Annotated in this window: 49 protein-coding genes and 4 tRNA genes (2 of these 53 running past the window's edge); 25 read left to right on the plus strand and 28 right to left on the minus strand. The window is 53.8% G+C overall.

Translation table 11 applies throughout. The features are described from left to right. From rpoC to mnmG, 18 genes are all read right to left on the minus strand, one after another. Nucleotides 1–3,737, minus strand: the 5' portion of a protein-coding gene (rpoC, locus tag NIZ92_RS19250; protein WP_035269553.1) for a DNA-directed RNA polymerase subunit beta'. 526 nt of this gene lie to the left of the window's left edge; the window shows 3,737 of its 4,263 coding nt (coding positions 1–3,737); it begins with the start codon at nt 3,735–3,737; its stop codon lies off the left edge, out of view. After that, complete coding sequence (gene rpoB, locus NIZ92_RS19255; protein ID WP_022983337.1) at nt 3,737–7,849, minus strand: DNA-directed RNA polymerase subunit beta; 4,113 nt, start codon at nt 7,847–7,849, stop codon at nt 3,737–3,739. The genes rpoC and rpoB overlap by 1 nt, the downstream gene beginning before the upstream one ends. A 162-nt stretch (nt 7,850–8,011) precedes the next feature. Next, on the minus strand, nt 8,012–8,389 hold the full coding sequence (gene rplL / locus NIZ92_RS19260; protein WP_003800851.1) for a 50S ribosomal protein L7/L12: 378 nt from the start codon (nt 8,387–8,389) through the stop codon (nt 8,012–8,014). 79 nt (nt 8,390–8,468) lie between these two features. Next, on the minus strand, nt 8,469–8,993 hold the full coding sequence (gene rplJ, locus NIZ92_RS19265; protein ID WP_009464320.1) for a 50S ribosomal protein L10: 525 nt from the start codon (nt 8,991–8,993) through the stop codon (nt 8,469–8,471). A 233-nt stretch (nt 8,994–9,226) separates the two neighbouring features. Further along, nucleotides 9,227–9,922, minus strand: a complete 696-nt coding sequence (gene rplA / locus NIZ92_RS19270) for a 50S ribosomal protein L1 (RefSeq protein WP_026484874.1) — start codon at nt 9,920–9,922, stop codon at nt 9,227–9,229. A gap of 3 nt (nt 9,923–9,925) precedes the next feature. Then, the gene (gene rplK / locus NIZ92_RS19275; RefSeq protein ID WP_009464323.1) at nt 9,926–10,360 is read right to left on the minus strand and encodes a 50S ribosomal protein L11; all 435 of its coding nucleotides are present in this window, start codon (nt 10,358–10,360) and stop codon (nt 9,926–9,928) included. A 67-nt stretch (nt 10,361–10,427) separates the two neighbouring features. Next, complete coding sequence (gene nusG, locus NIZ92_RS19280) at nt 10,428–10,961, minus strand: transcription termination/antitermination protein NusG (protein WP_009464325.1); 534 nt, start codon at nt 10,959–10,961, stop codon at nt 10,428–10,430. Nucleotides 10,962–10,970: 9 nt separating this feature from the next. Next, nucleotides 10,971–11,351, minus strand: coding sequence for a preprotein translocase subunit SecE (secE, locus tag NIZ92_RS19285; protein ID WP_009464327.1), 381 nt, complete (start codon nt 11,349–11,351; stop codon nt 10,971–10,973). A 45-nt stretch (nt 11,352–11,396) separates the two neighbouring features. Next, nucleotides 11,397–11,472, minus strand: a tRNA-Trp gene (locus tag NIZ92_RS19290). A gap of 95 nt (nt 11,473–11,567) precedes the next feature. Then, nucleotides 11,568–12,758: an elongation factor Tu gene (gene tuf, locus NIZ92_RS19295; protein WP_009462422.1), complete on the minus strand. Its 1,191-nt coding sequence runs from the start codon at nt 12,756–12,758 to the stop codon at nt 11,568–11,570. Between the two features lie 43 nt (nt 12,759–12,801). Then, nucleotides 12,802–12,876: transfer RNA gene (locus NIZ92_RS19300), tRNA-Thr, on the minus strand. A gap of 37 nt (nt 12,877–12,913) precedes the next feature. Then, nucleotides 12,914–12,987: transfer RNA gene (locus NIZ92_RS19305), tRNA-Gly, on the minus strand. Nucleotides 12,988–13,043: 56 nt separating this feature from the next. Next, nucleotides 13,044–13,130, minus strand: a tRNA-Tyr gene (locus NIZ92_RS19310). A 123-nt stretch (nt 13,131–13,253) separates the two neighbouring features. Then, a complete protein-coding gene (locus NIZ92_RS19315) occupies nt 13,254–13,580 on the minus strand; it encodes a hypothetical protein (protein ID WP_254002465.1) in 327 nt (108 codons plus the stop codon). Nucleotides 13,581–13,736: 156 nt separating this feature from the next. Further along, nucleotides 13,737–14,675 (minus strand): ParB/RepB/Spo0J family partition protein, encoded by a 939-nt coding sequence (locus NIZ92_RS19320; RefSeq protein ID WP_009462421.1) that lies wholly within the window; start codon nt 14,673–14,675, stop codon nt 13,737–13,739. Between the two features lie 29 nt (nt 14,676–14,704). Beyond that, a complete protein-coding gene (locus tag NIZ92_RS19325) occupies nt 14,705–15,520 on the minus strand; it encodes a ParA family protein (RefSeq protein ID WP_021447168.1) in 816 nt (271 codons plus the stop codon). A gap of 2 nt (nt 15,521–15,522) precedes the next feature. Next, nucleotides 15,523–16,194: a 16S rRNA (guanine(527)-N(7))-methyltransferase RsmG gene (gene rsmG / locus NIZ92_RS19330; RefSeq protein WP_254002466.1), complete on the minus strand. Its 672-nt coding sequence runs from the start codon at nt 16,192–16,194 to the stop codon at nt 15,523–15,525. Continuing rightward, the gene (gene mnmG / locus NIZ92_RS19335) at nt 16,191–18,107 is read right to left on the minus strand and encodes a tRNA uridine-5-carboxymethylaminomethyl(34) synthesis enzyme MnmG (RefSeq protein ID WP_254002467.1); all 1,917 of its coding nucleotides are present in this window, start codon (nt 18,105–18,107) and stop codon (nt 16,191–16,193) included. Before mnmG ends, rsmG begins: the two co-directional genes overlap by 4 nt. 885 nt (nt 18,108–18,992) lie before the next feature. On the opposite strand from mnmG, the gene NIZ92_RS19340 reads away from it, so the two are divergent. Together NIZ92_RS19340 and NIZ92_RS19345 are read left to right on the plus strand one after the other, a co-directional pair. Continuing rightward, on the plus strand, nt 18,993–20,165 hold the full coding sequence (locus NIZ92_RS19340; protein WP_203145277.1) for a methionine aminotransferase: 1,173 nt from the start codon (nt 18,993–18,995) through the stop codon (nt 20,163–20,165). 139 nt (nt 20,166–20,304) lie between these two features. Then, complete coding sequence (locus NIZ92_RS19345) at nt 20,305–20,733, plus strand: hypothetical protein (RefSeq protein ID WP_254002468.1); 429 nt, start codon at nt 20,305–20,307, stop codon at nt 20,731–20,733. Between the two features lie 601 nt (nt 20,734–21,334). Here the strand turns inward: NIZ92_RS19345 and NIZ92_RS19350 are convergent. After that, nucleotides 21,335–22,393 (minus strand): metallophosphoesterase, encoded by a 1,059-nt coding sequence (locus tag NIZ92_RS19350; protein WP_254002469.1) that lies wholly within the window; start codon nt 22,391–22,393, stop codon nt 21,335–21,337. Nucleotides 22,394–23,888: 1,495 nt separating this feature from the next. On the opposite strand from NIZ92_RS19350, the gene NIZ92_RS19355 reads away from it, so the two are divergent. The 3 genes from NIZ92_RS19355 (at nt 23,889) to NIZ92_RS19365 (ending at nt 27,529) form a co-directional block, all read left to right on the plus strand. Continuing rightward, nucleotides 23,889–25,256: a diguanylate cyclase gene (locus NIZ92_RS19355; protein ID WP_035269543.1), complete on the plus strand. Its 1,368-nt coding sequence runs from the start codon at nt 23,889–23,891 to the stop codon at nt 25,254–25,256. 220 nt (nt 25,257–25,476) lie between these two features. Next, nucleotides 25,477–26,325, plus strand: coding sequence for an archaetidylserine decarboxylase (gene asd / locus NIZ92_RS19360; protein WP_009458320.1), 849 nt, complete (start codon nt 25,477–25,479; stop codon nt 26,323–26,325). A gap of 202 nt (nt 26,326–26,527) precedes the next feature. After that, the gene (locus NIZ92_RS19365; RefSeq protein ID WP_247966230.1) at nt 26,528–27,529 is read left to right on the plus strand and encodes a DUF4105 domain-containing protein; all 1,002 of its coding nucleotides are present in this window, start codon (nt 26,528–26,530) and stop codon (nt 27,527–27,529) included. Nucleotides 27,530–27,746: 217 nt separating this feature from the next. Here NIZ92_RS19365 and NIZ92_RS19370 read toward each other — a convergent pair whose 3' ends face one another. Further along, nucleotides 27,747–28,664 carry a pyridoxal-phosphate dependent enzyme gene (locus NIZ92_RS19370; RefSeq protein WP_254002470.1) on the minus strand — a complete coding sequence of 306 codons (918 nt, stop codon included), beginning with the start codon at nt 28,662–28,664 and terminating at the stop codon, nt 27,747–27,749. A 562-nt stretch (nt 28,665–29,226) separates the two neighbouring features. Between NIZ92_RS19370 and NIZ92_RS19375 the strand changes: the two genes are divergently transcribed. Continuing rightward, nucleotides 29,227–29,580: a MarR family transcriptional regulator gene (locus NIZ92_RS19375; protein WP_021447165.1), complete on the plus strand. Its 354-nt coding sequence runs from the start codon at nt 29,227–29,229 to the stop codon at nt 29,578–29,580. 4 nt (nt 29,581–29,584) lie between these two features. Here NIZ92_RS19375 and NIZ92_RS19380 read toward each other — a convergent pair whose 3' ends face one another. Continuing rightward, nucleotides 29,585–29,863, minus strand: a complete 279-nt coding sequence (locus NIZ92_RS19380) for a hypothetical protein (RefSeq protein ID WP_039942407.1) — start codon at nt 29,861–29,863, stop codon at nt 29,585–29,587. Between NIZ92_RS19380 and NIZ92_RS19385 the strand changes: the two genes are divergently transcribed. From NIZ92_RS19385 to NIZ92_RS19395, 3 genes are all read left to right on the plus strand, one after another. Beyond that, nucleotides 29,850–30,638, plus strand: coding sequence for a PhzF family phenazine biosynthesis protein (locus NIZ92_RS19385; RefSeq protein ID WP_060186807.1), 789 nt, complete (start codon nt 29,850–29,852; stop codon nt 30,636–30,638). The genes NIZ92_RS19380 and NIZ92_RS19385 overlap by 14 nt on opposite strands. 157 nt (nt 30,639–30,795) lie before the next feature. Next, on the plus strand, nt 30,796–31,821 hold the full coding sequence (locus NIZ92_RS19390; protein WP_254002471.1) for a hypothetical protein: 1,026 nt from the start codon (nt 30,796–30,798) through the stop codon (nt 31,819–31,821). 280 nt (nt 31,822–32,101) lie between these two features. Continuing rightward, nucleotides 32,102–32,854: a DUF4880 domain-containing protein gene (locus tag NIZ92_RS19395; protein WP_250756353.1), complete on the plus strand. Its 753-nt coding sequence runs from the start codon at nt 32,102–32,104 to the stop codon at nt 32,852–32,854. Between the two features lie 27 nt (nt 32,855–32,881). On the opposite strand, the gene NIZ92_RS19400 is transcribed toward NIZ92_RS19395, so the two are convergent. Continuing rightward, nucleotides 32,882–36,184 (minus strand): autotransporter domain-containing protein, encoded by a 3,303-nt coding sequence (locus NIZ92_RS19400; RefSeq protein WP_254002472.1) that lies wholly within the window; start codon nt 36,182–36,184, stop codon nt 32,882–32,884. Nucleotides 36,185–36,464: 280 nt separating this feature from the next. On the opposite strand from NIZ92_RS19400, the gene NIZ92_RS19405 reads away from it, so the two are divergent. Further along, nucleotides 36,465–36,887: a hypothetical protein gene (locus NIZ92_RS19405; RefSeq protein WP_250756355.1), complete on the plus strand. Its 423-nt coding sequence runs from the start codon at nt 36,465–36,467 to the stop codon at nt 36,885–36,887. Between the two features lie 126 nt (nt 36,888–37,013). Here the strand turns inward: NIZ92_RS19405 and NIZ92_RS19410 are convergent, their stop codons facing one another. The 4 genes from NIZ92_RS19410 to NIZ92_RS19425 form a co-directional block, all read right to left on the minus strand. Continuing rightward, nucleotides 37,014–37,403, minus strand: coding sequence for a DUF6180 family protein (locus NIZ92_RS19410; RefSeq protein WP_060186804.1), 390 nt, complete (start codon nt 37,401–37,403; stop codon nt 37,014–37,016). 136 nt (nt 37,404–37,539) lie between these two features. Continuing rightward, nucleotides 37,540–38,577, minus strand: a complete 1,038-nt coding sequence (locus tag NIZ92_RS19415) for a virulence RhuM family protein (protein ID WP_088451666.1) — start codon at nt 38,575–38,577, stop codon at nt 37,540–37,542. Between the two features lie 43 nt (nt 38,578–38,620). After that, a complete protein-coding gene (gene mnmE, locus NIZ92_RS19420; protein ID WP_115634657.1) occupies nt 38,621–39,994 on the minus strand; it encodes a tRNA uridine-5-carboxymethylaminomethyl(34) synthesis GTPase MnmE in 1,374 nt (457 codons plus the stop codon). 284 nt (nt 39,995–40,278) lie between these two features. Continuing rightward, entirely contained in the window at nt 40,279–40,881 is a 603-nt protein-coding gene (locus tag NIZ92_RS19425; RefSeq protein WP_022983402.1) for a helix-turn-helix domain-containing protein, read from the minus strand. A gap of 109 nt (nt 40,882–40,990) precedes the next feature. Here NIZ92_RS19425 and argE point away from each other — a divergent pair, with 109 nt between their 5' ends. From argE to NIZ92_RS19500, 15 genes are all read left to right on the plus strand, one after another. Next, complete coding sequence (argE, locus tag NIZ92_RS19430; RefSeq protein ID WP_035274907.1) at nt 40,991–42,187, plus strand: acetylornithine deacetylase; 1,197 nt, start codon at nt 40,991–40,993, stop codon at nt 42,185–42,187. Nucleotides 42,188–42,217: 30 nt separating this feature from the next. Then, on the plus strand, nt 42,218–43,192 hold the full coding sequence (locus NIZ92_RS19435) for a threonine/serine dehydratase (protein ID WP_035269514.1): 975 nt from the start codon (nt 42,218–42,220) through the stop codon (nt 43,190–43,192). Between the two features lie 2 nt (nt 43,193–43,194). Continuing rightward, nucleotides 43,195–44,199 (plus strand): ornithine cyclodeaminase family protein, encoded by a 1,005-nt coding sequence (locus NIZ92_RS19440; RefSeq protein ID WP_083055100.1) that lies wholly within the window; start codon nt 43,195–43,197, stop codon nt 44,197–44,199. 30 nt (nt 44,200–44,229) lie between these two features. Beyond that, nucleotides 44,230–45,201 (plus strand): tripartite tricarboxylate transporter substrate-binding protein, encoded by a 972-nt coding sequence (locus NIZ92_RS19445; protein WP_026483987.1) that lies wholly within the window; start codon nt 44,230–44,232, stop codon nt 45,199–45,201. Nucleotides 45,202–45,825: 624 nt separating this feature from the next. Further along, nucleotides 45,826–46,956, plus strand: a complete 1,131-nt coding sequence (locus NIZ92_RS19450) for an ABC transporter substrate-binding protein (protein ID WP_226349074.1) — start codon at nt 45,826–45,828, stop codon at nt 46,954–46,956. Between the two features lie 44 nt (nt 46,957–47,000). Next, on the plus strand, nt 47,001–47,876 hold the full coding sequence (locus NIZ92_RS19455; RefSeq protein WP_035269511.1) for a branched-chain amino acid ABC transporter permease: 876 nt from the start codon (nt 47,001–47,003) through the stop codon (nt 47,874–47,876). Continuing rightward, nucleotides 47,877–48,836 (plus strand): branched-chain amino acid ABC transporter permease, encoded by a 960-nt coding sequence (locus NIZ92_RS19460; protein ID WP_045930453.1) that lies wholly within the window; start codon nt 47,877–47,879, stop codon nt 48,834–48,836. Next, nucleotides 48,829–49,587 (plus strand): ABC transporter ATP-binding protein, encoded by a 759-nt coding sequence (locus NIZ92_RS19465; RefSeq protein ID WP_035269509.1) that lies wholly within the window; start codon nt 48,829–48,831, stop codon nt 49,585–49,587. The genes NIZ92_RS19460 and NIZ92_RS19465 overlap by 8 nt, the downstream gene beginning before the upstream one ends. Then, nucleotides 49,584–50,312 carry an ABC transporter ATP-binding protein gene (locus NIZ92_RS19470; protein ID WP_254002473.1) on the plus strand — a complete coding sequence of 243 codons (729 nt, stop codon included), beginning with the start codon at nt 49,584–49,586 and terminating at the stop codon, nt 50,310–50,312. Before NIZ92_RS19465 ends, NIZ92_RS19470 begins: the two co-directional genes overlap by 4 nt. Nucleotides 50,313–50,320: 8 nt before the next feature. Then, a complete protein-coding gene (locus NIZ92_RS19475) occupies nt 50,321–51,148 on the plus strand; it encodes an alpha/beta fold hydrolase (RefSeq protein ID WP_254002474.1) in 828 nt (275 codons plus the stop codon). Nucleotides 51,149–51,167: 19 nt separating this feature from the next. Continuing rightward, nucleotides 51,168–52,208, plus strand: a complete 1,041-nt coding sequence (locus NIZ92_RS19480; RefSeq protein ID WP_060186799.1) for a hypothetical protein — start codon at nt 51,168–51,170, stop codon at nt 52,206–52,208. Further along, nucleotides 52,205–52,822 (plus strand): isochorismatase family protein, encoded by a 618-nt coding sequence (locus tag NIZ92_RS19485; RefSeq protein ID WP_035269504.1) that lies wholly within the window; start codon nt 52,205–52,207, stop codon nt 52,820–52,822. Before NIZ92_RS19480 ends, NIZ92_RS19485 begins: the two co-directional genes overlap by 4 nt. Nucleotides 52,823–52,915: 93 nt before the next feature. Beyond that, a complete protein-coding gene (locus NIZ92_RS19490; RefSeq protein ID WP_254002475.1) occupies nt 52,916–54,124 on the plus strand; it encodes an FAD-dependent monooxygenase in 1,209 nt (402 codons plus the stop codon). 23 nt (nt 54,125–54,147) lie between these two features. Next, nucleotides 54,148–55,023, plus strand: a complete 876-nt coding sequence (locus NIZ92_RS19495; RefSeq protein ID WP_254002476.1) for an oxygenase MpaB family protein — start codon at nt 54,148–54,150, stop codon at nt 55,021–55,023. Nucleotides 55,024–55,059: 36 nt separating this feature from the next. Beyond that, entirely contained in the window at nt 55,060–55,767 is a 708-nt protein-coding gene (locus tag NIZ92_RS19500) for a TetR/AcrR family transcriptional regulator (RefSeq protein WP_035269502.1), read from the plus strand. Between the two features lie 112 nt (nt 55,768–55,879). On the opposite strand, the gene NIZ92_RS19505 is transcribed toward NIZ92_RS19500, so the two are convergent. Together NIZ92_RS19505 and NIZ92_RS19510 are read right to left on the minus strand one after the other, a co-directional pair. Beyond that, nucleotides 55,880–56,269, minus strand: coding sequence for a VOC family protein (locus NIZ92_RS19505; protein ID WP_060186797.1), 390 nt, complete (start codon nt 56,267–56,269; stop codon nt 55,880–55,882). Nucleotides 56,270–56,373: 104 nt separating this feature from the next. After that, nucleotides 56,374–57,671, minus strand: the 3' portion of a protein-coding gene (locus tag NIZ92_RS19510; protein WP_063690085.1) for a catalase. Its footprint extends 145 nt past the window's final position; only the last 1,298 of its 1,443 coding nucleotides appear in the window; its start codon lies beyond the right edge, outside the window; its stop codon occupies nt 56,374–56,376.

The following is a 57,671-nucleotide window of genomic DNA, read 5'->3' on the forward strand; positions in this document are numbered from 1 at the left end:
TTCACACCCTGCAGACGGTAAACGTCCTGCACTTCGTTAACAATGTAGTTGGCCAGCTTCTCGATACCCTTCAAGCGCAGGATGTCGTGCGGATCGGCTGGGCCGTCCACAATCATCTCGCCCTTGTTCACCACTTGACCGTCGTGAGCCAGAACCTGTTTTTCCTTCGGAATCAGGAACTCGTGGCTGACGCCGTCCAGGTCGGTAATGACCAGACGCTGTTTGCCCTTGGTGTCCTTACCGAAGGAAACCGTACCCGTAACTTCGGCCAGCAGGCCGGCGTCCTTGGGCGAACGAGCTTCGAACAGTTCGGCCACACGTGGCAGACCACCGGTAATGTCTCGAGTCTTTTGCGATTCCTGAGGAATACGCGCCAGAATCTCACCCACGGACACTTGCTGACCGTCGCGAACGGTAATCAGCGCGCCCACCGGGAAGGAGATATTGACCATGTGATCGGTACCAGCGATCTTGATCTCCTGACCTTGCTCGTTCAGCAGCTTGATCTGAGGACGCATGGTGATCTTGCCACCACGTGTCTTGGGAGTAATCACAACCAGAGTCGACAGACCGGTCACTTCGTCCACCTGACGAGCCACGGTCACGCCTTCTTCGATGTTCTCGAAGCGAACGGTACCGGTGTACTCGGACACGATAGGACGGGTCAGCGGATCCCAGCTTGCCAGACGCTGGCCAGCCTTGATGGCTTCACCATCGCCCACCGTAATGGTGGCACCGTAAGGCACTTTGTGGCGTTCACGTTCACGACGGTTGTCGTCAAAAATGACGATTTCACCGGAACGGGAGATCGCAACGCGTTCGCCCTTGGCGTTGGTCACATAGCGCAGACCAATTTCAAAACCGACCGTACCAGCCGTCTTGGTTTCCACCGAGCTTGCCAGCGCTGCACGCGAAGCCGCACCACCAATGTGGAACGTACGCATGGTCAGCTGAGTACCCGGTTCACCGATGGACTGAGCAGCGATAACACCGATGGCTTCACCACGGTTAACCAGCATACCGCGGCCCAGATCGCGACCGTAGCAGCTTGCGCACAAGCCGTGACGGGTTTCGCAAGTCAGCGGAGTGCGGATCTTGACTTCATCAATACCCAGGTTGTCGATCAGGTCGACCAGGTCCTCGTTCAGCAAGGTGCCGGCGGGGATAACCAGTTCCTGATTGTCAGGGTTGACGATGTCAGTCGAGGCCACACGGCCCAGAATCAGATCGCGCAGGGGCTCGATAACCTCACCACCATCCAGGATGGCTTTCATGGTGTAGCCGCCCTTGGTACCGCAATCGTCTTCGGTAATGACCAGATCTTGAGTCACGTCGACCAGACGACGAGTCAGGTAACCGGAGTTAGCTGTCTTCAAGGCCGTATCGGCCAGACCCTTACGAGCACCGTGAGTCGAAATAAAGTACTGCAGTACGTTCAGACCTTCACGGAAGTTCGCGGTAATAGGCGTTTCAATAATGGAGCCATCAGGCTTGGCCATCAGACCACGCATACCAGCCAGCTGACGAATCTGTGCAGCCGAACCACGAGCACCGGAGTCCGCCATCATGTAGATGGAGTTGAAGGACTCTTGACGTACTTCTTCACCAAAACGGTTGGTCACTGGCTCGGAAGCCAGTTGCTCCATCATGGCCTTACCCACGCGGTCACCGGCTTTGCCCCAGATGTCCACTACGTTGTTGTAGCGTTCCTGAGCGGTCACCAGACCCGAGGAGTACTGCTTGTCAATTTCTTTAACTTCGTTGCTAGCCTGAGCCAGGATACTTTCCTTGACGACAGGCACAACCATGTCATTCATGGCGATGGAAATACCACCACGAGTTGCCAGACGGAAACCGGACTGCATCAACTTGTCGGCAAAAATCACGGTGGCACGCAGGCCGCAGCGACGGAAGGACTGGTTGATCAGACGCGAAATTTCTTTCTTCTTCAACGCACGGTTCAGTGCGGTGAAAGGCATGCCCTTGGGCAGAATTTCGGACAGCAAGGCACGGCCAGCAGTCGTTTCGTAACGCTTGATGGTCTTGACCCACTCACCGTCTTCGCCCTTCTCGAATTCTTCGATACGGACGGTCAGACGAGTTTGCAGCTCGACTTCCTTGTTGTCGTAGGCGCGCTGAACTTCAGCCACGTCGGCCATGAACAAGCCTTCGCCCTTGCCGTTTACCAGTTCGCGGGTCGCATAGTACAGACCCAACACGATATCCTGGGAAGGAACGATGGATGGTTCGCCGTTGGCGGGGAACAGCACGTTGTTGGAGGCCAGCATCAAAGTGCGCGCTTCCAGCTGGGCTTCCAGCGACAGCGGCACGTGAACGGCCATCTGGTCACCGTCAAAGTCAGCGTTAAAGGCGGCACACACCAGGGGGTGCAGCTGAATCGCTTTACCTTCGATCAGGACCGGTTCAAAAGCCTGAATACCCAAACGGTGCAGCGTAGGCGCACGGTTCAGCATCACGGGATGCTCGCGGATCACCTCTTCGAGGATGTCCCACACCACCGGTTCCTGGCTTTCCACCAACTTCTTGGCTGCCTTGATGGTCGTAGCCAGACCCATCAATTCCAGACGGTTGAAGATGAAAGGCTTGAACAGCTCCAGCGCCATCAGCTTGGGCAGACCGCACTGGTGCAGCTTCAACTGAGGACCCACCACAATCACGGAACGACCGGAGTAGTCCACGCGCTTGCCCAGCAGGTTCTGACGGAAACGACCGCTCTTGCCCTTGATCATGTCGGCCAGGGACTTCAGTTGACGCTTGTTGGCGCCGGTCATGGCTTTACCGCGACGACCGTTATCCAGCAAGGAGTCCACGGACTCTTGCAGCATACGTTTTTCGTTGCGCAAGATGATGTCCGGTGCCTTCAGTTCCAGCAGACGCTTCAAACGGTTATTACGGTTGATAACGCGGCGGTACAGATCGTTCAGGTCGGAAGTGGCAAAGCGGCCGCCGTCCAGCGGTACCAGCGGACGCAGGTCCGGTGGCAGCACGGGCAGCACTTCCATGATCATCCAGTCTGGCTTGATGCCGGATTTCTGGAAGCCTTCCAGCACTTTCAGACGCTTGGAGATCTTCTTGATCTTGGCATCCGAGCCGGTGGCTTTCAGTTCGGCACGCAGGCGCTCGACTTCGCGATCGATGTCGATCGTACGCAGCAGTTCGCGCACCGCTTCCGCGCCCATCAGGGCGTGGAAGTCGTCACCGTATTCTTCGGTCTTGGCCAGGAAATCGTCATCGGACATGATCTGACCGCGCTTGAGCGGGGTCATGCCAGGTTCGATGACGCACCATGCTTCAAAGTACAGCACGCGCTCGATGTCACGCAGGGTCATGTCCAGCACCATGCCCAGACGGGATGGCAGGCTCTTCAGGAACCAGATGTGAGCAACCGGGCAGGCCAGTTCAATGTGACCCATGCGCTCGCGACGCACCTTGGAGACGGTGACTTCAACGCCACACTTCTCGCAGATGACGCCACGGTGCTTCAGGCGCTTGTACTTGCCGCACAGACATTCGTAGTCCTTGATGGGACCAAAAATCTTGGCGCAGAACAGACCATCGCGCTCGGGTTTGAACGTGCGATAGTTGATGGTCTCTGGCTTGCGGACTTCACCGAAAGACCAGGACCGGATTTTCTCGGGCGAGGCGATGCCGATCTTGATGGCATCGAACTGCTCGTCCTGAGTGACTTGTTTAAAGAGATCGAGTAGCGCTTTCATTATTTACGCTCCAAATCCATGTCCAGGGACAAGGAACGGATTTCCTTGACCAGAACGTTAAAGGACTCCGGCATACCGGCGTCGATCACGTGGTCACCCTTGACAATATTCTCGTAGACCTTGGTACGGCCGGCGATGTCGTCGGATTTAACCGTGAGCATTTCCTGCAGGGTGTAGGCGGCGCCATACGCTTCCAGCGCCCAGACTTCCATCTCCCCGAAACGCTGACCACCGAACTGCGCCTTACCACCCAGCGGCTGCTGAGTAACCAGGGAGTACGGACCTGTCGAACGAGCGTGCATCTTGTCATCGACCAGGTGATGCAGCTTCAGGTAGTGCATGTAGCCTACGGTGACCATACGCTCAAAGGCTTCGCCGGTACGACCGTCAAACAGGCGAACCTGCGTGCGGTGTGGTGCCAGCTGCAGTTTCTCGGCGATGTCGTCAGGGTAGGCCAGACGCAACATCTGGTCGATTTCCTGCTCGGTTGCACCGTCGAACACTGGCGTAGCCAATGGCAGACCTTTCTGCAAGTTGGTGGCCATGTTCATCACTTCGTCGTCAGTCAACTCGTTGATGCGAGTCTTCTTGCCGGCAGTGTTGTAGACCTTGTCCAGGAACGCGCGCAGTTCGGAAACCTGCACGTTCTTTTCTTCTTGCATCATGTCGTTGATGCGGTGGCCAATACCTTTGGCAGCCCAACCCAGGTGAACTTCCAGAACCTGACCCACGTTCATACGCGAAGGCACGCCCAGCGGGTTCAGAACGATGTCCACAGGGGTACCGTCAGCCATGTGCGGCATGTCTTCCACGGGAACGATGCGGGAAACCACACCCTTGTTACCGTGACGGCCAGCCATCTTGTCACCAGGCTGCAGACGACGCTTAACAGCCAGGTAAACCTTGACCATCTTCAGCACGCCAGGAGGCAGCTCGTCGCCTTGAGTGAGCTTCTTGCGCTTTTCTTCAAAAGCCAAGTCGAACTGGTGACGCTTTTGCTCCAAGGATTCCTTGGTGTGCTCCAGCACCAGTGCGTGTTGCTCGTCTGCCAGACGGATGTCGAACCACTGCCAGCGATCCAGATCGTTCAGGTAATCAGCAGTCAGCTCGGTGCCCTTGGGCAGTTTGCGTGGACCACCGTTGACGGTTTTGCCGACCAGGAACTTCAAGGCACGGTCAAAGGCGTCGTCTTCAACGATTTGCAGCTGGTCGTTCAGGTCCTGACGGTAGCGACGCAGTTCATCATCAATGATGGACTGAGCACGCTTGTCACGCTCGATACCTTCACGGGTAAAGACTTGAACGTCGATCACCGTACCGACCATGCCCGAAGGCACGCGCAGGGAGGTGTCTTTAACGTCAGAGGCTTTTTCACCAAAAATGGCGCGCAGCAGCTTTTCTTCCGGCGTCAGCTGGGTTTCACCCTTGGGTGTCACTTTACCGACCAGCACGTCGTCGGCACGCACTTCGGCGCCGATGTACACAATGCCGGAATCGTCCAGACGGTTCAGCTGAATTTCGGACAGGTTGCTGATATCGCGGGTGATATCCTCAGGTCCCAGCTTCGTGTCACGGGCAACAACCGTCAACTCTTCGATGTGAACCGACGTGTAGCGATCGTCAGCCACGACCTTCTCGGAGATCAGAATCGAGTCCTCGAAGTTGTAGCCGTTCCAGGGCATGAAGGCGATCAGCATGTTCTGACCCAGAGCCAATTCGCCCAGGTCAGTCGATGCGCCGTCAGCCAGCACGTCACCACGAGCCACGATATCGCCACGTTTGACGATAGGACGCTGGTTGATGTTGGTGTTCTGGTTGGAACGGGTGTACTTGGTCATGTTGTAGATATCTACACCAACCTCGCCAGCCACGTTCTCGTCATCGTGCACGCGAATAACCACGCGCTGTGCGTCAACGTCTACAACCACACCGCCACGACGGGCCTGTACGGTGGTACCCGAGTCAACAGCAACAGTACGTTCGATACCGGTACCGACCAAAGGCTTCTCAGGGCGCAGGCACGGAACTGCCTGACGCTGCATGTTGGCGCCCATCAGTGCTCGGTTGGCGTCATCGTGCTCCAGGAACGGAATCAGCGAAGCAGCCACAGACACGATCTGCGAAGGAGCCACGTCCATGTAATGGATGTTCTCTGGCGCAGTCATCATGGTTTCGCCAGCTTCTCGGCAGGCAACCAGATCGTCAGCAAAGGCACCGTCTTCGGTCAACTCGGCGTTAGCCTGAGCGATGACGTAATTGCTTTCTTCAATAGCCGACAGGTAATCGATCTGTTCACTGACCTTGCCGTCAACAATCTTGCGGTAAGGCGTTTCCAGGAAACCGTACTCGTTCAGACGAGCGTACAGCGCCATGGAGTTGATCAGACCAATGTTTGGACCTTCAGGCGTTTCAATCGGGCACACGCGACCGTAGTGGGTTGGGTGCACGTCGCGCACCTCAAAGCCCGCACGTTCACGAGTCAGACCACCAGGGCCCAGTGCCGAAACACGACGCTTGTGCGTGATCTCGGACAGCGGGTTGGTTTGGTCCATAAATTGCGACAGCTGGCTGGAACCGAAGAACTCCTTGACAGCCGCAGAGATGGGCTTGGAGTTGATCAGATCGTGCGGCATCAGGTTTTCGGTCTCGGCTTGGCCCAGACGTTCCTTGACGGCACGTTCCACACGCACCAGACCGGCGCGGAACTGGTTTTCAGCCAATTCGCCCACGCAACGAACACGACGGTTACCCAGGTGATCGATATCATCGATCTGACCGCGGCCGTTACGCAGATTCACCAGCACCTGAATGGTGTCTAGAATGTCTTCGTCGGTCAGGGTCATGGGACCTTCGATGCTGTCACCACGGCCCAGACGGCTGTTCACCTTCATGCGACCCACGCGCGACAAGTCGTAGGACTCTTCGCTGTAGAACAGACGGTTGAACAAAGCCTCAACCGCTTCTTCGGTTGGTGGCTCGCCGGGACGCATCATGCGATAGATCGCGATGCGGGCAGCATTGGAATCCGCTGTTTCGTCCGTGCGCAGGGTCAGGGAGATAAAGCCGCCCTGATCCAGTTCGTTGACGTACAGAGTCTCGAAATCACGCACATTGGCTGCGCGCATTTCGGCCAGAATGGATTCGGTAATTTCGTCGTTGGCGTTGGCAATCACCTCGCCGGTTTCGGCGTTGATGATGTTCTTGGCCAGCACACGACCCAGAAGGAAATCTTCCGGGATGGAGATGTATTCGATCTTGGCTGCTTGCAGGTCGCGCAAATGCTTGGCATTGATACGCTTGTCCTTTTCAACCAGTACACGACCGTCGCGGTCGGTAATGTCGAAACGGGCAACCTCGCCCTTCCAGTGTTCTGGAACGAATTGCAGCTTGCCACCTTCCTGGTGCAGTTCGATGTGATCGAACTCGAAGAAGTGGGCCAGGATCTGTTCTGGCGTCAGGCCAATGGCCTTCAGCAAGATAGTCACAGGCATCTTGCGACGACGGTCGATACGGAAGAACAGGATGTCCTTGGGATCGAACTCGAAGTCCAGCCAGGAACCACGGTAAGGAATCACGCGAGCCGAGAACAGCAACTTGCCCGAGCTGTGCGTTTTACCGCGGTCGTGTTCAAAGAACACGCCGGGGGAACGGTGCAGCTGGGAAACGATGACTCGTTCGGTACCGTTGATCACAAAAGAGCCGTTATCAGTCATCAGGGGCATTTCGCCCATGTAGACTTCTTGCTCTTTTACTTCCTTGACGGTAGGCTTGCTCACCTCGCGGTCCATGAGGACCAGACGAACCTTCGCCCGCAAGGGGGAAGCATAGGTCAAACCACGAAGTTGACACTCTTTGACGTCGAACACCGGCTCGCCGAGCGTATAGCTCACGAACTCTAGCCGCGCCATTTGGTTATGGCTTACTATTGGAAATATGGAACTGAAAGCTTCCTGCAAGCCTTCAACCTTACGCTGAGAAGGCAGCGTGTCCTTCTGCAAGAAGGTTCTGAAAGAATGCAGCTGGGTAGCCAACAGGTAAGGAACCTGCTGTACGTCTTCACGTTTGGCGAAGCTCTTGCGTATGCGCTTTTTTTCGGTGTACGAATAAGGCATGAGCACTCCGACTCAAGGGTTACACGGACCGTCAACCACGGCCCTGGTTTACGACTCTAAAAAACCCGACTTTCTACAATACTAATTAAAAATCATGGGTTTTCTGGAAACGCAAAAGCCCGGGAAGGCTTGAAACGCATTCCCGGGCATCTATCGATACTCTTACTTGAGCTCGATCTTGGCGCCAGCTTCTTCCAGCTTCTTCTGAGCGTCTTCAGCATCAGCTTTGGACAAGCCTTCTTTAACAGCCTTAGGAGCACCGTCAACCAGGTCTTTGGCTTCTTTCAGGCCCAGACCGGTGATTTCGCGCACGACTTTAATGACGCTAACTTTGTTTGCGCCAACGTCAGCCAGGAACACGGTGAATTCGGTTTGCTCTTCAGCGGCAGCAGCAGCGCCACCAGCAGCAGGAGCTGCAACAGCAACAGCGGCGGCAGCAGCCGACACACCGAATTTTTCTTCCATTTCTTTGATCAGCTCGGACAGTTCGAGCACGGACATTGCGCCGATGGCGTCAAGGATTTCAGCTTTAGTAGCCATTTTTAAGAACTCCAGATATTAGGTAAATGCCAGGTTTGGTTGTCGTTCGCAACGACGAAGTTTCCTGAAGGAAAACTGCTTACGCAGCTTCTTTCTGATCGCGCACAGCCGCCAGGCCGCGAACAAACTTGGTGGGAACTTCGTTAAGCGTACGCACAAAAGTAGCGATAGGTGCTTGCATGGTGCCCAGCAGTTTCGCCAGCAATTCTTCGCGCGAGGGCATTGTGGCCAGAGCCTTAACACCATCAGCATTCAGAACGCTATTGGGCAGCGCACCGCCCATGATGACCAATTTGTCATTGGTCTTGGCAAAATCTGCAACGACTTTCGCCGCAGCAACGGGATCTTCACTGATGGCGTACATCAGAGGACCCACGAGCTGGCTGGAGATACCGTCAAACGAGGTACCTGCCAACGAACGACGAACCAGGGTGTTTTTCAACACACGCAGGTAGACGCCAGACTCACGCGCTTTTTTGCGCAATACGGTAGCAGAAGCGACGTCCAGACCACGGTACTCGGCGATAATGATCGATTGGGCCTTTGCCAGTTCGGCAGTGACTTCTTCGATGACTACCGCTTTCTCTTCACGATTGAGACTCACGGTTGAACACTCCTTCAAACGATGTCGGGAAGGCTTCCCAACATCAACCGAATGCGGCGCACCTGGACGAGTTCTATAACGAATTCTTCCACGGGCGCCGTCTACGTTGGATGGGACGTTCTGCCCCGATTAAGCAGTGAGATGACAAGTCAGCCAACTGCTCCAACGGTCTTTGACAGCAGTGACCCTGTAAACAGGATCACAGCCCAAAGTTCTTTTTTTCTAACTGTTGATTAAACAGTCAGAGATGCAATTTCAACACGTGCACCGCCACCCATGGTGGAGGACACGGCAACCTTGCGCAGGTAAACACCCTTGGCAGCGGCTGGACGAGCCTTGTTCAAGGCGTCAACCAGGGCAACCAGGTTGGTCTGCAGCTGTTCAACGTTGAACGAAGCGCGACCAATGGTGCTGTGAATGATACCGGCCTTGTCGGTACGGTATTGAACTTGACCAGCCTTGGCGTTCTTAACAGCCGTAGCAACGTCAGGAGTCACAGTACCAACCTTGGGGTTTGGCATCAGGCCGCGAGGACCCAGAACCTGACCCAGGGTACCGACAACACGCATGGTGTCAGGCGAAGCGATCACAACGTCAAAGTCCATCTGACCGGCTTTGATTTGCTCAGCCAGGTCGTCCAGACCAACGATGTCAGCACCAGCTTCACGAGCGGCGTCGGCTTTTTCGCCTTGGGCGAAAACGGCAACACGCACGGTTTTACCGGTACCAGCAGGCAGAACCACGGAGCCACGGACCAGTTGGTCGGACTTACGAGGATCAATGCCCAGCTGAACAGCGATATCGATGGATTCGTCGAACTTGGCAGTGGCAGTATCTTTCACCAGGGCCAGAGCTTCGGCCACAGGGTAGAACTTGTTGCGGTCGATCTTGGCAGCAATAGCGGCTGCGCGTTTGCTTACTTTAGCCATGACTTACACCACCCCTTCAACGTTGATGCCCATGCTGCGAGCGCTACCAGCGATGGTACGCACAGCGGCGTCCAGATCGGCAGCGGTCAGGTCGGGTTGTTTGGTCTTGGCGATTTCTTCAGCCTGAGCGCGGGTCAGCGTACCGACTTTATCCACGTTAGGACGTGCAGAACCAGATTTGATACCAGCAGCCTTTTTGATCAGGATGGTTGCTGGAGGAGTCTTCATGATGAACGTGAAGCTCTTGTCAGCAAAAGCGGTGATCACCACAGGAATTGGCAGACCGGGTTCCAGACCCTGTGTCTGGGCGTTGAACGCCTTGCAGAATTCCATGATGTTCAGACCGCGCTGACCCAGCGCTGGACCGATTGGAGGGGATGGGTTTGCCTTACCAGCTGGGACTTGCAGCTTGATAAAGCCGACGATTTTCTTCGCCATGCTTAGCTCCTTGCGGGTGATGACGCCTGGCACATGATGCGACAGGCTTCCCGGGGGTTGTAATTAATCAGGTCTTTTCGACTTGATCGAAATCGAGTTCAACGGGGGTGGCGCGACCGAAAATAGTAACGGTGACACGAACCTTGTTTTTCTCGTAGTTAACTTCTTCGACGTTACCGTTAAAGTCTGCAAACGGACCGTCCTTGACGCGTACCAGTTCGCCAACCTCGAACAGCACTTTGTGCCGTGGCTTCTCAACGCCCTCTTCCATTTGCGACAGGATTTTTTCCACTTCGCGCTCGGAGATGGGAGCGGGACGGTTACCGGAACCGCCCAGAAAGCCGGTGACTCGCGGCGTACTTTTTACCAAGTGCCAGGTTTCGTCGGTCAAGGCCATCTCGACCAGAACGTAACCAGGGTAAATACGTCGCTCTGTAATTGATTTCTTGCCGTTCTTTACTTCAACGACTTCTTCCGATGGAACCAGAATGCGACCAAACGCTTCTTGGAGATCAGCGCGTTCAATGCGCTCCACCAGAGCCTTGTGCACGCTTTTTTCCATGCCGGAATAAACGTGAACCACATACCAGCGTTTGCTCATGTGTGCCCTTTATTTCCAGCCCAGCAACAGGCCATAAATGATCCAGCCGAGCCCTTTGTCAATCAGCCACAACAAGATGGCCATAACGGCAACAAACACAAAGACGATACCCGTCATTTGCGTTGCTTCTTTACGGGATGGCCAGTGAACGCGACGCACTTCCGTGTAGGCATCACGAGAAAAAGCGACCAGGCGGCGGCCTGTATCGCTAAACCAGATGATCAATACGGCGACGATTAAGCTGGCAACAAATACCCCAGCGCGAACCAGTGAATTTTGGCCATCCAGAACGGAATAGCCAACAATACCGGCGGCGACGACTAGGACCGCTAGGCCCAGCTTGATGCGCTCGGAACCTCGGTTAACGGTTTCTACGTTGGTATTCGACATATTCCGACGAGTGACGCCACGCGAGGTGGTGGCGAGTGACTGTGGTGGCAGGGGCAGAAGGAATCGAACCCTCAACCTTCGGTTTTGGAGACCGACGCTCTGCCAATTGAGCTATACCCCTATACCTTGACAAACCGTAGCGCGCTACTTTGCTACGTTTAGCTTTTAGGCAAAAGAGGATATTAACCTCTTTCGCCCAAAATTACTACTCTTTTTTTACTTGATGATTTTTGCAACCACGCCAGCGCCGACGGTACGGCCGCCTTCGCGAATAGCGAAGCGCAGACCTTCTTCCATGGCGATAGGAGCGATCAGAGACACTTTCATCGAAATGTTGTCGCCTGGCAGAACCATTTCCTTGTCTTCTGGCAGCTCGATGGTGCCGGTCACGTCAGTTGTACGGAAGTAGAACTGAGGACGGTAGCCCTTGAAGAAAGGAGTGTGACGACCACCTTCTTCTTTGGACAGAATGTACACCTCGGCGTCGAAGTCCGTGTGTGGCTTGATCGAACCGGGCTTGGCCAGAACCTGACCACGTTCCACGTCTTCACGCTTGGTACCACGCAGCAGCAGACCGACGTTATCGCCAGCTTCGCCCTGGTCCAGCAGTTTGCGGAACATTTCAACGCCGGTACAAATGGTCTTGACCGTGTCTTTGATACCCACGATTTCGATTTCTTCGCCGACTTTGATGATGCCGCGCTCAATACGACCGGTCACAACCGTACCACGGCCGGAGATCGAGAACACGTCTTCAACAGGCATCAAGAAGGTACCGTCAACGGCACGCTCAGGCGTAGGAATGTAGCTGTCCAGCGCTTCGGCCAGAGCCAGAACGGCTTGGCTGCCCAGTGGGCCTTCGTCGCCTTCCAGAGCCAGTTTGGCCGAACCCTTGATGATCGGGGTGTCGTCGCCAGGGAAGTCGTACTTGGACAACAGTTCACGAACTTCCATTTCAACCAGTTCGATCAGCTCTTCGTCATCAACCATGTCGGCCTTGTTCAGGAACACGATGATGTAAGGAACGCCAACCTGACGGCTCAGCAGGATGTGCTCGCGAGTCTGGGGCATTGGGCCGTCAGCGGCCGAGCAAACCAAAATAGCGCCGTCCATCTGGGCAGCACCGGTAATCATGTTCTTGACGTAGTCAGCGTGGCCGGGGCAGTCAACGTGAGCGTAGTGACGGTTAGGCGTTTCGTACTCAACGTGCGACGTGCTGATGGTGATACCACGTGCTTTTTCTTCAGGGGCGTTGTCGATCTGCGAGTAATCGCGCGCTTCGCCGCCGTATGCCTTGGACAGAACCGTGCAGATTGCAGCGGTCAGAGTGGTTTTACCGTGGTCAACGTGACCGATAGTACCGACGTTGACGTGCGGTTTAGTCCGTTCAAACTTGCCTTTAGCCATGGCAGACTCCTGAAGGGATAGAACGATATAGAGAAGAGAGATGTGGTGCCCATGACGCGGATCGAACGCGTGACCTCTCCCTTACCAAGGGAGTGCTCTACCACTGAGCCACATGGGCATTCAACTTCAGCCGAGAGTGGCTAAAGATTTTTACCTGGAGCGGGTGAAGGGGATCGAACCCTCGTCTTAAGCTTGGAAGGCTTCTGCTCTACCATTGAGCTACACCCGCAGACTTTTCTTCACCCTCTCCTAAAGTCGCCTTGCTGGCTGACTCTAGAAAAGTGCTGGTGGTGGGAGTTGGATTCGAACCAACGTAGGCGCAGGGCCAACAGATTTACAGTCTGCCTCCTTTAACCACTCGGACATCCCACCCGAAGCGAAAATCGAATTATGGACATGTTTTAAGAGGTCGTCAAGCCTTTTGGGAAGAAAACTGAATAATTCGATGAATTTTTTAGAAAAACCGGATTTGGGGCGCTTTTCTTACCGGTTTTGTCACTGTTTACAGGCGTCAGACATGCCGCTTTTGAATGCTTTCAAAACCAGGGAATCACGGTGAAATACGGGTAAACACATAGATTTTTTTCTGTTTTCAGCGCTTGTTTTTGTAAGCAAAAGATACGAAACCGGATTTTTCGCTTTTAATCCGGCTCTCGGACGTCTTCCCTGCTCTGTTCCCTGACTTGCTTGGAGTTTTCCTCTTGCTGTTTTCCACTGGCCGGGGCACAAGCAAGCAATCTGAAAACCATGCAGCCATGAACTACCTCCAGAAAGAAGCTTGGATTGCTGATGAACTTTACTTAGGAAGGAGCAATCCATCATTCCAGAAGTTGTTCCAGTTCATCTCCCACCAGCTGCTTCTTTTTTTCAGCCAAATACTGCTCAGTAGCAAAACACGGGGCATGGCAAGGAAAAAGCCGACCTAAGGTCGGCTTTTCTACATCAACTGCATCGCTTTCAGCGTGGCGCGGGCCTGACTTAATCGTCCGTTTGCTCCAGCAAGGACGATAGCCCCTGCTTTTCCAGCAAAGCATTCAAATGCTCCCAGCCATGGAAAGCGATCTGCAACTGGCCCTTGTCCTTGGCACCGACCTTCAAGGTCACCTTGGTACCTAGGTGGTCAGACAGCACCTTTTCAAAGCGCTGTACGTCGCCATTGCGGTTCGCCTTGCTCTGGGCCTGCTTGCTGGCAGGCTCGTCATCCTCGTGCAAAGCACGGGCGACCAGCTTCTCGGTTTCACGCACCGACAGACGGCGGGCAATCACCTCGTTGGCCAACATGATCTGACGGGCAGCGTCCACAGCCAGCAAGGCACGAGCGTGACCCATATCGATGTCGCCGGCCAGCAGCATGATCTGCACAGGCTCTGCCAGGTTGATCAGACGCAGCAGGTTGCTGGTGGTCGAACGCGAACGGCCAATCGCCTGAGCGGCCTGCTCATGAGTCAGACCGAACTCGTCCAGTAAACGCTTCACACCTTGCGCCTCTTCCAGCGGATTCAGATCTTCACGCTGGATGTTCTCGATCAGTGCCATGATGGCGGCGTTCTCGTCGCCTACCTCGCGCACCAGAACGGGCACTTCTTCCAGACCAGCAATTTGCGACGCACGGAAACGACGTTCACCGGCGATGATTTCGTATTTGCCCTTGTCCTTACCCGACAGAGGACGCACCAGAATAGGCTGCATCACGCCTTGTGCGCGAATGGACTCGGCCAGCTCGTTCAAGGCGCCCTCGTCCATGCGAGTACGCGGCTGATACACCCCAGCCTTGAGCAGTTTGACGGGCAGGTTGGAAGGTGGGCCATCGCTCACCGTCGCTTCGCCCTTTTTCCCGATGGTTGCGATAGCGCCTGCGTCTGCGCCGAGCAAGGCATCCAAGCCTCGACCTAGACCTTTTGGTTTTCGTGTAGCCATGCTTACATTCCTATTGATTCTTGTGTGCCTTATGCCTTGTCGCTGCGGGATTCTTTCTTCAAGCGCTTGATCAGCTCTTTACCAAAGTCCATATAGGCCTTGGCACCCCGGGAGTTCTTGTCATACACAATACCTGGCATACCGTGGCTTGGCGCTTCAGCCAAACGTACGTTACGTGGCACCACCGTCTTGAACACCTTATCGCCAAAGTGTGTCTCGATCTGATTGGAGACTTGCTGCTGCAAAGTTACGCGGCCATCAAACATCACCCGCAGCAAACCAATCAACTCCAAATCCGGGTTGATATTGCGATAGACCCGTTTAACCGTATTGACCAGATCCGACAGCCCTTCCAGCGCAAAATACTCGCACTGCATGGGGATGATGACCCCGTGAGCACTGGCCAAACCATTTAACGTCAGTAACGACAAGGTAGGTGGGCAGTCGATCAGCACAAAATCGTAATCGTCCAACACCTGAGCCAGAGCCTGTTTAAGTTGTTGCTCACGCTCTTGCATCTGGATCAGGTCGATTTCTGCGCCCGACAGCTCCCTATTGGAAGGCAAGACGTCATAACCACCTGTTTCTGAATGTATCTTTACGTTAGCAATGCTTTCGTCGCCAATCAGGACTTGGTACAAATTACCAGACAGGCTGTTTTTATCAATACCACTACCCATGGTGGCATTACCCTGAGGATCCAGGTCAATCAATAAAACCTTTTTCTTCAGTACAGCAAGAGCAGCTGCCAAATTAATTGCTGTGGTCGTCTTGCCTACCCCGCCCTTTTGGTTCGCAATACAAAACACATAGGCACGGGGAGATTTATCGTCTTTTTTACTCATGATTATCCTTGCTGCACCAACCACACTAGACAACGCTGTGCCTCTAGCTCCGGTACGGTTAATGATTCTATTCGTTCGACCCGCCAGTTACTTTCAGATTGCAATGCCGCTATTTCTTGATCAGGTTCTTTACCCTTCATAGCCGCAATGCGTCCACCTGGACGAACATGCCTGCCTGCCAAATTTACGAAATCAAGCAGCGAAGAAAAAGCTCGAGAAACCACAATATCAGCCTGCATGGGTTCCAGCTGCTCTACACGCACATGCATCGCCGACAAATTGGACAAGGCCAAAGCACCAACCATTTGTCGGACAAATGCCATTTTTTTCTCGACAGCATCGATACAGGTAATGTTCCACGTGGAACATGATGCTGCCAAAACAACTCCCGGCAAACCTGCCCCTGACCCTACATCTACAATCTTTACCGATTCTTGTGTCTGTGCATTGTTGCCGGCCAGATAGTTCTGAAACGGACGGACAATCGACAGGCTATCAAAAATGTGTTGCACCAGCATTTGATCTGGGTCACGCAGGGCGGTCAGATTATAGGTACGGTTCCAACGCTGCAACTGATTTATGTAATCCAGTAGCTTGCGTACCAGGACAGGGTCCTGATCCAGACCCAAATCCAGCAGGGCCTGATTCAGGCGTTTTGAAAAAATATCGCTCATGCCGTTTGTTTGTTCTTTTGCTTGCGCTTCAGGTGTACCAACAATAAAGAAACCGCCGCAGGTGTCACACCTTGAACACGCCCGGCCTGGCCAATGGTTAAAGGCTTGGCAGCCTTCAAGCGTTGGCGCACCTCAATCGACAATCCCTTGATGTCGTCGTAATCCAGGTCCTCTGGAATGGCTTGCTCTTCCAGTGCTGCCTGACGAGTCACCTCATCCTGCTGACGCGCCACATAGCCCGCATACTTCACCTGAATTTCCACCTGCTCCACATGCACCGGATCTGCCAGACCTGGGCCTGCTACAGGCATGCCTTGGTCATTCAGCACAGCCATCAACTTGGCGTAGTCCACTTCGGGACGCTTGAGCAAATCGAAGAAGGAGTACTCCCGTTCGATACTTTTACCTAACAGTGCATTTGCTTGTTCGGCAGGCAAATTGCGGGGGTTCACCCAAGTACCCTTCAAGCGTTCAATTTCACGTGCAACCGCATCGCGTTTGCGATTGAAATGATCCCAACGGGCATCATCCACCAGGCCCAACTCTCGGCCAATTTCAGTCAATCGTTGGTCGGCATTATCCTCCCGCAGACTCAAACGGTATTCGGCACGAGACGTGAACATACGGTAAGGCTCGGTCACCCCACGGGTAATCAAATCGTCTACCAACACACCCAGATAGGCTTCGTTGCGACGTGGATACCACTGCTCTTTCTCTTGTGCCAAACGCGCTGCATTCACCCCGGCCAACAAGCCCTGAGCGGCGGCTTCTTCGTAACCTGTCGTGCCATTGATCTGACCGGCAAAGAACAAGCCACGAATCTGTTTGGTCTCCAGCGTGGGGTACAGGGATCGAGGGTCAAAATAATCGTATTCAATCGCGTAACCTGGACGCATGATGCGGGCATTTTCCAAACCAGGCAGGCTGCGCACCATAGCCAACTGGATATCGAAAGGCAAGCTGGTCGAGACACCATTGGGGTAGATCTCGGTCGTGCTCAAGCCTTCAGGTTCCAAAAACACTTGATGGCTGCTCTTGTCCGCAAAGCGATGAATCTTGTCTTCGATAGACGGGCAGTAACGCGGACCAATGCCCTCGATAGTGCCTTGGTCGCTATACATAGGCGAGCGATCCAGCCCGGAACGGATGATGTCGTGGGTACGCTCGTTGGTATGCGTAATCCAGCACGGCATCTGTTGAGGATGCATGGAAACATCGCCCATATAAGAGAACACCGGAATCGGATCGCTATCGCCAGGTTGGACTTCCAGGCGGGAGAAATCGATGGTGTTGGCATCAATGCGCGGAGGGGTCCCTGTCTTCAACCGCCCTTGCGGTAACTGCAGTTCCCGCAAACGATGCGCCAAGCTGATGGACGGCGGATCCCCTGCCCGGCCCGCAGAATAATTATTCAGGCCTACATGGACCAGACCATTCAAAAAAGTTCCTGCTGTCAGAACCACAGATTTGGCTTTGAATTCCAAGCCAATCTTGGTCACAGCACCCACAACCCGATCACCTTCCACAATCAAGTCTTCGACTGATTGCTGGAACACCATCAGGTTGGGTTGGTTTTGTAGAACCTCGCGAATAGCCTTGCGGTACAAAGAGCGGTCCGCCTGAGCACGAGTGGCGCGCACGGCTGGGCCTTTGGAGCTATTCAGAGTACGGAATTGAATACCGGCGTGGTCGGTAGCCAACGCCATTGCCCCGCCCAGCGCATCCACTTCCTTGACCAAATGCCCCTTCCCAATCCCCCCAATAGAAGGGTTGCAGGACATCTGCCCCAAGGTATCCATATTATGGGTTAACAATAAGGTAGACACGCCGGTTCGAGCTGCCGCTAAAGCCGCTTCGGTACCAGCATGTCCGCCGCCTATGACAATAACGTCAAACTCTTCGGGATAAATCATGTCAGAACAGCTAAAAAATAAAAATCAATTATACGATTACCAGCGGAGTATGTTTCACGTGAAACACATGGAACCAACATCTGTTCCACGTGGAACACAGTTTTTTGCGTAAATACTACTGTGGATAACTTTGTGGAGAAAGGGACGCTTTTTTATCCCCAGGCCACCTTGGGAAGCACAAGCAGCGCTTGCAAAGATTTTCTTCAGCCAGAACTCTCCACGGAGCGAAGCCATAAAAGGCGCGCTTATCACTCTTAAATCCCCTAAAAGGGGCTATCTAAGCCAGTACCTCACAACAGGTGGATAAAAGCAGCCCAAGCAGGCAGCAAAATTGTGGATAACAGAGCAATAAAAAGAAATACTGCCTGAGGACCACATCCACCGTTCTACAGCGTGGCGATAAGGAAATTTCGGCTGGCCTGCGGAAAATATAAGGCGTCGATTATGTAATCCGACTACCTTGGCTGCAAGAAAAAAGTGTCCTATGCGCAAAAAGACAGCTACCCAGATAGAACAGGATTTACTTGAGACGACAGATACTTTGAAGAAACAGCAGCACCTTTAACGCCTAGCTTAAAACCTGGGACTTAATCGAGAGGACGAAGTTAAGACACAGGTCTAGCCAGAAAATTCCCGTGGCTACAAGACGAGCCTGCAGCGCGACGGCTGAGGAAGGAAAACAGCAGGAGAAGCCGGGCTCGGAACCTATATAGGCAATAGCTATATCAATGTAAGAAACCGATCCTGAGTGGTCAGTTCCACGATCAACAGATACGCGCAGAATCTATGGTATTTTCGACAAGAATTTGTCTGATACTTCGCCACCCAACTTTTTACTCAAATCTGAAGCGCGGGTGCATTTTTATTATTCATATCAGTAGACCCATGCAGATCACATCCAAGCTCCCTTCTGTGGGCACCACCATCTTTACCACCATGAGCCAGCTGGCTCTGGAGCATAAGGCCATTAACCTGGGCCAGGGCTTTCCAGACTTCAATCCGGATCCAGCCCTGATTGAGGCTGTGCACCAGGCCATGCTGGATGGCATCAACCAATACCCTGCCATGGCTGGTTACCCTGCCCTGCGAGCCGCCATTGCCAGCAAGACGCAGGCTCGGTATGGCCGCCTTTACAACGTGGATACGGAAATCACCGTCACCAGTGGCGCTACTGAGGCCTTAATGGCCAGTTTCCAGGCCTTTGTGCACACAGGCGATGAGGTCGTCGTAATCGAGCCCTTCTACGATCTGTATATCCCCGCCATCGAGCTGGCCGGAGGTACCCCTGTTGCTGTCCCCATGACAGCGCCTGGCGAGGCTGTACCCTACTACCGCGTCGACTGGGACCGCGTGGAGCAAGCCATTACCAGTAAGACCCGTATGCTGGTAATTAATTTCCCACACAACCCAACCTGCACCATCTTGCAGCCCCAGGATCTGGACGCGTTGGAGCAGATTGTAGAAAAGCATCCTTCCTTGATCATCTTGTCCGATGAGGTCTATGAACACCTGACCTTCGATCAGAAAGAGCATCTAAGTCTTGCTACCCGCCCTCTCCTGGCAGAACGAGCAGTAATCGTTTCTTCCTTTGGCAAAACCTTCCACGCCACAGGTTGGAAAGTAGGCTACTGCTGTGCTCCTGCCAGTCTCAGCACGGAAATTCGCAAGGTCCACCAATACACCGTCTTTACCGTTCCTAGCCCCTTACAGGCTGGTTTAGCCACCTATATGCAGGATCCAGCCACCTGGGAGAGTCTGCCCGCGTTCTACCAGGAAAAACGCGATCATTTGCATCAAGGTCTGCAGAACACCCGTTTCACTCCTATGCCCAGTGAAGGGACTTTCTTCTTGCTAGCCAGCTACGAACACATTTCGGAGCTGTCCGAGCTGGATTTTGCCAAGCATCTGAACCAGAACTATGGCGTAGGCGCGATCCCCGTCTCTGCCTTCTACCTGAATCCCAATTCTGAGCAGGCTAACCATCGTTTGCTGCGTTTTTGCTTTGCCAAGCAGCTCAACACCCTGGACCAGGCTATTGAACGCCTGAAAAAGGTCTAAAGGCTTTTTTCCCTACCTTCATCAAACCGCCGTCAGGCGGTTTTTTTTGTGTCCTGATTTTTGTGGACAAGTGCAGTCATCGCAATCTTGCCTAAATCTGTCACACAAGCCCTGCAACGGCGACGTAAAACAGTAAGCATTGTCCGAAGCACAAACCATCTACCGCAAACCACAAAACCCGCATCTTGTGCCCCATAGAACGCCAAACGTGAAACAGGCAATACAGCCTTCCAGCGCTGTCCTGTTGATAACTTTGGGGGTAAACCTGATTTTTTGCCCAGTTATCGCTTCTTTTCCTTTGAGAAAAGTAAAAATCAGCCAGCTCGCAGGCCTTCCTGTTTCAGTTCATGTGGCTTGCCAAAAAACAGGCCTCAAAGTTAAAACCAAAAAAAATATAGATATAAAACAAGGACTTATTTCAATATCACAAGCTTTGAACGGACTTTGCAACTGTGAAAATACACAGGTCACCAAGCCTCTTCGAGCACCACAAGATACGAGCAAGCACAAACCAACGCTTTACCCACAAAATGTGGATAAGTCAAAAATTCAAACAAGATTGACCTAGTACAAGCTCCAGGCGCAGCAATCCCTGCAGCCATAGCAAACTCTTGGCCAAACATGTCGTCCAGGTAGAACACCCCTCTTTTGCCATCCCGTTCCTTTGTTTGAGTTTTTCTCATGTTGAAAGAAAACTCTGGGAACAGACGACAAAGTCGATCTTGTACGGTTCTGAAAATAAATTTTCAGCCTTTGACGCTCAGATTTCTGTATGCAAAAGCCGCATAAGCCAGCTTTGAGCGAGATCGTGATTTTTGTTCATGGACTGCATCTTAGTCGAGAACTTTTAGCTTGCAAAGGGCATGGAGCTGGCCTGCAGAGAGTTGAACTTATCTTATATAACAAGCACTTAAATCTTTTATTGGAATTATTGGATGGAGCCCTGTTGATAAGTCGAACAAGTGTCTTTAGCAGCGTTAAAACAAGAGCTTAGCGCTTTTTTTTCCGGGGATAGATCTAACGCTTACCGGTGGATGGTTTAGGTACAACTTTTAGACTTCACAAAGAAGTACCTACTTATGCCTTATGTATCCACACCCTGTTCACAATGCCCTTCCTAGAGCTTATCCACAGCAAAGAAAATTGTAACAGCGGAATATAAAGTGAATTTACCGGGTTGCTTGGGTAAATCCGGTGTCTGTCATGATGATTTTCTCTGGCCAACGCAAAGCGGCCAGGTGAAAAGCGGAGCCTTCAGGTGCCTGGTCCTTGCGGCGATCGCGCCAACGAGCTCCTACGGAAAAATCCACGCAAAATGTGTTTTTCTTTGCTCCATGCCAGGAAAATGGATCTATATCCTTGAATAATAAGGAATATTTAGACATTTTCGCTGCTGGTTGAGGAAAAAGCTGACGCCAATAATGACCAAAAACGACAGGAATATCGTCCTGGTAGCTGTTCCACCAAGGAGTTCGGTCGGAAAAACGCCAACGGTTGCCAGCAAAAAACGGACGATCTGCGGGTCCTTCAGTGCCGGAAGTCAGCAAACGGATGGGGTTGAAGTCATTTTTGACCAAATCGTAGTCAATGTAGGCCTGCAACAAAGGTATCAGGGTCTTTGGGTCTTCAATTTTTTCTTTCCATTCTTGTTTTGCAGCTAGATATTTATTCAGAATTCCTTTGTTTTCTGCATAAGTATCAGCTTTACGCTCACATTCAAAGAAAAAATCAAGAAAATCTTCGTTTTTAACCGATCTAATTGCATCAATAGCAGGATTATTCCAGGCTGCATGCACAATTCTCAGATCATCTCTTTCCAATGCAATGGGTAGTGAGCTTAAAAACTCTCGGATTTTGTCTCTATTTTGAGGTTTTGCACGTATAAATGGCGAGTAATTTTTTAAATCTGACTGATATCGCTGATCAAAATACCAACCTGATCCATCTTTTGCATCATCTATCAGTAGATTGATTTCATGATTACCTAATATCCCTTTTGCTTTATTATTATTTATCAAGGACTTAAGGTATTCAATTACAGCAGGGCTATTTGGACCTCGGTCACAATAATCTCCCACGAATATCAGGCTACGTTGCTCTGGATGAGAGCCATCTTCTTGGTAACCCAAATTTTGGATCAGTTGTTGCAAGGCCTGAAGCTCTCCGTGTACATCACCGATGATGTCTAAAGAACCAGCAGGTAAAGGCTGTACAAGAAAGTTGGGCATGGGTGAAGAGATCTTTATTTAATAATAACTATATATATAACTGGTAATGGATAATGGGTGTCTGTGGATAAGTGGCATAGATAGAAATTAACCTTTAATTTCAGTACGTTATTGACCACTTTCGCCTGTGCACCACCCCGATGGAGTCGGTGGACCGAAACTGGACAAAATTTGAGGCCTGGCCAGACAGGCAACTTATCCCCCTTTCATCCACAGCAGGTCCACAGCAGGCCTTCTTGGAGCTTATCCACAGGGGCCCAGAGCCAGTAGCTGCCTTAAATATAGCTTTTTTGCCCAGTCCCTGACCGATTTTCTGGCCGGATCTCGCCCGCCTGGAGCGTCTGGATGAGCGGATGTCGGTGTTTGCACCAACACCATGTTGAAGTGCGAATTAAGCCCTTATAATATCCACAAATTATTCACTTTCTTATTAACTGCTGATTTCTCCGGATTTTATATTTCCATTTCTGGTCTAATCTATTTTGTTAATAAAATTGTGGATTTCTTTGTTATCCAGATCTGTGGATAAGTTTGATTATCACGACTGTTATTTGTTTTCCAGTTCCAAACAAAATCCTGTTCTCGTAATTCAACACCGTGATTTTGTTTTCTTTCATTTTTTATTTCTGTCTTCAAAAAATAAAAAATTAGCAGTCCGAATTATCATTTTTAATTGTTGTCTGGATTGCTTTCTTCTTACCTATCTATCTTTTATTTGGACTGGCCTCTTTGTTGGTTAATGTGTTTCCTTAGAAAAAATAGAAACTAATCAAATATTTGAGTCTGTTTATCTCTATTCTCCAGTCGCTTTCTTTGATTATTTCTTGATTCCTTTCCGAGTTTTTTAGATAAAGTTGGCTTATTTTTAATAAAAAAATAACTTGAAGCAGAGTAATAAGTATTGAATGATCGGGTTTAGCGATGGAACCTATCTGCCGACTCGACTCGACTCGACTCGACTCGACTCGACTCGACCCGACTGCGGCGGCCAGGCTGTCTTATGGAAACCTGGGTATTTGTTCAGTATTGGATATAAACCCAGTCCTATGTGCCCGTTTCCCGGCACACCCTCCCTTGCCCAAGCACTAGCATGCTTTATTGATCGTTCTCTGTCCGGATGCTAAACGTGGCTTTTTGGCGATAGTGGGCAATTCGTTTTGTCAGCTATCTACTTTGATAGGACAATCTGCTCACCGTGGAACTTTCGGTGCGTTTGGGTCGACAAAGCCATAGGTTTGAATCGCAAATTGCTGTCAAAGTGAGGCGAAACCGGCACTTGCTCCAGTACATGGACAACGTATTTCTGCCTTGGCCCGTGGAATCACCCACTTATCTTTAAGGGGTATGTTTTTTCCTTGTGGGCAGCAAGGGTATTCTCCTGCTAGCCCGTGGCTTGTATCGCTATAAGAAATAGCGCGAAATCTCCCCTCATGTAACAATTGCCGCCAAGGCTGTTTAATCCTTAAGTATCGTCTCGCTACTCTCCCTGTACTTCATGTCTCAACCGAATATCGAAGAAGCCGCTCAGGACTGGCACGGCTTGCTCCAGAAAGTGCCCCTGGCGGTCCGTGCTCATGTGCTGACTATCACTCAAGATAACCAGGACGAGCTTGCGACCCACTTTTATACGCATATGCTCAAGCACCCTGCCGCACAGGTGTATCTCTCGCATGATCAGGTACATAAGCGCTTGCATCGCTCCTTGCGCAGTTGGTTGGTACAGCTGTTTTCGGTGGATGAACACAGTGATATGCAAGATCAGGTCAAGCTGCAAAATCAGGTTGGCGAGGTTCATGCTCGGGTTGGGGTGCCGGTTCACCTGGTGCTGCGTGGTGCACGCTTGCTCAAGGGGCGTTATGCCCGCTTCCTGTTTGAATCTTCGACTATTAGTTCCGAGCAGGCCTGGGAGTGCTATCGCTACATTCAGAACTTCATTGATCTGGCGATGGAACTGATGAGCCATGCTTATGCCAATTCGCGTGAGCGTAAATCCCGTGCCGAAGAGTCCTATCGCCTGTTTGCCATTGTGCAGAACGTGGCGGCCGAGCGTGGCCGACAGCGAGCCGCGCTGCTGGATTGGGAAAATCTTTTCATGTTTGCGATGGCGGTCAACAATGGTGTGACGCCTGCCCCGCGGATTGGAGATTCGGACTTCGGTATCTGGTTCAAGCATAAGGGTGCGCATGCCTTCCAGGGCACGGTAGAGAGTCGTGAGATCCTGGACTTGATGAATCTGATTGATACCGAGCTGATGCCGGCTTTCGAGCAAGGGGACGCGAAAGGACAGGTTCTACGCTTGCATGAGCTGCGTGATCGAACCCGAGCCATTGGTTTGCACCTGGATCGCTTGTTTGAGCAGCAAAACGAGCTGGAGTCGGGCCGGGACGTGCTGACCCGCCTGTTAAGCCGCAAATACCTGCCTGTCGTGCTTAGCCGTGAAGTGGGCTATGCCCAGCAGCGGGGATCGCGTTTTGCGCTGCTGGCCGTGGATATAGACTTCTTCAAGCGGGTTAATGATACTCATGGCCATGATGCCGGTGATCGTATCTTGCGTCAGTTTGCTGAGCTGCTCAGCAATAGCGCGCGTGCCGGTGATTACGTGTTCCGCCTTGGGGGCGAAGAGTTCCTTCTGGTCTTGGTCGACGTGGATGCGGATGGTGCGATGCGTGCCGCCCGTAATTTGCGTCTTCGTATTCATGCGGAGACCTTCCGGGTTGTGGATGGCGAAAGCATGAATATCACCGCCAGTATTGGCGTGGCCTTGTACGACGGTCACCCGGATTACGAGCGCACGCTGCGCCGGGTTGACCGCGCCTTGTATCAGGCCAAAGAAGAAGGCCGCGACCGGGTTGTCTACGTCTGATGGGACGGGCTTGCCCGCCCTTTTATGTCGTATGGCGGCAACCTGTGCTACAAGTGCGTATTGTTTTGTTCCTGCCAGTGTTTGGTGCCTGATTCCTGACGGTTGCGCGGCCTTTGAAGTGGTGGCTCCGGCCGGATGTGGCGCGTGAAACACAATTACATTGAATGGCATAAACGCTTTGGCCCCAGGCTGAAGCAGGATTTGTTTGCGAGCTGATTTTATGCATCCCCGTTTGGCTGTTCTTCCCCAGTACCTGCTCCCTAAACAGGCTCTGACCCAGTTTCTAGGCGGCTTGGCCTCCAAGCCCATGGGCGGGCGCACGACCTGGGCTATCAAGCGTTTTATCGACCGTTATCAGGTCGATATGAGCGAGGCAGAAAACTCCGACCCAGCCAGCTACGCTACCTTTAACGAGTTTTTTGGTCGTGCCTTGCGTCCTGGTGCCCGCCCTATCGCGGAGACGGCCTTGGTCAGCCCGGTTGATGGTGCCATCAGCCAGTTGGGGCCTATCCAGGGTGCCGAGGTGTTCCAGGCGAAGGGGCATAGTTACTCGACGACGGCTTTGGTAGGCGGAGACGCTCAGGAGGCTGCCCGCTATCAGGATGGGCTGTTTGCGACCCTGTACTTGAGTCCTAGCGACTATCACCGGGTACATATGCCTTGTGCGGGTGTGCTCAAGCGCATGATTCATGTACCGGGCGATTTATTCTCGGTCAATCCGACGACGGCGCGCGGTGTTCCCGGCCTGTTTGCCCGTAATGAACGTGTGGTCTGCTTTTTTGACTCCGAGCAAGGCCCGTTCGTGTTGGTGCTGGTGGGGGCGACGGTGGTGGGCAGTATGGTCACGGTTTGGCATGGTGTGGTAAATGCCTCGCGTGACGGCAAGATCCACGAGTGGAACTACGAAGGTCAGAATATCGCCTTGCAAAAGGGGCAGGAAATGGGCCGATTTCTGCTGGGTTCCACGGTGGTGATGCTGTTCCCCAAAGAAAGCGCCTATCGTTTTGATCCGAGCTGGCAGCCGCAAGGCGTAATCCGCCAAGGTCAAGCGATGGGCTATCAGGGCTAAACCCTGTTTTCTAATGAATAAAACCTGTGTTCAAGTGGACACAGGTTTTTTTTTGTCGTCGGGTCGCCTAAAGGCTCGGCGCCTCCGGCAAAAATTCCCCCTTTTTTGGGGGGGGCAGCAAGCCGAAGGCGTTGTGTGGGGCTTTTTTTTGACGGTTCAGCGCTTAAAAGTAATCTGTATTCAAGAGGTCTGTGGAGTGAGTATGAAAAGGTGGGGGGCGATAGTGATCAAGATTTTGGTCCTGTTATTGGTCTTGGCGGTAGCGGCCTGGGGCGCGCTGGCACTACAGTTTCAGTTGTCAGCAGGTCTGGGGCGCTGGCTGGCATTGGCTGGCTGGGTAGCGGTGGCTGGATTGAGCCTGTATGCCTTGAGCAAGGGCAAGAACTGGCTCTTTGCACCCCAGGCGTTGGGCTTTCTGGTGTTGGTAGTCTGGTGGAGCAGTATTGCGCCCAGCAACGACCGGGAATGGGCGCCTGATGTGGCCAGAATGAGTTACGGCGAGGTAAATGGTTCCGTGGTGACTCTGCACAATGTGCGTGACTTTAACTGGCGCAGCGAGACCGATTTTGATGAGCATTGGATTAGCCAGGACTACGATCTGCAGACGCTCAAATCGGTAGATATGTTCCTTTCGTACTGGATGGGCCCGGTGATCGCTCATACCCTGGTGTCTTTCGGGTTTGAGGATGGCCGCCATGTGGTGTTTTCGGTAGAAATACGCAAGGAAAAGCACGAGGCATTTTCTGCGATAGGCGGTTTTTTCAAAGAGTTTGAGTTGAGCTTGATTGCGGCAACAGAGCAGGACATTGTGCGTACCCGTAGTAATGCGCGCGGCGAAGACGTGTATATGTACAGCGTGGAGTTGGCAAAACCTGCCATGCAGGCCTTGTTCTTGTCTTATGTGGAGCAGGGCCAGCAATTGCAGACTACTCCTCGTTTCTACAACACCTTGACGGCTAATTGCACCACCATTGTTTACGACATGGTCTCCAGGATCGTGGACGGGATACCGTGGGACTGGCGTGTGCTGGCTTCGGGCTATTTGGCCGAGTACGTGTATGGTCTGAATGCTTTGGCGCCAGGCCATAGTTTCCAGGAACTGAAGCAACTGGGCTACATCAACCCGAGAGCCTTGTCGCAGCAGGAGGGGCAGGATTTTTCTGCTTTGATTCGACAGGATTTGCCTCTCGTAAAGCCTTTTTAAGGCTGCTTTAGGCGCTTTTGTTCCACGTGAAACATATGTTTTACTTTATACGCTCTGAAAATTAGAGCGTATCAGGAATAAAAATAATAAATAAAAACCCCATCATATGAAAATCATGTGATGGGGTTTTTTAATCCCTGTACCCTGTTTTCCAGATTGCAGATGCGATAGAAAATAATTATTTTTGCCAAATGCGTCAGGGCCGTTCATGGACAGCTTAAGGAGTGGCCCGCCACTGCACCAACTGCTCCAGCGTCGTGGTGTTGCCACCACACACAACGACCAGAATGTTGCTGTACGGAGCCAGGGCCTCATGATCCAGGTAGAGAGTCGACAAAGCCGCGCCACATGCGGGTTCCACCAGAACGCGATGATCGGTCAGAAAGCGCAGGCATGCGCTGACGGCCTGAGCATCGCTGACCTGAACGCAGGTGGTGGGATGAGATTGGCTAATGGCGTAGGCCTGATCGCAGACGCGTGGTGCAGCCAAGGAGGTGGCAACCCCACTGACTTCGCCAAGTGTGATGTGCTGGCGCTGCCTTACCGACTCGCCAAGGCTGGCGGTGCCCTGGGTTTCTACCGCAATAATCGGGGTTTCGTCCCAACCCTGCTCCCGCAGGCCTTGGGCCATCCCGCATAGCAAGCCACCTCCGCCTACAGCCAGCAAGACGGCATCCGGCTGTACGCCCATTTGGGCCACTTCTGCGATCAGGCTGGCGTGGCCTTCCCAAAGCAAGGGGTCATCAAATGGGTGAATCAGGGCGTCGTCTTCTTGCACCAGGGTCAGCGCATACTCATGAGCTTCCTGCCAGTTCTTGCCGATTACGTGCAGCTCGGCTTTTTCCCGTTGAATCAAGCGTCTGGCGTGTTCGCTAGTGGTTTCGGGGACGACAACAAGGGTGGGCATGGCCAGGCGGCGTCCGGCATAGGCAACGGCAATTCCGGCATTGCCTCCCGAAGAAATGATAAAGCGCTTCTTTCCTTGCTGGGCATGGTGCTGACACAAGTGGCCAATACCGCGAATTTTGAATGATCCGCTAGGTTGCAGCGCATCCATTTTTAACCAGATTTGTTTGCCAAGCTGCTCGCTCAAGGCGTGTGAAAAAATGAGCGGTGTCTCAAGGTGAAGAATCATTTCTTATCGTTCCAGATTTTATAGTGATCTGAGGGGGCGCGTTAGGCGCTCCGAGCGCTGTTCACCACATTTTATCGGTCTGAAACACGTGTGGCTAAAGATCCTGGGCACGGTTTTGTGACGACCAGGACAAGCGGGCGGAAAATTGTTTGGAAAGGATGCTTATATCATCGGGCCTGGATTTTGTAACTGTTCTTGTTCTCTGCGCTAAGTCCCTTTATTAGCGTTTAATGTGAGGCAGCTTACTAACTAACTACGTGTCTGCACCTACTTACAATTTTGCTTCGTCTGGACTGTAGTGTTCAAGCTAAATCAAGGGCTTATCTGATAAAATTCCAGATAAATCGCCCGACTCAAGACCCCTTTCCGTACGGAATTCAGGCCCGGTCTTAAGCGTTTAATTTTAAGTGCATGATAAGCACCGAAACTCATTCCAATCACTCGGGCCATAAAGCAGTGTTGTTTTTTGCTTTGCCTGGGCGGAATAAAAACAATAATAACCAGAACTTATTTCTAGAAAGGACGCTGTGGTAGCGGTTCTTAAAGGAATAAAGATTTTGTTATGAAAACTGCCACCAGACCTGCTGATATTTATATGCGTTTTTTGCAGCTCGCCGATTCGCTGCATACCCTGCCTTGCTTGCCTTGCCTGGACCCTCTTGAAGAGCGGATCCTGGTGCTGGTTGCCAAGGCATCGAAAGACTGTTTGCGTTTGTCGGTGCGCGATGTCATGGCCGTAGAACGGCTGGGATCGCCCGCGACTATTCATACCCGCCTCAAATCCATGCGCGAGAAAGGCTGGATCGTCCTTAGTGATACGGAGGACACTCGCCGCAAACAAGTGGATTTGAGCCAGGCTGCCCTGCTGCATTTTGATCGTCTTTCTGCCTGTCTTTTAGAGGCGGCAAATGTTTGATTGATCAAATGGCGCGGCCTTGCACCCGTTGTAATTGCTGAACCCGCAAAAAGAAGCGTTTGGCATCAGGTAAATAAGCGGGAAGCGCTCGGGTCCAACTAATGGAATGCAAACAGGCGTTTGCAAAAAGCGCTCGCGTGTCTGGTGCTTTAAAAATGGAAAAGATAGGCGGCATTAAAACAATGCCCTGTTCCGCGGATTTACCTGCCTTCAAAGAGTCTATTTTTCTATACTGGGGACTCACCTTGAATTCCATGCCTGGAGGCAGAATGCGCTTACCCATCTATCAGCTTGATGCCTTTACTGACACCTTGTTTGCAGGCAATCCTGCCGCCGTGGTGTTGTTGCCCGAGTTCCCTGACGATGCCTTGATGCAGTCGATTGCGCAGGAGAACAATCTTGCCGAAACCGCCTTTCTGGTGCCACAAGGCCAGGACTTTCGCCTGCGCTGGTTCACCCCTACGGTAGAAGTGCCCTTGTGTGGACACGCAACATTGGCCAGCGCCGCCGTTGTGCTGCAGCATGTGCGTCCCCAGGACAGCCAGGTGGTGTTCCATACGCTAAGTGGTGCTTTGACGGTGCGTCGTGACCAAGACAGCTATGTCATGGATTTGCCTGTGCGCCCGGTTCACCGTGTGGATGACAATCCTTTGCTGGAGCAAGCCTTGGGCACCAAGATTACGCAACTGTGGCGTAATGACTTCACCCATCTGGCTGTATTGGAAACGGAAGAGCAAGTGCGACAGCTGCAGGTGGATGCGGCAGCCATGCTGGCCAGTGGCTGTGACGGATGCATTGTGACAGCGCCGGGCTCGGGCCAGTTTGATATTGTCAGCCGCTTTTTTGCTCCTGGTCACGGGATTGAGGAAGATCCGGTTACGGGCTCGGCCCATTGTGCTTTGCTGCCGTACTGGGCTCCTATCCTGGGCAAAACTCATTTGCTGGCGTATCAGGCTTCTGCCCGTGGTGGTGTATTGGATTGCACCTTAACGGGTGACCGCGTGTTCTTGAAAGGCCAGGCCGTCCTGTATATGGAAGGACACATCCAGATCGCCTGAGACGATGCCAAGCGGTTTAAACGGGCATGGCGGTGCCGTGCCTGTATTGGTAACTCCCTTCCCTTGTTTTTGGCCGATCAGCGCAGTAGTCAGCAAGACAGGCTGTACATTTTTTTGGCCTTCTTTATTGCGACTTTTTATGGTTTTTTGATCTCTTATGATTCCTGTCGCTCCATTTTCTTTGCTGTTTCTGCTGATTATTACGCTCGGGCCGCTTGCCTTGATTATTGTGCTGGTCTGGGTGGTTTTGCTTTTAGTACAGCCACAGAGCCGGGCAAACTTTAAGAAAAAACCCTGGCCACGCGTACTTGTTTTGCTTCCTTTGCTTGTATTGGCGCTCTATTACAGTTATTTCCAATGGGAGGTCTATCAGTTCGATAAACGTCAGGCACAGGAGCTGGCTAGTCGGCAGCATGTTTTAAAAGAGCCTGGCCGTTTTGCCGGAATTGATATGCCAGCCGGAACAGAGCTGGAGTTGAGTGTGTGGGGCGACCCGGACAGCGTGTCCTGGGCTCGTTTCCCGGAGGCGGTCATGGTAGGCAATGCTCCAGTCCTGTCTTTCAAGCGCCTCCGGCCCGATTTGCAGAACTCCAGCTGGAAGCTGCATCTGGCAGGCGATACAGAATTGGAGGGCTGGCAATGTGATGGCAGCCAAGTGCTTGAAATGGAAAAAGATCCCATGGCAGAGCACGGTTTTCGTTTTGTCAGCTGCTTTTTGGCTAAAGGGAATCAGATCAGGGGCTGGAGTCCCTATGCGGCGGCTTCCAATATGAACACAGCCCCGGATTTTGTTCTGGATCTACCTGCCGGCACTTTGGTTCAGGCAAGGCCGGATGGGACTTTGTATGTCAACGGTGAGCGGGATCAGGACCGTTGGATGGTACGTGTAGAGGAAGAGGGTTTACAGGTTCAGGCATGGAATCTGCCTTTGGAGCGTGCTTATTTCTCAGTCGATAAAAATAAAGATCTACTTTATCTCTCGCATGCTCAATTGGCTCGAGAATTTCAATTCGGCGGATTTAGTTATCCAGCCGGTACGCGTGTGTCGACGCCCAACTATCGCTTTTACCCGCAGTGGCCACTTTTATTGAGAATGGTATTGCCTGCGGATGACGAATCGGATCAAAGAAAAGAACAGGTTCATGACCTGCTTAGTGGCCAAGTTTTGGACGGTTCTCACTAGTTAACGACCTGATTCCGGCTTTTTTTACCTGTAATCTGCAGTTTTTCTGTGGTGAGTGTAATTAAATAAGGCGAATTTGTTTGGAATGGGTCAATTTGAGTTAATGTAAGCATTTGAAGCGAATGTATAAAATAAAAACGTATCGTTTTCAAAGGTGGAATTTAGAGGGTTGGTGGCTGCTGGTTTCGTTTTTTAAGGTTTTGGCCTTGAGCGGAAGGGACAATCCGTCGGACTGAAACCGCCCTATTGCTGGCTTAACTGAACAAGGTTAGATGCCGCTATGACGACATATCAAGGGGAACTGCTGGAGCATACGCAGGCCCACGCACAGGCTGCTTACTGGTTTACTCGCTTGAACTCGGGCGAGGCTACCGCAGCTGAATTACGGGAATTTGAGGATTGGCGCCGTGACAATCCTGAAAACGAACGTTCATATCGATATATTTGCTATTTTTGTGACGCCAGCCTGGATGCGCCCGAGCATGAGATACGCCGTTTATTGGCTGGCTCGGGGGAAAAGCCAGCGTTGCTCAAGCCCTATCACCGTGGTTTGCTTGCGGGTTTACTGGTGTTGGCCTTGGCGCTGACCGTGTTTTTCTCCTGGCCCGAGCCGATATTGCGAGAAGAGCACCTGGTATCGGGGGCTCAAATGCTGGAGCAACGGTTTGTTGATGGGGCCGTGCTGCGCTTGGGCCCGGATTCAGCCCTTGAAATCCGTGAATACGAGGACAGATTGAATCTGCAGCTTTTACGTGGACAGGTCACGCTGTTGCTGGCTGATCCCACACCAAAGAGTGTGACGGTCTTTTCCAGCTTTGCGCAGGCTCGCAGTAACAAGGGGCAGTTTTCGGCTTTTCTGGACAGCGATCAAATGAAATTTGCTGTGGATACTGGATCGGTCGAAGTATCTAGCGGGACATGGTGGCGTCGACAGACTCGGGTCTTGATTCCCGGTCAACATATTGATGTGGATCGATGGTCTGGAATGAAACGGGTTCAACCCGCTCCTGTATCTCCGAATGAGGCCGACTAACAGTCGGCCTCTTACGTTTCAGAGCGTTTAGAACATCCAGTTCAGGAATAATTTACCGTTTATATCGGCACGGCTATCCCCTAATAAACGGGTACTGGCCGACAGACCTAAACGCAGACGCTCGGATTGCTGCAAGCTGATGCTGGTGCCCAGCGCCAAAGCATGGCTATCTACCCGCGCGTAACGACCATCAAAACTCACGGATTGGGCACTGGCGAAGGCCGCCTCCTGGTTCTGGTTACGGCTTAGCAAAGCCTGCTCCCAAGCAATCGATAAGGACGTTTGCAGTTGGCGATCCTGGCTTAAATTCCAGTTTTGACGCAGGGCCAGGCCAATGGAAGCCTGCAAGGCATTTTGGCGGCTGGCGTCCAGGCGCAGACGGCTGGCGGCATCGCCACTCTCTTCCAGTCCAGGGCGCCGGTAATGGAGGTAATCCAGAGCCAGAACCGGCCCGATGCTGCCGTTCTCGCCCAGCGTCCAGTTGTAGCCAGTCTGTACACCGAGCGAGAAGGTATGCCCTGTCCAATCCGAGGAGGGACGTGCTTGATAGCCCGCAAAGCTGATGTTGCGGTTCATCTTGCCCTGTTCGATACCCACACGTAGTTGGGCCAAGCCATTCCAGCCTTCCTGGCTGTAGCCACGGTAGCGGGCATGCACCCCCAGGCCCAGACCGGTCAGCTTGCTCTTGGCCTGGAAGGGGGCGTCTACGTTGACACGCTGCTCGTTGGCATTACCATGCACCCCCAGGCTCCAGTCACTGCCTTCAGCCCGGTGTTCCGCCCCCAGCATTACCCCATAGGTCTCGCTGCGGTGGTCAACATCGTTGTTACCCAGTTGCCAGTGGTAGCGGCCCCCATAGGTCTGGATGAAGCTTTGCCAGCCGCTCTTGTTGATACCGTCGATTTGGCGCAATTGTTCGGATACCAGTTGTTCGCGACGCAAGGCGGCAGCGGTCTGGGCAGCGTAAGATCCTGCACTTAATTGGTCCAAAGCCAGGCCAATATCGCTGCCATCAGTCCGAGAAAAGTCCATGGCCTGATACACCGCTGCCAGGGACTGATTGCCCGAGGAGGCTTGGGCCAGGCTGGTACCTACCGAGGCTGCATTGGGTGAAGCAGCATATTGCGCATAAGCGTCCTGATTACGGCTGACGGACCAGCCATTGCCGGTACTTTCTACATTCAGGGTGGGGGATGCCAGCGTGGCATTGAGCGCAGCAAACTGCCCTTGTGTCTGGCTGGCAGTGAACACCTTGTCCTGGTTCAGTGTCCAGCCGTTCTGATACCAGTCTGGTTGCAAGTCCACGTGCAGTTCACCATCCAGCTGCGCCAAACCTTGCACATCAATATGATCGTTCTGCGTGGTCGAGGCCTCCACCAGAATCCGGCCATCGGCACCTTGGACAAAGTTGCCCTTGATCGTCATGTTCCCGTAGGAATTTCCAGGGCTGAGTGTGCCGTTATTGGTGAAGTTGTATTCAGGGTTGATCGTGAATTCGCTATTGCCGTACAGGGTGGCACCCCGATCTACTCGCAAGCCATACAACTCGTGTTGTCCATTCAAAGAGGTTGCGCCCCCGGCAATGACAACAGCCAGATTGTTTTGACCTTTGATATTGCCGTCATAACGCATCTGGAAGTTAGGATCAGCCGCCTTGGTGGCACGACCGTTTTCATCGGCCTTTTGACCGAAGCTGATGCGGGTCAGGAGCAGTTGCTGGTCAGAGTCGCGACGGTTGTAGTCCGAGGTGATGTCACCAGTAATTTGCGCGCCCTGCAAGATATTGATGTTCTGCACCCAGGCATTGTCTGCGATATGGATGGCTGCTTTCTGGCCCGACAAGGTGCCGGACAGATCGTAATTGCTGATCAAGGCACCTTGCAAAATGGTCGGTACAGCTTGTAGCTGGCCATCCACTACGACTAGCCAGGAGCCGTGATACTCATCGTCGCTACCCATGGCGTTCTGGCCGAAGTCAAACAGGGCTCCGATGCCAGCTTGGCCATCTGCCCGGACCTCACCTTGCTGAACAATATTGTGATGACGACCATAGCTGAATTGCAGGCCGCGGCCATACCAGCCCTGGGCATGAATACGCGTGGCTTCGGGGATAAGGAGAGTGTTTTCGCTACCATCCACACGTACGCCTACGCCTCCTGGCCCGGCTGTCAGTAAATCCGCCGCCTGGGTAATGATGTTGCGTTCGCCATAAATGTGCAGCCCCAAGCCTTGCGTGGCCATATTGTATTGACCGGGCAGGTAGGCCGTGCCGTTTGCATTGCGGGCAAAGTAGCCATTGGTATTGTTCAGGGTGACACCGTCCCCATAGACCGAATAGCCAAAGAAGTTGCGACGATCAATGCTCAGCCCAATATCCTGCAGGGCGGCAAGCTCGGCTTCCATCAGATTCACATAGTTGCGATAGGTCTGATGGCTCATCAAGCTGTTGCGCAGCTCGGTGTGGCTCATGTAGTTGCGATCCACTCCGTATCGCGGTTGGTCATGAACGTTCAGGATGCTGACGGGGATGCCCGGCATGGCGCCATTCAGGACTTCCTGTACATGATCTCCAGTGAAGTAGCCCTTGTCTTCGCGCAGGTCAAAAGCGGCAGGATCATATGGGTTGGTGCAGACCGAGCACAGGATTTTCTGTCCAGGGCTGGGGGCTCGACCCTGGTCATCGCGCAAGCCCAAGGCCCAGGGGCTAAGGTCATTCAGGAAAAAGGGATCGGGTGGATCAAAGCTGTTTTCAGGCAGGTTGTCGGTGACTGTATTGCTGATGCCTAAAGCATGCGCCAACTCGTGGAAAATGACTGCGTTGTAGTCCGCCTTGCCAGTTAAGGGCAGTTGGCTTGGATTGACGGGGGCGGTATCCAGATCCAGCTTTCCGACGCTGATAACCGCATCGGGGTTGTTTGGGTCACCCTGGAAGATTCCGTGCAAGCGTGCTTGCAAGGCCGACAGGACGAAGTTGGGATGATCAGGGTTACTTAGTTGGGCACCATAGGCATTGGCGTTCTTGTCATTCATGGTGCCCAAGTTGATCACAGCCGGTGTGTAGCCCGCCGGCAGGTCAAGGATTTCGGCCCAGCGCTCCAGTGCGGCACGAATTTTCAGCCGACCATTCTCGTCAATATTCCAGGGGGAAACGCGTGGATTGGATTGATCCGACGTATCGTAACCGCCATCATCCGGCCCATAGATCCGCAACTCAAAGGCTTGTTGACCTTGTTTGTTCAGAATGAATTCTGTCTCGTAGGCATAAGCGCTGCCGGCCCAGCTCAAGGCCAACAGGGTGTGGCCTAGTAGTGCTTTGATTTTGAAGTCCATGGGGTTCAGATAAAGAGAAGACAATGGTTAGGAGGCACTTTTCGTATAAAAGTAAATAAAAGTGTCTTTTCTTGCTACTTATTTCTGAGCTGTGCCGAACAGCTGAGTAAAAGGCGCAACACTTGGTGAACACATCACGGTAAAGAACTACCGGGTTTCAGCCGTAACCCTCTAGGGGATGATGTGTACAAGAGAGGAAAGTATGACCATAGAGATCAGTGGACAGGGTTTAATACATAAACAAACTATGCCCGTGGCTGAACCATTAAACGCGTCGGCCATGACGCCCCCTGTGGTGCCCGAGCAGGAAGAGTCTGGTTCCATAGACTCGTCGGGACGTATCAAGGTGCACCTGTCTCCCATGGGAAAAGATCTGTCGTTGACCAGTCAGCAAGCTCAGAAAAAAGGCCGCGACAAGGACATTGATGACAGCTCTTTGCCTGACGGAGTCAAGGACATACTTAAACGTATCCGCGACCTGAAAGAGCAAATTCAGCAAAAACTGATGGAGTTGCAGCGTATCCAGGCCAGCGACAAAGGTAGTGAAGCGGAAAAGAAACAGGAGCTGGAGCGCGTGCAAGGCGAGCTGACCAGTTTGAACGGTGCTCTGTCCAGTGCCCACGCCATGTTGAACAAGGTTATGGACGACATTGAGCTGGATGGAGATAGCCGTATGGAAGTGGCAGATTTGTTGATGAAGTAAGAAGCCGTTCGACTGGCTTCGGGAGTCCTTGGGGGCGCGGGCGGTTTGTTCGGGCGCAAGCCTGTATGAACCAGTGACTGCGCCCTTTTTTGACTCGGGACAGTCTGGGGCTGCCGTCACTGATACTCAGGGCTGGTTTGCCACCGTCAAGGCCTGCGTAATTTTGTGGTTGAGCTGATGTGGAGACATCAAATCCGCCGTGACCTGTGCTTTGGTACGAATGATGTAGGCAGTCGAAGGATTCAAATCAATGCAATACACCACCAGCGATCCGCCCCCTAGGGGAGCGGCACCAATATAAACCCCTAACTGTTCGCTGGCTGCCGAGTCATTGCGCTGCTGGTAGCCTTCGCCCGCGGCGGTTTGCTGAACGGTATCCAGGCACTGGGCCACGCTGAGACGGGAGATGGAGCGCTGTTCCGCCTCCAATTCCAGAGGCATCCATTCTTGAGCTTGTACTGCCCAAGCGCCATGAAGCAAAGCTGCCATCAAAACCCACTTGTTGAGTGTGTGCATGATGTCCTCCCGCAGGAGACGATGGAATGCTCAGCATAGTCCTGATCGATGAGGGCGAGCTTTGATAGGGCTTAATTCAGGGATGAATTTCGGGTTTTTACTGAGGTGGGGGAGCAAGCCGTTTGGAGCGATCAGGCTATTGATCTGATTCCGGACTTGAAGAGCCTAGTTCTTTTATGGCTCTATCAAAGTCGCTCTCAAACAAGCGATCTTGTATGACGCGGTATTTCTCGAACTCGCTTTCAGCATGGGTTTGGGCCAGCTTGGCAGAAATTTTGCCGCTGTCTTGCAGAATTTCCCGATCGTCGAACTCCAGAAACATATCCAGGCGTTTGGCCCAGTCTTCCATTGTCATGGGGATTTTTCTGCGGGCACGGTTTTCAGCCAGCTCCAGATAGGCATTGACGATGCGCCCCAAGGCATCCAGCTCGTCTTGTTTCAGATAGTTCTTGGCAATACTGATGTCTGTTTTCAATATTTTGCCGTCGGGAGCATTGGCCCAGGAAGTAAGTCCCATATGGGCTTGCCGGCTGTCGGCACGCTGATGAACAAGCTCCGCTGCAGTTTGACCGTGGATGGCGTAATGCAGCTTGTTCTGCACCTTGGCAAAGAAGGTTTTACTGGTCGGGGCGTTCTTGTTGTAGTCCACGCTGGTTGCGTAGATATCGGTGATTTTCTGGTAGAAGCGCCGTTCGCTTAAGCGAATCTCTCGGATTTCTGCCAGCAACTGCTCAAAGTAGTCTTCGTTTAGAAAACTGCCGTTCTCCATGCGCTGACGATCAATCAGGTATCCCTTGATCGCAAATTCGCGCAGGATTTGGGTAGCCCATTGACGGAATTGGGTGGCACGGATGGAGTTGACCCGATAACCGACAGAGATGATGGCGTCCAGATTGTAGAAATCGACTAGGCGCGTGACTTCCCGATTACCTTCCTGCTGAACTATCCGGAATTTCCGGATAGTTGCCTCCGAAGCCAGCTCATTGCTGGCAAAGATGTTTTTCAGGTGCTCACTGACCGTACGCACATCAACGCCAAAAAGCTCCGCCATCAGCTTCTGGGACAACCAGACGGTCTCGTCTTCGTAGCGAGCCTCGATGCTTTGCTCACCAGCCTGACCGGTAAAGATCAGAAATTCAGTGGTGCTATTTCGAATCAGCTTCTTGCCGCTCATGCTTGGCCCCTCTGCACATCGATGGCTCAGTCTTTCGACGAGGTCACTTCCCAATACAAAAACTGGAGAAAATCTCCCCCAGCAAATCATCGCTGCTGAACTCGCCGGTAATCGAGCACAGATCCAGATGCGCCAAGCGCAGTTCTTCGGCAAACAGATCCAGCACCTGATCGCTGTGTGTGGCGTGTTCCGCAGCCAGGCTCAGGTGGTACTCCGCGCGCTCCAGGGCCCGCAGGTGCCGTTCTCGCGCCAGCCAGGGGGACTCACTGCCGGGGTTCCAGCCTGCGATATCCAGCAAGGTGCGGCGCAGCGTGTCCAGACCGATATCCTTACGGGCAGAAATTGGCAGCACGGTGGCGCCGCTTTCCTGTGCCGGCAAGGCTGCCTGCTGCTCAGCTGTCAGCAAGTCTATCTTGTTATAGACGCGCAGCACGGGTACGTGTGATGGCAGGCGAGTGGTAATGGCACTGTCCAGCTCGTCTTGCGGGTTGCGAGCATCGAGCAGGTGCACGATCACGTTGGCTTTGGCGATTTCGTCCCAAGTACGGGCGATACCGATGCGCTCTACGGTGTCCTCGGTTTCACGCAGACCAGCGGTATCCACGATATGCAGCGGGATGCCATCGATGTGGATCAGCTGCATGACGCGGTCGCGGGTAGTGCCGGCGATGTCGGTCACGATGGCCACATCTTCACCGGCCAGGGCGTTGAGCAGGCTGGATTTGCCCACATTGGGCTGGCCTGCCAGTACAACGTGCAGGCCCTCGCGCAGGATCGCTCCCTGACGTGAATGCTGCAGGATGCGTTCCAGCTCGTCCTGTATGCCTTGCAGGGTGGCCGCCGCCTGATACTTTTCCAGGAAGTCGATTTCTTCTTCGGGGAAATCCAGCGTAGCTTCTACCAGCATGCGCAGGTGAATGATACGGTCGGCCAGGGCGTTGACGTTGTTGGAAAACACGCCGGACAGGGACGCGACGGCACTGCGGGCTGCGGCTTCCGAGGAAGCGTCAATCAAGTCGGCCACGGCCTCGGCCTGGGCCAGGTCCAGTCTGTCGTTCAGGAAGGCGCGTTGGGTGAATTCGCCGGGCTCGGCCAGGCGCAGGCCCTGATCTTTACCTGCTTCCAGGCAGCGATCCAGCAGGCGGCGCAGAACAGCCGGACCGCCGTGACCTTGCAATTCCAGTACGTCTTCGCCGGTATAGGAGTGCGGGCCCTTAAAGAACAGTGCAATGCCCTCGTCGATTGCCTCGCCTTGTGCATCCTTGAAGGGTAAAAAGTGCGCATGACGCGCTTGCAGCGTGCGGCCAAACAGGGTCTGGATCAGAGCATCAAGCTCCTTGCCGGACACACGGATGACACCAATACCACCCCGGCCGGGGGCGGTGGCAATAGCCACAATAGGGGAAGAACTGGACATGGGCAGATCGATCAAAGAGGCGGAACAGAGCTGTATTGTAATGGAGCAGGTGGACGGTTCGGGCTTGGCACACTAGCCCTTGTTGGTATCTGAAACGCTGGTGTTTATATACCTGTGGCCTAGGCTCTTGAGAATCAGGCAATCAGGCAATCAGGCAATCAGGCAGTCAGGCAGTCAGGCAATCCAGCAGACATCAGGGTTATCTAAACGGGGCCAAAGCAAATAAACGAGCTCTTTGGTATGCCACCAAAGCGTCAAAAGCTAACTGTCTACGCCTCTTGAGCCTAGTGATTGTTCACACAAACCACCAAGATCTCCACGCTTTCCCCGTGTTCGCACAGGTACAAGTGGCCCAGATTGCTTTTGAAGTAGATGCTGTCGCGCGCCTGCAGCACGTGGCGGCGCCCATCCTGAAACTGCATGGTCAACTGCCCTTCGATCACAAAAATAAATTCTTCGCCTTCGTGCTGGCTGAAGTCGCTGGCATCGCGTGGTTTACCGGCCAGGACACGCCCGTGCATGGGCGTCATCTTCTTGTTGATCCATTCCGATGCCAGCATGCCATATTCATAACGATGCGCATGGTAGGTCACGGTACGTGAAGCCCGTCCCACCAGAATATCCATGCCGGATTCATTCTGATCGCGAGGCGTCTTGAACAGGTCGGACAAATCCATCTTCAAGGCCCGGCTGACGGCCAGAAATTTTTCGTAGCTTAGGCCAATCAGGCCGCGCTCTGCCTTGGACAGGGTGGACAAAGACACATTGGATAAGCGTGCCAACATCAGCAGGGTCAGGCCCTGTCGTTTGCGTTCATCACGTATGCGCGCCCCCATGGCTGTTTTGCTCAATAAGTTGGGGGCGGTGTTGGCTAAGTCTTTTGTCATAACCTAAAGAAGTAAAAAACCATCTTCTTATAAATAATATTAATTTTCTTATAAGAAAACTCTGTCCTATTGTATAGAACTACACGCTTTACGCTGGGAGAAAGAAGGCATGACTGCGTTGTTTGATCCTACTGCTTATCCCTCTACCTCGGTGGAATGGATACAAAAACTGATTGCTTATGATACGACAAGCCGGGAATCCAACCTGGAACTGATTCATGACGTGCAGGCCTATTTGCAGCAGCAAGGGCTGGAAACTGTGCTGACGCATGACGCCAGCGGCCGCAAGGCCAATCTGTTCGCTACGATTCCGGCTGCCGATGGCACGCGTACGGGTGGCATTGTTTTGTCGGGCCATACTGATGTGGTGCCTGTCGATGGCCAGAACTGGAGTAGTGACCCTTTCAAAGCCGAGATTCGCGACGACCGCCTGTATGGCCGCGGTACTTGCGATATGAAAGGCTTTGTCGGTGTGACTTTGCAATTGGTTCCTGAAATGCTGGCGACCAAGCTGGCCAAACCCATCCACCTGGCTTACTCCTACGACGAAGAAGTCGGTTGTGTCGGCGCGCCCGTCATGATTGATGACTTGGTCCGCCGTGGCGTGAAACCGGAAGGCTGCGTGGTGGGTGAACCCACCAGTATGCGCACCATCGTGGCGCATAAAGGCATTAACGCCTATCGCTGCCGGGTGCACGGTCATGCCGCGCACTCCTCGCTGACCCCCAAGGGTGTGAACGCGATTGAGCATGCGGCACGCATCATCACGGCTATTCGTGATCTGGCCGATGACTACAAGAGCATGGGCCCCTATGACCATGATTTCGACGTGCCCTTCACTACTTTGCAGACCAGTATGATTCGTGGCGGTATCGCCTTGAATACCGTACCTGACCTTTGCGAGTTTGAATTTGAATACCGCAATCTGCCCGGCGTGGACCCCGAGCCGATCTTGCAGGAAATCCGTGAGTTCATCGACCTGAAAGTCCTGCCTGCCATGCGCCGCGAGCATCCGGATGCTTTGGTGGAGCTGGAGAAGCTGGCCAGCGCCCCCGGCCTGAATCCTGAAGAACAAGCAGCCATTACCAAGCTGGTGCGTGAACTGACGCGGGACGACACGGTGCGCAAAGTGGCCTATGGCACCGAGGCAGGTCTGTTCCAGCAAGCCGGTATCCCTTCGATTATCTGTGGTCCCGGCAATATCGAGCAGGCCCATCGTCCCGACGAATACGTAGAACTGGCGCAAGTGGAGCAGTGCGAGCAGTTCTTGCGCGCTCTGATTCGCAGCCAGGCCGTGGCCTCTTAAAAATAGACAAACAGGTTTCAAGGCAAACCCATGACAACAGAAAAAGTTACCAAGGAAAATGTGGTGCAGGCGCATGAGCGTCTGCGTCCCTATGTGCGCCAGACGCCCGTGTTCGATTACCAGACCGGGCGTCTGGATAGCGCCGTCAATTTCAAGTTTGAGCATTTGCAGGCCTCGGGCACGTTCAAGGCACGCGGTGCTTTCAACAATTTGCTGAGCTTGTCCGAAGAAGCACGCCAGCAAGGGGTGACTTGCGTTTCTGCAGGTAACCACGCTGTTGCCGTGGCCTATGCCGCCCATCAAATGGGGGTGAAAGCCAAGACCGTGATGATCAAGACGGCCAGCCCGGCGCGCGTAGCCTTGTGCCGCGAATATGGGGCCGAGATCGTCTTTGCTGACAATGGCGAGCAGGCGTTTGAACTGGTGCGTCAGATAGAGAAGGACGAACAGAAGACCTTCATTCATCCGTTCAGCACCTACCCCACCGTGCTGGGAACCGCCACGCTGGGCTACGAATGGTTGCAGCAAGCGGGCAAGCTGGACGCGGTGCTGGTGCCCATTGGGGGCGGTGGCTTGGCCGCCGGTGTGTCGGCTGCCGTCAAGCTGTGGCAGCCTGATTGCGTGGTTTATGGCATCGAGCCTGTGGGAGCAAACGTCATGGCGCTTAGCCGCCAGGCTGGCGAGCCGCAAAAAATCGGCGCCATGCAGTCCATCGCAGACAGTCTGATGGCTCCGCATACTGACGAGTTCAGCTTCCGTGTGTGTCAGGACAATATCGATACGCTGGTGACCGTCAACGACGACCAGATCCGTGCAGGGATGCACTTCCTGTTCAACGAATTCAAGATGGCCACTGAACCGGCTTGCGCTGTGGCAACGGCTGCCTTGATGTTCCCCTTGCGCAAACATCTGGCCGGGCAACGAGTGGGCGTGTTGTTTTGCGGCTCCAATACGGATACCGACACCTTTATCCGCCATATCACCACGCCACTGGCGCAAGGCTAATCATGCAGCTAAGCGTTTATGTAGCAAAAGCCCAGGAAGTGTATGAAGGGCTGGATATGGGTGCGGCGATTGATCTGATGCGCCAGGGTTTTATCGCCATGCAGCAAGGGCGTATTGACCAGCCCTTGCGTACGATTGTGCGCAGCCATTTGTCCAGCGGCTTTCTGGGCATGATGCCTGCCTGCATCGACATGCCGGAGATTTATCCCGAGCCTTTGTACGGTGCCAAGATGGGCACCCTGTTTCCAGACAATGTGCGCCTGGGTAAGGACCCCCATCAAGGCTGCGTGCTCTTGATGAGCGGCTTGACCGGCGAAACACGTGCCATTCTGGATGCCAGCAGCGTGACGGCCTTACGTACCGCAGCGGTCAGTGGCCTGGCCACCGACATGCTGGCGCGCCCGGATGCCAGCGTGCTGACCTTGTTTGGTGGCGGGCATCAGGCCTTGTGGCAGTTGCGTGCCGTGGCGCAAGTGCGTCGCTTGAGCAACGTATTTGTGATTACCCGCTCCGCACAGTCGGCTCAGCATTTCATTGAAGAAGCCCAGGCGTATCTGGATTGCCCCTTGATAGCCGGAGTCTCGGCCCAGGAAGCCGTGTCCCAGTCGGATATGGTACTAACAGCCACCAGCTCTGCCACGCCTGTCTTGCAGCGCGAATGGCTGCGCCCTGGCACGCACATCACCGCCATGGGTTCCAGCACACCCGCCAGCAGTGAACTGGATGGCCCCACCATGACGGCAGGCCGTTTGTTTGTGGACCGTGCGCAATCCACTCGTAACGAGTCGGGCGAGTTCTTGAATGCGTGTAAGCAGGGCTACTTGTCGGCCGATACCGAGCTGAACGAGCTGGGTGCCGTTCTGGAGAGGCAAGCCGCAGGCCGCATCAACAATGAAGAAATCACGATTTTTAAATCCTTGGGCTTGGCATTCGAGGACGTATTGACGGCGGCCGCCTTGTTAAGCCGTCATGCCGCACAAGGAAATGGACGAGTAGTAGAACTTTAATAGCGTCATCAAGAGGTAGGGAGACAAGTAATGAAAAAGAAATGGGCGCAGGTTTTGCTGGGAACGGCGTTGGCCTTGGCAACAGGTATGTCTGTTGCTAGCAAATTGCCGGACACCATACGTTTGGTCGTAGGTTATCCGGCCGGAGGAACAGCGGATGCCGTCGCGCGGGTGTATGCCGAGCAATTGCGTGAAAAGCTGGGTGTGAATGTGGTGGTGGATAACCGCGCAGGCGCGGGCGGGCAGGTTGCTGCTCAAGGCTTTTTGCGCTCGCCTACCGATGGCTCGGTGCTGTTGGTCGCTAATAATCACATGATGACCACCCTGCCCCTGACCGTAAAAACGGTCAGCTACGATCCAATAAAGGATTTTGCGCCGGTAGCCGTGATTGCCAAGTTCGAACATATCTTTGTGGTGGGTAAAACCACGCCTGCCAATACCTTGCAGGAGTACGTGGAGCTGGTGCGCAAAGAACCGGAAAAGTACGGCCACTATGGTATTCCCGCCCCCGGCAGCGCCCCTCAGTTCATTGGCTACAGCATCGCCAAGAAGAACGATATCCAGATGTCCCCCGTGCCTTATAAAGGGGGTGCCCCTTTGATCAACGACCTGCTGGGTGACCATATTCCCGCTGGCGTGGATGCGGTGGGCATGATTACCGAACACGTTGCCGCCGGTTCGGTGCGGGTGCTGGGGATTACCGGCGCGGAACGCCTGCCTATCTTGAAAGACGTGCCCACCTTTGCAGAAATGGGCTATGGCGACCTGAAAGCGTCGGGCTGGATGGGGATTTTTGCCCCGCTGGGCATGGAGCCGGAGATGGTCAAACAGTTCCAGGATGCCTTCAATGAAGTGGCCAAGCTGCCACGCATTGAAAGCGCGATTGTGCCGATCGGCTTCCGACCCGAGTCGGGCGATGCGCAGGAGCTATCGCGCATTGTTCAGGATGATCTGGATACTTGGGGACCCATCATCAAGGAGTCGGGGTATTTGCAGCAGTAAGACTCAGGGTGTTGATGCATACGCCTGCTTGTGATGAGCGGTGTTCATCAAGTCCGATGAGTAAAGGCTAGCGCTTCGACTTCGTTCTTATGGAACATGGGGAGCAACGGCTAGTAGCAGCTAGCAGCACAAAACCTGTTAGCGCAGAAAAGTGGGAATGCGGGCCTGATGTCAAATCAGGTCCGCTTTTTTATGGCGATTTCAAGAAGGGAACTGCCACCTTCAGAGCTTGTTGGTTGTGTCTCTTGTGAGGCCAGCTTTTGGGCGGAATTTCATCATCAGAAAGAGGCCTAGTGGCCCGAAAAGGGAGCTGGTTATCTATGTGCTGAGACATCGGGTTTTCGGTTCGTAGCCAGTCTGTGGGTAGCTGAAATACCTTTGGTCTACCCTTCAAATAGCACTTGAGTGTTGTCACCAAGATTAAGCCGGCAAGCAGGTTTCGCCTGGCCTCCATCATCCATGAAAACTGCTGAAAATCCATTAAGTGACTGATAGATAACAATAAAAAATTATTTTAAGTCTGTAGGGAATTCCCTATATTTTATTTATTGGCTAGTCAGTTAATAATATTTCAAACTAGAAATAATCAATCAGTTAATTAAAAACCAAGGAAGGAGATACAAGGTGCGCAAGACGATATTGACGATGGGGTTGCTCATGACGCTGGGTGCTGTGGGGGCCGTGCAAGCGCAAACCATCAAGATTGGTGTGATTCAGCCTTTGACCGGGTCGGTGGCCTACAACGGGGAGGCCGATGTGAACGGTTCCAAGTTGGCTGTCAAAGAGCGTAATGCTCGTGGCGGGGTGTTGGGCAAACAGGTTGAACTGGCTATTGAGGATGGAGAGTGTCAGCCCTCTAAAACCGTGAACGCGGCTGAAAAACTGATTCAGAAAGATAAGGTGCCAATTATTTCCGGCGCCTTTTGCAGCTCCGCCACCATCGCAGCCATGAGCGTGGCGCAAAAGTACAAAGTGCCTCTGCTCTCGGGCGTGTCGTCAAAAAGTGATTTGACCGAGCGTGGCAATGAGTGGTTCTTCCGCACCGCAGAAACCGATGGTTTGCTGGCCCATGCCTTCGCAACGATTCTGGTCGAGCAGCTCAAGCTGAAAAAAATCGCCTACATCGGTGTGAATGATGACTGGGGCCGGGGCGGCATGGAAGAGTTCTCCAGCCAGATCGAAGCCTTGGGCGGTGAAACTGTGCAAAAGCTGTATTTCGACCATGGCACCACGGACTTCTACACGCTGTTGACGCGGGTACGAGCCGCCAAACCGGATGGTGTCTTTGTGGCAGCCGAAACTCAGGACGGCTCGATTCTGGTCAAACAGATGAAGGAAGTGGGTCTGGAGAGTCTGATTTTCGGCGTAGGCAGCTGGGCGACCGCGGACTTCGTGAATCTGGCCGGCTCTGCATCAGAAGGCATTCATGCTGCCGTTCCTTATGCCCACACCTTGCAGCGTCCCGAAAATCTGGAGTTCGTGCAGTCCTATCAGAAAGAGTATGGCGAGCTGCCCGGCAAGTATTCGGTGGCTGGCTATAACGCGATGAACATCATCATGGACGCGATCGAACGCGCAGGGGAAGCGGACCCGGACAAGATTCGTCTGGCACTGCCGGCCACGGATTACAACGGCCCCAATGGCAACTTCAAATTCAACGAAAAACGCCAGGGCTACGGCTTTGATGCCGTGCTGGTGAAGCTTCAAGGCGGGCAGCCGGAAATAGTTGCTCAGGCCAAGGTAACGGCGGACTAAGAGCACGATGAGCTGCGGATTCTATCGTTTGATGAGGGGGCATTGTGTTTGATTTATTGCTGCAGTTCATTGCCAATGGACTGGTGAACGGGACGTTCTACGCGCTGTCGGCCCTGGGCCTGACCCTGATTTTTGGCTTGATGCGATTGGTGAACTTTGCTCATGGCGAGTTCTACATGATCGGTGGCCTGCTGGGATGGTTGGTGACCCAGCAACTGGAGCTGAATTTCTTTGTGGGCCTGGCGCTGGTCATGGTGATCGTCGCGGTGTTTGGTTGGCTGCTGGATCGCTTCCTGATTGCTCGTATCCGGGACAAGGGCCCGGAGCCCGGCATTTTGCTGACTATCGGTTTGTCGATTTTCCTGACAAATACCGCCTTGATGATCGTGGGTACGGCACCTCTGAAAGTGGTGGCGCCGGTGCCTAATACTCCCCTGTTTTTGGGACCGATATTCATTACCGAGGTGCGTGTTTTTGCGATCGGGATGTCTATTGCGGCCATCGTCGGCGCACGCCTTCTGATCCAGAAAACCCGTTTGGGCAAAGCCATGCGGGCCACCTTCCAGGACTCGACGGCGGCCAGTCTGGTCGGTATCAATACCGCCACTATCTACGCCTCCACCTTCGCCTTGGGTGTAGTCCTGGCGGCAACCTCGGGCATGTTGCTCAGCTCCATTTATGTCGCGCAGGCTTCGATCGGTGGCCTGATCAGTTTGAAGGCCTTTGTGGTGGTCATTCTGGGCGGGATGGGCAATTTCGGTGGTGCCATTCTGGGTGGCTTGATCCTGGGCGTGGCAGAAGCGCTGTGGGGAGGTTATGTGCAAACGGGGACAGCGGACATGGTGGGCTTTGCCCTGGTGATTTTGATTCTGTTCTTCCGCCCCTATGGCTTGTTTTCGGTTCGAGCGGAGCGCGCGTAAATGAAAATAGAACGTCACTTTATGGTGGGCTTCCTGGCCTTGTCGGCGTTGCTCGCTGGTTTTGTGCAGAACGATTATTTGCTGCATATCCTGGTGCTGGTGCTGATGTATAGCGTGCTGGCCAGCAGCCTGAACCTGATCATTGGCTATGTAGGGGAATTCCCGCTGGGTCATGTGGCATTTTTTGGTCTGGGTGCGTATTCAGTCGCCATTTTGAGCTCGCCCGCGGTGGGCTGGCCCGTTACGGTCACCATTGCTGCGGCGGCCTTGATTGCTGCGGCAGCGGGTTACGTGATTGGGCGTGTGACTTTGCGTCTGAATGGGCCCTTCTTTGTCATTGTGACGCTGGCCTTTGCCGAGGTCCTGCGCCTGCTGGCCAATAACTGGGTGGACCTGACCAATGGCCCGATGGGCATCTCGGGTGTGGCTCATCCTGCTTTGCTGGACATGTCGCCCTGGCTGGCTGGCAAGCGGGGTTTTGTGGTGATGGGCATTGTGCTGGCCGCCATCACTTTCTACATCTGCTACCGCCTGGTGCATTCCAGTGCGGGCCGTGCTGCCGTCACTCTGCGAGAGAACAACTACGTGGCGCAATCGGTCGGTATTGATCCTTTTCGCTACTCGCAGTTTGTCTTTGTGGTGGCGGCCTTTCTGGCCGGGATTGCCGGGGCTTACTACGCCAGCTACATCAGTTTTGTAGGGCCGGAAGTTTTCGGTTTTCCGTTTACCGCGACCATGATCATTATCGTTTTGCTGGGCGGTAAGGGCACCTTGCTGGGGCCGATTGCAGGGGCCATTGTGGTGGCCTTGCTGGAAGAGTATTTGCGCGAATTCAAGGAGTTGCGTCTGTCCTTATTTGGACTGATCGTCATGGCTTCGGTGCTGTTTGCGCCGGATGGAATCATGGGATTTGTGCAGCAGCGTTTTCATCATTTATTTGGGAGGACGCGTCATGCTTGAAGTGTGCGGTCTCAGCAAATCCTTTGGCGGTATTCATGCGGTTCAGGATATTGATTTCACCGTTCCTGCCGGGCAAATCGTCAGCTTGATCGGGCCCAATGGGGCTGGCAAAACAACGTGCTTCAACCTTATCACCGGCTTTTATCAGCCTACTCGTGGGCGGGTGTTATGGGATGGCAAAGAGGTCACGGCCAGCAAGCCGTATCGCATGGCACAGCAGGGCGTCATTCGCACTTTTCAAAAGACTAATGTGCTGCGGGCTCTGAGTGTTTTCGACAATCTGGTCCATGCCCATTATTTGGCTGATCGGGCACCCTTGTGGCGCACTTTCTGGCCCAGCAAGGAGCAGGCAAAAAACGAACAGGAAATCATCGTCTCGGCCCGCCGTATTCTCGATCAGATTGGCTTGGCCAAGCGTGCTGATGTCCTGGCCAGCTCCTTGTCTTGTGGCGAGTTGCGACTGCTGGAGGTGGGCGTTGCTCTTGGTGCTAAACCCAGATTGTTGATGCTGGATGAGCCAGCCGCCGGACTTAATACACATGAAGCAGAAGGCTTGGCCGACTTGCTCAAACAGCTGCCTGGGCAGTGGGTGGAGTCCATTTTGCTGGTAGAGCACAACATGGGTTTGATCATGCGTGTGTCTGACCAGATCGTGGTCATGAACTTTGGCAAAAAACTGGCAACGGGAACACCGGCAGAGATTCAGGCCAATGAGCAAGTGTTGGAAGCCTATATGGGGAAAGCGGCATGAGTAAACAGGACATTGAACCTCTATTGGCGTTGCAGGATGTGGTGGCGGGTTATGGCAATTTGACGGCCCTGCATGGCGTCAGCTTGCATGTGCAGCCTGGTGAAGTTGTAGCCATTCTGGGAGCCAATGGCGCCGGGAAATCCACCACGCTCCGGGCAATCTCCGGTCTGATCCGCCCTACTTCTGGCCAGATCACCTGGAAGGGACAGGTGATCAGTGGTCGTAGCCCTGAACATATTCTGAAGCTGGGTTTGGCTCACTGCCCTGAAGAACGGCATGTGTGGCCTGAAATGACCGTTGAAGACAATCTGGATCTGGGCGCTTACCTGATCAAGTCCAAGACTGAAGTGGGGCGGCGTAAAGGCATTGCCTTTCATCGCTTCCCGCGCCTGAAAGAGCGATACAGGCAACTGGCAGGCACGCTGAGCGGCGGGGAGCAGCAGATGCTGGCGATTGCTCGGGCATTGATGTCAGAACCGGAGCTGTTGATTCTGGACGAACCTTCTTTGGGGCTTAGCCCCAAGATGGCGCTGGAGGTTTTTCAGGTGGTGCGGGACATCAGTGAGCATGGCGTGTCCATTCTGGTGGTGGAACAGAACGTGCATAACGCGCTGAACGTAGCCAGTCGAGCCTATGTGCTGGAGACAGGGCGCGTTATTGCAGAGAAAGACAGCGCCAGCATGCTGAAAGATCCTGAACTATTGAGTGCTTACCTGGGAGGCTGATGATGAGCATGAACAAGACGACTGAACTCCCATCGCGACTTAGCTATGGCGCTCATGTCCACGCTAACGGCATCCGGCAGCACTACTTGCGTTATGGCGGTCCCGGACCCGCTTTGGTGCTGGTGCCGGGTATCACCAGCCCTGCTCCCACCTGGGGGTTTGTGGCAGAGCGTCTGGCCCTGCATTTTGATGTGTATGTGCTTGATGTACGTGGTCGTGGTCTTTCTCAAGCAGGCGCAGATCTGGATTACGGCGTGAATGCTTGCGCGGATGATCTGTGCGAGTTCGTTCGGGAGCTGGCACTGGAGTCGCCCATTTATGTGGGGCACTCCATGGGGGCGCGCATTCTGTTGCGTGCGGCCAGCCGAGGGTTGGCCAAGGGGGCCGCCATGGTGCTGGTGGATCCGCCAGTGTCCGGCCCAGGGCGACGCCCCTATCCGGCGAATATCGCCTGGTACACCGATTCGATTGCACAGGCTCAACAAGGTATGAGCGCCGAGCAGATGCGGCAGTTTTGCCCGACCTGGACTCCCGAGCAACTGGCGCTGCGCGCCCAGTGGCTGCACACCTGCGATGTGCGCGCGGTGACGGACAGCTATGAGTGGTTCCACACCGACGATGCGTTCCCGGACTTCAGCCAGCTTGCTGGCTGGCGGGTGGCCCTGATGGTGGCGGGCAAGGGGGATGTCATTCGCGATGAGGATATTGAAGAGGCGCAGTCCTTGAAGCCTGACTTGCAGATCTTACGTGTACCAGACGCTGGGCACATGATCCCCTGGGATGACGAGGAAGGCTTTTATCGCGCATTGGGCACCTTTCTGGGCCTTACCTTTTAACAAGAAACAGGAGTGGAAGATGGCTGTATCTGATCATCAAATGGTTCAGGCCTGGAATGAGGTGCTGAGTCTTTCTGGAGTGAAGCCGGGGCAGATGGTCACCATTCTGACCAGTTCGCATACCCATCCTCAAACCTTGGCTACCGCCAAGCTGGCCGTGGCATCTTTGGGGGCAACCCAGATGCAGGTGGACTTGCTGCCTGTAAACGCAGAAAAAGCATTGAGCCGCGACCTTCTGGCTTACTTGGGCACGACCCCGTTGACGGGTAATCCAGCCGCGATTGCCGCCCTCAAGGCCAGTGATTTGGTGCTGGATCTGATGACCTTGCTGTTCTCTCCCGAACAGCATGAGATTTTGAAGTCGGGCACCAAAATTCTCTTGGCAGCCGAACCGCCCGAGGTGCTGGTGCGTATGGTGCCATCCTTGCAGGATAAGGAACGTGTGGAGCGTTCGGCACAGGTGCTACAGGGCGCTCGTGAAATGCGGGCCACGTCCAGGGCAGGTACGGATCTGGTCATGCCTTTGGGGCAGTACCCGGTAGTAAAGGAATACGGCTTTGTGGATGAGCCGGGGCGCTGGGATCACTGGCCCAGCGGTTTTATCCTGACTTGGCCAAACGAAGGTCAGGCTCATGGCCGCATCGTGATTGATCGTGGCGACATCTTGTTGCCCATGAAGTCCTATGCGGCTGACCCGATCACCATGACAGTCGAGAACGGTGTGGTGACCTCGATTGAGGGTGGGTTGGATGCCGAGCTGCTGCGCGAATACATGGCCTCGTTCAATGATCCTGAGGCTTACGCCATGTCCCACATAGGCTGGGGTTTGCAGCCCCGTGCTCACTGGTCCACGCTTGGCCTTTACGACAAAGAGCAAACCTTGGGCATGGATGCCCGTGCCTATGCGGGCAATTTCTTGTTCTCTTTTGGCCCCAATAATGAGGTCGGGGGCGACCGCACGACGGCTTGCCACATCGATATTCCGCTGCGTGCTTGCACCGTGACCGTAGATGGTCGCGAGACCGTTCGGGAGGGCAAGCTTGTGGAGGAGTTGGCATGAGCAGCCAGAGTGTTTACGAGCGTCAGGGATTTGGGCAAGGGCTGGAGCTTGAAGGCAATGTCGGGCTGTTAATTGTGGATTTCGTTAACGGTTTTGCGGACCCTCAAGCATTTGGCGGTGGAAATATTCTGGAAGCCATTGAGCAAACGCGCACGGTTCTGGCGGATGCGCGGGCACAGAACTGGCCGGTGGCGCACAGCCGCATCGTCTTTGCCGATGACAGTGCCGACCGTAATGTATTCGGCCTGAAAGTCCCCGGTTTGGTGCAGCTGCGAGAGCACAATCCAGCCAGTGCCATTGTCGATGCCTTGAAGCCAGCACCGGGTGAGCTGGTCGTGCGTAAAACGGTTCCATCGGCCTTCTTTGGAACGGCTCTGACTGCCTGGTTTGCGGAACGGGCGGTGCAAACCTTGCTGATTGCTGGCGCTACTACAAGCGGGTGCGTACGTGCCTCTGTCGTAGATGCCATGTCCTGCGGCTTGCGCCCTTTTGTCCTGGCAGATTGCGTGGGTGACCGAGCCAAGGAGCCTCATGATGCGAGCCTGTTTGATATTCAACAGAAGTACGGCGAGGTTCGTCCGTATGCAGACTTGCGCCCCTTGCTGGTGATCTAGGCTTATCAGTTTTTTTGCATATTTATTATTTATTTGTTTAATTAATTGGGGAGGTTTGGGCTGCCCAAGGCCCAAACACCGAGGATGTACAGCATGAAAAAAACGTTGAAAGTAGGTGTGATAGGCGGTGGTATTGGCGGCGTGACTTTGGCAGCAGCCCTGGAGCAACGCGGCATCGAAGTACATTTGTTTGAGCGTGCCGCCGCCTTTGGAGAGGTCGGTGCCGGGATTCAAATGACTCCGAATGCGGTCAAGGTGCTCAACGCTTTGGGCGCCCACGATGCGCTGGCCAAGGTGGGTTTCTTGCCCGAGGCTTTGGTGGGGCGTGATTGGTCTAGTGGAGAGGAAAGTTTCCGTATCCCTTTAAAGAGCGATTGCCCGCAGCTGTATGGCGCAGAGTTCTTTCACGTGCATCGTGCGGACCTGCATCATTTGCTGACCGAGCTTCTGGGGACAACGAAGGTTACCTTCAACACGCAGTGCACCAGGGTGTCGCAGCAAGACGGCAAGGCGGTGGCGCATTTTGCTGACGGCTCTAGTTTTGAGGCCGATCTGATTGTGGGTGCTGATGGTGTACGTTCGGAAGTACGTCGCTCCATCTTCGGGGAGGAAGAACCCAAGTTCACCGGCAATATGTGCTATCGGGCAGTCGTACCATTTGACCAGATGCCTGACTTCGTCGCCCCCGAGTCTTCCTTCTGGCTGGGTCCTAAAAGCCACGTGGTGACCTATTACGTGAACGGCGGCAAGGCCGTCAATATTGTGGCGGTGAATGAAACGGCCAGCTGGGTGGAGGAGTCCTGGAATGCGCGCAGTACCCAGCAGGAAATGCTGCAGGATTTCAAGGACTGGCACCCCAATATCGTCAAGCTGTTCGAGCGTGTGACGGATGTCTATCGCTGGGGGCTGTTCGATCGTGACCCTATGACTAAATGGTCGTCGGGCCGTGTGACTTTGCTGGGCGATGCGGCGCATCCCATGCTGCCCTTCCTGTCTCAGGGGGCGGCAATGGCTATCGAGGACGCCTACGTGTTGGCGGTTGCGCTAGCCGCTTTGCCAGATGATCTGGACACCGCCTTGTCGCTTTATGAAGCAGAACGCTTGCCACGTACCAGCCGGGTGCAACTGGAAGCACGTGAGCGCGGCCGCACCTATCACCTGTCCGATAGCGAAGCCAAGGCCAAGCGTGATGCCGAATACCGTGAGCAGCAGAAGAAAAACCCGCACGCGGGCGGCATCAAGACGGACTGGGTTTATTCATATAATGCTACTGACTTTCAGCCGAAAGCATTACAGGTTTAACAGGTAGGGCCGGAGGGAGCGTCTTGTTGTCGATACGTCAGTATGTTGAGAACCAGATTCACATCATTACCGGTCTGCAAGGCAGCCCGGTAGACTTTACGACGCCTGCGGGCGACCCCGGCTTGTTTGGCCCACAGTCGGCTGTGTGGCAAGTGCATGCAGATTTCACCTCCATGATGCTCGGGGGGATTTCTGCATTGTGTTTGCAGATGCTGGACCCGAAGGTTTTGGCCGGGGTCTGGGATCATTCCCGCTTTCGTCAGGATATGCAGGGGCGCTTGAGTCGAACGGCGCAGTTCATCTCGGCAGTCAGTTATGCGGGTACGGAGCAGGCTGAGCGTTGCATTGATCAGGTACGGCGGGTGCACGAGCACGTACACGGGTATTTGCCGGATGGCACGCCTTACGATGCCAATGACCCGGAGTTGCTGCGTTGGGTGCATCACACTCAGGCCTACTGTTTTCTGCAATCTCATATGCGCTGGCGTAATGCCAAACTGGCGCCGGAGCAGCAGGATCGCTATGTTGCGCAATACTCGAAAGTTGCCGTGCTGCTGGGTGCGGATGGCCTGGTCATGGATGCGGCAAGCTTGAGGGAGTTGTTCGCACAAGCCGGTCCGCAATTACGGGTTGATGCGCGAACTCAGGAAGTAGCTACAATTTTAATGTCTTCACATACCCTGTTTAAGGGGCCCAAGGCTTGGGTTGCCAGGGTGTTCCTGTTGGCGGCGCTGGATATGCTGCCAGAGTGGGCTCAACGCTGTTTTGAGCATCGCCCCAGCACGGCATCCATGTGGTGGCGTCGCAAGGTGGTGAACAGCGTTGCTGGCGTCTTGCGTTGGGCCACACGTAACGGTTCCGTGCATCGGGCGCGGCGTCGCGTCGCCAATCTGGCTTAGCTGGTAGATAAGAATGAATCAAATTTTGAGGCAAATATGGGCCGTGTAACTTTGTCGTCGGATAGCTCCTGGGTCAAGCGGGATAAGCCTGGACGCCCGGAAGGGGTAGGTGACAACACGTCAGAGCGAATTCTGGACGCCGCCGAGGAAGAGTTTTCCGAGACTGGCTATGCCGGGACCACATTGCGTGTTATTGCTCAAAAAGCGGCTGTGACCCAAGCCTTGATCAACTACTACTTTGGTTCCAAATACGGCCTGTTTGAGGCCGTGTTCATCCGCCGAGGCAAAACCATTTCCGATGAGCGTCTACGGCGCTTGCATGCCTTGCGCGATCAAGAGGGCAAGGTCCTGGTCGATGATGTGGTGCGCGCTTTTCTGGCACCCACGATCGCCTTGCGCGAGACGCCCGGAGGTCGACGCTTCTTGCGACTGCAAGCCCGTTTGCACACCGAGCCGGCCGAGATTTCCTACAAACTGCGTAATGAAGCCTACGACGGCTCAACCCGTGCGTATGTGCAGATTCTGGAAGAAATACTGCCCGAGCTGCAGGCCAAGGACGTGTACTGGCGTGTGGTCCTGATGATTGGGGCCTATATGTATGCCTTCTCCGATACCCACCGGCTGGAAGAGCTGGCGCCAGGTATCTGTGACCCCAACAATACCGACGAGATTCTTGAGCAGATCATTGCCTTTGTCTCTGCCGGTTTGCTGGCTGCGCCGGTTGTCTTGCCTGGCAAGGCTTGAACTGGACGCCTGCATACCGACCAGGGACCCTGTTGAACTCTCTACTTTGAAATGACACTTGTCCTTTCTCTACATCAGGGCCGACGCCAGCAAATTTTGCTGGCGTTTTCGTTTATTTAACCGGCGTACACAACTCCACCACAACACGCTCTGGCGTCTGCACATAAGACACCATCTGTCCCCATGGCTTGTTCTGTGGTGGCGCCAGTTCCGTGCCCCCTTCCGCCAGTGCCTTGGCATGAGCTGCAGGCACATCGTCGCAGACCAGGGCGATTTCAATGGCTAGTGGCACGTCGGATGCGTGAGTCGACAAATGCCCTTTGGGGTAGTTCATGTAGGCCAGCATTTCCCCCGCAAAGGCCAAGGTGGTTTGGCCAGTTTCCAGCTCGCCGTACAAGCCGGTTTCATGCAGCATTTTGGTGGACAAACCAAACGCGCGGTTAAAGTAATCCAGTGCCTGGCCGACGTCGGGAACGTAGATGATGGTGTAGCCAAATTTCATGGTGGGGCTCGATAGGAAAACGCAGGGCCAGTGCAAAAAAAATCGGCTCCCCGATTGTAGATGGGGAGCCGATTCTTTGATGGCTTAAACAGCCCGGTCAGGGTTTAAAGCTGACCGCGTTTTGTCAGTTCTGCCCTTACACCGGCACCGTAGGCAGGGTCTGCCTTGGTGAAGTGGCCCAGCTGACGCTCGATGATTTCCTTGGGAACACCCGCCATGGCGTCGGCAATATTGCTGAACAGACGCTGCTTTTCCTCGTCGTTGAACAGGCGGAACAGATTGCCGGGCTGCGAGTAGTAATCCTCATCCACGCGGTGATCCCAGTGATCTGCCGGCTGGCCGTCCAGCGCCAGAGGCGGTTCGCTACGGGGAGCCTGTTGCCATTCGCCCTGGCTGTTGGGCTCGTAGTTGATCGTGCCGCCGTTATTGTCGCCAGTACGCATGGCGCCATCGCGGTGGTAGCTGTGGAACGGGCAACGCGGTGCGTTCACTGGCAGCAGCCCGTGGTTCACGCCCAGACGGTAACGCTGGGTGTCGCCGTAGGAAAAGATACGACCTTGCAGCATGCGGTCGGGCGAGTGACCAATGCCGGGCACCAGGTTGGCAGGCGTAAAGGCGGCTTGCTCCACCTGGGCAAAGTAGTTGGTGGGGTTCTCGTTCAACTCCAGCATGCCCACATCGATCAGCGGGAAGTCGCCATGTGGCCAGACCTTGGTCACGTCAAAGGGGTTGATGTGGTAGGTGCGTGCCTGCTCTTCGGTCATGATCTGAATGCGCAGCGCCCAGCGAGGGAAGTTGCCCTTTTCAATGTTCTCGTACAGATCGCGCTGCGAACTCTCGCGGTCCTGGCCCACGACTTTGGCGGCTTCTTCATTGGTGTAGTTGGCAATGCCCTGCTGGGATTTGAAGTGGAACTTCACCCAGTGGCGCTCGCCCTTATCGTTGATCAGGCTGTAGGTGTGCGAACCAAAGCCGTGCTGCTGGCGCAGGTTACAGGGCAAACCGCGGTCGCTCATCAAGATGGTGACCTGGTGCAAGGATTCGGGCGACAAGGACCAGAAATCCCAGGCGGCGCTCATATTGCGCAGGTGGCTGCGAGGGTCGCGTTTCTGTGTGTGGATGAAGTCGGGGAACTTCAGTGGATCCCGTATAAAGAAGACAGGAGTGTTATTGCCCACGAGGTCCCAGTTTCCGTCTTCTGTATAGAATTTGAGGGCAAATCCTCGAACGTCGCGTTCTGCATCGGCGGCTCCTGCTTCACCTGCTACGGTGGAAAAACGTAAGAAAACGGGGGTCTGGCTGCCTGGCTTGAAGACCTTGGCCATGCTGTACTGCGTGATGTCGTGCGTGACGGTAAAGGTACCGAAAGCGCCCGAGCCTTTGGCGTGTACGACACGCTCCG

This window comes from Alcaligenes sp. 1735tsa3, from assembly GCF_024134565.1.
In the GTDB taxonomy this organism is placed as follows: domain Bacteria; phylum Pseudomonadota; class Gammaproteobacteria; order Burkholderiales; family Burkholderiaceae_B; genus Alcaligenes; species Alcaligenes phenolicus.

Bases quoted from the DNA above. Each gene is read 5' to 3' on its own strand.
- rpoB (WP_022983337.1), bottom strand. From the start codon at position 7,849: ATGCCTTATTCGTACACCGAAAAAAAGCGCATACGCAAGAGCTTCGCC.
- rplL (WP_003800851.1), bottom strand. From the start codon at position 8,389: ATGGCTACTAAAGCTGAAATCCTTGACGCCATCGGCGCAATGTCCGTG.
- rplA (WP_026484874.1), bottom strand. From the start codon at position 9,922: ATGGCTAAAGTAAGCAAACGCGCAGCCGCTATTGCTGCCAAGATCGAC.
- rplK (WP_009464323.1), bottom strand. From the start codon at position 10,360: ATGGCGAAGAAAATCGTCGGCTTTATCAAGCTGCAAGTCCCAGCTGGT.
- nusG (WP_009464325.1), bottom strand. From the start codon at position 10,961: ATGAGCAAACGCTGGTATGTGGTTCACGTTTATTCCGGCATGGAAAAA.
- secE (WP_009464327.1), bottom strand. From the start codon at position 11,351: ATGTCGAATACCAACGTAGAAACCGTTAACCGAGGTTCCGAGCGCATC.
- tuf (WP_009462422.1), bottom strand. From the start codon at position 12,758: ATGGCTAAAGGCAAGTTTGAACGGACTAAACCGCACGTCAACGTCGGT.
- NIZ92_RS19315 (WP_254002465.1), bottom strand. From the start codon at position 13,580: ATGATGGATTGCTCCTTCCTAAGTAAAGTTCATCAGCAATCCAAGCTT.
- NIZ92_RS19320 (WP_009462421.1), bottom strand. From the start codon at position 14,675: ATGGCTACACGAAAACCAAAAGGTCTAGGTCGAGGCTTGGATGCCTTG.
- NIZ92_RS19325 (WP_021447168.1), bottom strand. From the start codon at position 15,520: ATGAGTAAAAAAGACGATAAATCTCCCCGTGCCTATGTGTTTTGTATT.
- rsmG (WP_254002466.1), bottom strand. From the start codon at position 16,194: ATGAGCGATATTTTTTCAAAACGCCTGAATCAGGCCCTGCTGGATTTG.
- mnmG (WP_254002467.1), bottom strand. From the start codon at position 18,107: ATGATTTATCCCGAAGAGTTTGACGTTATTGTCATAGGCGGCGGACAT.
- NIZ92_RS19340 (WP_203145277.1), top strand. From the start codon at position 18,993: ATGCAGATCACATCCAAGCTCCCTTCTGTGGGCACCACCATCTTTACC.
- NIZ92_RS19350 (WP_254002469.1), bottom strand. From the start codon at position 22,393: ATGCCCAACTTTCTTGTACAGCCTTTACCTGCTGGTTCTTTAGACATC.
- NIZ92_RS19355 (WP_035269543.1), top strand. From the start codon at position 23,889: ATGTCTCAACCGAATATCGAAGAAGCCGCTCAGGACTGGCACGGCTTG.
- asd (WP_009458320.1), top strand. From the start codon at position 25,477: ATGCATCCCCGTTTGGCTGTTCTTCCCCAGTACCTGCTCCCTAAACAG.
- NIZ92_RS19365 (WP_247966230.1), top strand. From the start codon at position 26,528: ATGAAAAGGTGGGGGGCGATAGTGATCAAGATTTTGGTCCTGTTATTG.
- NIZ92_RS19370 (WP_254002470.1), bottom strand. From the start codon at position 28,664: ATGATTCTTCACCTTGAGACACCGCTCATTTTTTCACACGCCTTGAGC.
- NIZ92_RS19375 (WP_021447165.1), top strand. From the start codon at position 29,227: ATGAAAACTGCCACCAGACCTGCTGATATTTATATGCGTTTTTTGCAG.
- NIZ92_RS19385 (WP_060186807.1), top strand. From the start codon at position 29,850: ATGCGCTTACCCATCTATCAGCTTGATGCCTTTACTGACACCTTGTTT.
- NIZ92_RS19380 (WP_039942407.1), bottom strand. From the start codon at position 29,863: ATGGGTAAGCGCATTCTGCCTCCAGGCATGGAATTCAAGGTGAGTCCC.
- NIZ92_RS19390 (WP_254002471.1), top strand. From the start codon at position 30,796: ATGATTCCTGTCGCTCCATTTTCTTTGCTGTTTCTGCTGATTATTACG.
- NIZ92_RS19395 (WP_250756353.1), top strand. From the start codon at position 32,102: ATGACGACATATCAAGGGGAACTGCTGGAGCATACGCAGGCCCACGCA.
- NIZ92_RS19400 (WP_254002472.1), bottom strand. From the start codon at position 36,184: ATGGACTTCAAAATCAAAGCACTACTAGGCCACACCCTGTTGGCCTTG.
- NIZ92_RS19405 (WP_250756355.1), top strand. From the start codon at position 36,465: ATGACGCCCCCTGTGGTGCCCGAGCAGGAAGAGTCTGGTTCCATAGAC.
- NIZ92_RS19410 (WP_060186804.1), bottom strand. From the start codon at position 37,403: ATGCACACACTCAACAAGTGGGTTTTGATGGCAGCTTTGCTTCATGGC.
- NIZ92_RS19415 (WP_088451666.1), bottom strand. From the start codon at position 38,577: ATGAGCGGCAAGAAGCTGATTCGAAATAGCACCACTGAATTTCTGATC.
- mnmE (WP_115634657.1), bottom strand. From the start codon at position 39,994: ATGTCCAGTTCTTCCCCTATTGTGGCTATTGCCACCGCCCCCGGCCGG.
- NIZ92_RS19425 (WP_022983402.1), bottom strand. From the start codon at position 40,881: ATGACAAAAGACTTAGCCAACACCGCCCCCAACTTATTGAGCAAAACA.
- argE (WP_035274907.1), top strand. From the start codon at position 40,991: ATGACTGCGTTGTTTGATCCTACTGCTTATCCCTCTACCTCGGTGGAA.
- NIZ92_RS19435 (WP_035269514.1), top strand. From the start codon at position 42,218: ATGACAACAGAAAAAGTTACCAAGGAAAATGTGGTGCAGGCGCATGAG.
- NIZ92_RS19440 (WP_083055100.1), top strand. From the start codon at position 43,195: ATGCAGCTAAGCGTTTATGTAGCAAAAGCCCAGGAAGTGTATGAAGGG.
- NIZ92_RS19445 (WP_026483987.1), top strand. From the start codon at position 44,230: ATGAAAAAGAAATGGGCGCAGGTTTTGCTGGGAACGGCGTTGGCCTTG.
- NIZ92_RS19460 (WP_045930453.1), top strand. From the start codon at position 47,877: ATGAAAATAGAACGTCACTTTATGGTGGGCTTCCTGGCCTTGTCGGCG.
- NIZ92_RS19465 (WP_035269509.1), top strand. From the start codon at position 48,829: ATGCTTGAAGTGTGCGGTCTCAGCAAATCCTTTGGCGGTATTCATGCG.
- NIZ92_RS19470 (WP_254002473.1), top strand. From the start codon at position 49,584: ATGAGTAAACAGGACATTGAACCTCTATTGGCGTTGCAGGATGTGGTG.
- NIZ92_RS19475 (WP_254002474.1), top strand. From the start codon at position 50,321: ATGAACAAGACGACTGAACTCCCATCGCGACTTAGCTATGGCGCTCAT.
- NIZ92_RS19480 (WP_060186799.1), top strand. From the start codon at position 51,168: ATGGCTGTATCTGATCATCAAATGGTTCAGGCCTGGAATGAGGTGCTG.
- NIZ92_RS19485 (WP_035269504.1), top strand. From the start codon at position 52,205: ATGAGCAGCCAGAGTGTTTACGAGCGTCAGGGATTTGGGCAAGGGCTG.
- NIZ92_RS19490 (WP_254002475.1), top strand. From the start codon at position 52,916: ATGAAAAAAACGTTGAAAGTAGGTGTGATAGGCGGTGGTATTGGCGGC.
- NIZ92_RS19500 (WP_035269502.1), top strand. From the start codon at position 55,060: ATGGGCCGTGTAACTTTGTCGTCGGATAGCTCCTGGGTCAAGCGGGAT.
- NIZ92_RS19505 (WP_060186797.1), bottom strand. From the start codon at position 56,269: ATGAAATTTGGCTACACCATCATCTACGTTCCCGACGTCGGCCAGGCA.